This window comes from Curtobacterium sp. MCLR17_039 (genome assembly GCF_003234745.1).
In the GTDB taxonomy this organism is placed as follows: Bacteria; Actinomycetota; Actinomycetes; order Actinomycetales; family Microbacteriaceae; genus Curtobacterium; species Curtobacterium flaccumfaciens.
In genome coordinates, this window is the sequence record NZ_QKTF01000006.1 from 55475 (window position 1) to 111109 (window position 55635).

General features: G+C 72.4%; 57 protein-coding genes and 5 tRNA genes (2 of these 62 only partly in view). 33 read left to right on the forward strand and 29 right to left on the reverse strand.

The window, feature by feature from the left end; translation table 11 throughout:
• Positions 1 to 29: the 3' portion of a hypothetical protein gene (locus DEJ00_RS09150; RefSeq protein WP_146247926.1), read on the forward strand. It extends 622 nt beyond the left edge of the window; only the last 29 of its 651 coding nucleotides appear in the window; its start codon lies off the left edge, out of view; its stop codon occupies positions 27 to 29.
• Positions 30 to 258: 229 nt separating this feature from the next.
• The gene (locus tag DEJ00_RS09155; RefSeq protein ID WP_111057129.1) at positions 259 to 1620 is read left to right on the forward strand and encodes an MFS transporter; all 1362 of its coding nucleotides are present in this window, start codon (positions 259 to 261) and stop codon (positions 1618 to 1620) included.
• 320 nt (positions 1621 to 1940) lie between these two features.
• On the opposite strand, the gene DEJ00_RS09160 is transcribed toward DEJ00_RS09155, so the two are convergent.
• Both DEJ00_RS09160 and DEJ00_RS09165 read right to left on the reverse strand, forming a co-directional pair.
• Positions 1941 to 4022 carry a collagen binding domain-containing protein gene (locus tag DEJ00_RS09160; protein WP_111057130.1) on the reverse strand — a complete coding sequence of 694 codons (2082 nt, stop codon included), beginning with the start codon at positions 4020 to 4022 and terminating at the stop codon, positions 1941 to 1943.
• 207 nt (positions 4023 to 4229) lie between these two features.
• Positions 4230 to 4709, reverse strand: coding sequence for an NUDIX domain-containing protein (locus tag DEJ00_RS09165; RefSeq protein WP_111057131.1), 480 nt, complete (start codon positions 4707 to 4709; stop codon positions 4230 to 4232).
• A 176-nt stretch (positions 4710 to 4885) separates the two neighbouring features.
• On the opposite strand from DEJ00_RS09165, the gene DEJ00_RS09170 reads away from it, so the two are divergent.
• Complete coding sequence (locus DEJ00_RS09170) at positions 4886 to 5755, forward strand: universal stress protein (protein ID WP_071244674.1); 870 nt, start codon at positions 4886 to 4888, stop codon at positions 5753 to 5755.
• Here DEJ00_RS09170 and DEJ00_RS09175 read toward each other — a convergent pair.
• From DEJ00_RS09175 to DEJ00_RS09185, 3 genes are all read right to left on the reverse strand, one after another.
• Positions 5712 to 6668: an SGNH/GDSL hydrolase family protein gene (locus DEJ00_RS09175; protein ID WP_146247927.1), complete on the reverse strand. Its 957-nt coding sequence runs from the start codon at positions 6666 to 6668 to the stop codon at positions 5712 to 5714. The two genes, DEJ00_RS09170 and DEJ00_RS09175, sit on opposite strands and share 44 nt — an antisense overlap.
• Before the next feature lie 185 nt (positions 6669 to 6853).
• Positions 6854 to 7210 carry a PRC-barrel domain-containing protein gene (locus tag DEJ00_RS09180; RefSeq protein ID WP_027465587.1) on the reverse strand — a complete coding sequence of 119 codons (357 nt, stop codon included), beginning with the start codon at positions 7208 to 7210 and terminating at the stop codon, positions 6854 to 6856.
• 50 nt (positions 7211 to 7260) lie between these two features.
• Positions 7261 to 8244, reverse strand: coding sequence for a glycosyltransferase family 9 protein (locus DEJ00_RS09185; RefSeq protein WP_111057133.1), 984 nt, complete (start codon positions 8242 to 8244; stop codon positions 7261 to 7263).
• 100 nt (positions 8245 to 8344) lie between these two features.
• Between DEJ00_RS09185 and DEJ00_RS09190 the strand changes: the two genes are divergently transcribed.
• The 7 genes from DEJ00_RS09190 (at position 8345) to DEJ00_RS09220 (ending at position 15209) form a co-directional block, all read left to right on the forward strand.
• A complete protein-coding gene (locus DEJ00_RS09190) occupies positions 8345 to 8902 on the forward strand; it encodes an HAD-IIIA family hydrolase (RefSeq protein ID WP_111057134.1) in 558 nt (185 codons plus the stop codon).
• On the forward strand, positions 8899 to 9978 hold the full coding sequence (locus DEJ00_RS09195; RefSeq protein ID WP_111057135.1) for a glycosyltransferase family 9 protein: 1080 nt from the start codon (positions 8899 to 8901) through the stop codon (positions 9976 to 9978). Before DEJ00_RS09190 ends, DEJ00_RS09195 begins: the two co-directional genes overlap by 4 nt.
• Before the next feature lie 87 nt (positions 9979 to 10065).
• Positions 10066 to 11067, forward strand: a complete 1002-nt coding sequence (locus DEJ00_RS09200; protein ID WP_111057136.1) for a glycosyltransferase — start codon at positions 10066 to 10068, stop codon at positions 11065 to 11067.
• Positions 11064 to 12392: a glycosyltransferase gene (locus tag DEJ00_RS09205; protein ID WP_111057137.1), complete on the forward strand. Its 1329-nt coding sequence runs from the start codon at positions 11064 to 11066 to the stop codon at positions 12390 to 12392. Before DEJ00_RS09200 ends, DEJ00_RS09205 begins: the two co-directional genes overlap by 4 nt.
• Positions 12389 to 13012 (forward strand): SIS domain-containing protein, encoded by a 624-nt coding sequence (locus tag DEJ00_RS09210; RefSeq protein WP_035808290.1) that lies wholly within the window; start codon positions 12389 to 12391, stop codon positions 13010 to 13012. The genes DEJ00_RS09205 and DEJ00_RS09210 overlap by 4 nt, the downstream gene beginning before the upstream one ends.
• Positions 13009 to 14442 (forward strand): PfkB family carbohydrate kinase, encoded by a 1434-nt coding sequence (locus DEJ00_RS09215; RefSeq protein ID WP_250897590.1) that lies wholly within the window; start codon positions 13009 to 13011, stop codon positions 14440 to 14442. The genes DEJ00_RS09210 and DEJ00_RS09215 overlap by 4 nt, the downstream gene beginning before the upstream one ends.
• 62 nt (positions 14443 to 14504) lie before the next feature.
• Entirely contained in the window at positions 14505 to 15209 is a 705-nt protein-coding gene (locus DEJ00_RS09220) for an SDR family oxidoreductase (RefSeq protein ID WP_111057138.1), read from the forward strand.
• 475 nt (positions 15210 to 15684) lie between these two features.
• On the opposite strand, the gene DEJ00_RS09225 is transcribed toward DEJ00_RS09220, so the two are convergent.
• Positions 15685 to 16773 (reverse strand): glycosyltransferase family 9 protein, encoded by a 1089-nt coding sequence (locus tag DEJ00_RS09225; RefSeq protein ID WP_111057139.1) that lies wholly within the window; start codon positions 16771 to 16773, stop codon positions 15685 to 15687.
• 134 nt (positions 16774 to 16907) lie between these two features.
• Between DEJ00_RS09225 and DEJ00_RS09230 the strand changes: the two genes are divergently transcribed.
• From DEJ00_RS09230 to DEJ00_RS09255, 6 genes are all read left to right on the forward strand, one after another.
• The gene (locus DEJ00_RS09230) at positions 16908 to 18404 is read left to right on the forward strand and encodes an aldehyde dehydrogenase (RefSeq protein WP_111057140.1); all 1497 of its coding nucleotides are present in this window, start codon (positions 16908 to 16910) and stop codon (positions 18402 to 18404) included.
• A complete protein-coding gene (rfaE2, locus tag DEJ00_RS09235; RefSeq protein ID WP_111057141.1) occupies positions 18401 to 19894 on the forward strand; it encodes a D-glycero-beta-D-manno-heptose 1-phosphate adenylyltransferase in 1494 nt (497 codons plus the stop codon). Before DEJ00_RS09230 ends, rfaE2 begins: the two co-directional genes overlap by 4 nt.
• Positions 19891 to 20775: a glycosyltransferase family 2 protein gene (locus DEJ00_RS09240; protein ID WP_071244664.1), complete on the forward strand. Its 885-nt coding sequence runs from the start codon at positions 19891 to 19893 to the stop codon at positions 20773 to 20775. The genes rfaE2 and DEJ00_RS09240 overlap by 4 nt, the downstream gene beginning before the upstream one ends.
• A 93-nt stretch (positions 20776 to 20868) precedes the next feature.
• Entirely contained in the window at positions 20869 to 21573 is a 705-nt protein-coding gene (locus DEJ00_RS09245) for a DedA family protein (protein ID WP_111057243.1), read from the forward strand.
• On the forward strand, positions 21570 to 22817 hold the full coding sequence (locus DEJ00_RS09250; protein ID WP_111057142.1) for a sensor histidine kinase: 1248 nt from the start codon (positions 21570 to 21572) through the stop codon (positions 22815 to 22817). Before DEJ00_RS09245 ends, DEJ00_RS09250 begins: the two co-directional genes overlap by 4 nt.
• On the forward strand, positions 22814 to 23476 hold the full coding sequence (locus DEJ00_RS09255; protein WP_111057143.1) for a response regulator transcription factor: 663 nt from the start codon (positions 22814 to 22816) through the stop codon (positions 23474 to 23476). Before DEJ00_RS09250 ends, DEJ00_RS09255 begins: the two co-directional genes overlap by 4 nt.
• An 86-nt stretch (positions 23477 to 23562) precedes the next feature.
• Here DEJ00_RS09255 and DEJ00_RS09260 read toward each other — a convergent pair whose 3' ends face one another.
• From DEJ00_RS09260 to DEJ00_RS09295, 8 genes are all read right to left on the reverse strand, one after another.
• A complete protein-coding gene (locus DEJ00_RS09260; RefSeq protein WP_111057144.1) occupies positions 23563 to 24066 on the reverse strand; it encodes a Dps family protein in 504 nt (167 codons plus the stop codon).
• Between the two features lie 123 nt (positions 24067 to 24189).
• The gene (locus DEJ00_RS09265; RefSeq protein ID WP_071244660.1) at positions 24190 to 24612 is read right to left on the reverse strand and encodes an SIP domain-containing protein; all 423 of its coding nucleotides are present in this window, start codon (positions 24610 to 24612) and stop codon (positions 24190 to 24192) included.
• Between the two features lie 29 nt (positions 24613 to 24641).
• The gene (locus DEJ00_RS09270) at positions 24642 to 25283 is read right to left on the reverse strand and encodes a TetR/AcrR family transcriptional regulator (RefSeq protein ID WP_258373615.1); all 642 of its coding nucleotides are present in this window, start codon (positions 25281 to 25283) and stop codon (positions 24642 to 24644) included.
• Positions 25280 to 27376 (reverse strand): CocE/NonD family hydrolase, encoded by a 2097-nt coding sequence (locus DEJ00_RS09275; protein ID WP_111057146.1) that lies wholly within the window; start codon positions 27374 to 27376, stop codon positions 25280 to 25282. The genes DEJ00_RS09270 and DEJ00_RS09275 overlap by 4 nt, the downstream gene beginning before the upstream one ends.
• Positions 27373 to 29160: an ABC transporter ATP-binding protein gene (locus DEJ00_RS09280; protein ID WP_111057147.1), complete on the reverse strand. Its 1788-nt coding sequence runs from the start codon at positions 29158 to 29160 to the stop codon at positions 27373 to 27375. Before DEJ00_RS09280 ends, DEJ00_RS09275 begins: the two co-directional genes overlap by 4 nt.
• Positions 29157 to 30044 carry an ABC transporter permease gene (locus DEJ00_RS09285; protein WP_071244656.1) on the reverse strand — a complete coding sequence of 296 codons (888 nt, stop codon included), beginning with the start codon at positions 30042 to 30044 and terminating at the stop codon, positions 29157 to 29159. The genes DEJ00_RS09280 and DEJ00_RS09285 overlap by 4 nt, the downstream gene beginning before the upstream one ends.
• Complete coding sequence (locus DEJ00_RS09290) at positions 30041 to 31069, reverse strand: ABC transporter permease (RefSeq protein WP_111057148.1); 1029 nt, start codon at positions 31067 to 31069, stop codon at positions 30041 to 30043. Before DEJ00_RS09290 ends, DEJ00_RS09285 begins: the two co-directional genes overlap by 4 nt.
• Positions 31066 to 32667 (reverse strand): ABC transporter substrate-binding protein, encoded by a 1602-nt coding sequence (locus DEJ00_RS09295; protein WP_027465569.1) that lies wholly within the window; start codon positions 32665 to 32667, stop codon positions 31066 to 31068. The genes DEJ00_RS09290 and DEJ00_RS09295 overlap by 4 nt, the downstream gene beginning before the upstream one ends.
• Before the next feature lie 236 nt (positions 32668 to 32903).
• On the opposite strand from DEJ00_RS09295, the gene DEJ00_RS09300 reads away from it, so the two are divergent.
• The 3 genes from DEJ00_RS09300 to DEJ00_RS09310 are packed head-to-tail and all read left to right on the forward strand — an operon-like array spanning position 32904 to position 34554.
• The gene (locus DEJ00_RS09300; RefSeq protein ID WP_111057149.1) at positions 32904 to 33497 is read left to right on the forward strand and encodes a molybdopterin-dependent oxidoreductase; all 594 of its coding nucleotides are present in this window, start codon (positions 32904 to 32906) and stop codon (positions 33495 to 33497) included.
• Entirely contained in the window at positions 33494 to 34285 is a 792-nt protein-coding gene (locus DEJ00_RS09305) for a ferredoxin reductase (protein ID WP_111057150.1), read from the forward strand. Before DEJ00_RS09300 ends, DEJ00_RS09305 begins: the two co-directional genes overlap by 4 nt.
• Positions 34285 to 34554 carry a DUF6510 family protein gene (locus DEJ00_RS09310; protein ID WP_111057151.1) on the forward strand — a complete coding sequence of 90 codons (270 nt, stop codon included), beginning with the start codon at positions 34285 to 34287 and terminating at the stop codon, positions 34552 to 34554. Before DEJ00_RS09305 ends, DEJ00_RS09310 begins: the two co-directional genes overlap by 1 nt.
• Positions 34555 to 34838: 284 nt before the next feature.
• Here DEJ00_RS09310 and DEJ00_RS09315 read toward each other — a convergent pair.
• Positions 34839 to 34910: transfer RNA gene (locus tag DEJ00_RS09315), tRNA-Gly, on the reverse strand.
• A 133-nt stretch (positions 34911 to 35043) separates the two neighbouring features.
• On the opposite strand from DEJ00_RS09315, the gene DEJ00_RS09320 reads away from it, so the two are divergent.
• Entirely contained in the window at positions 35044 to 35250 is a 207-nt protein-coding gene (locus tag DEJ00_RS09320; protein WP_111057152.1) for a hypothetical protein, read from the forward strand.
• Positions 35251 to 35331: 81 nt separating this feature from the next.
• On the opposite strand, the gene DEJ00_RS09325 is transcribed toward DEJ00_RS09320, so the two are convergent.
• Together DEJ00_RS09325 and DEJ00_RS09330 are read right to left on the reverse strand one after the other, a co-directional pair.
• On the reverse strand, positions 35332 to 36714 hold the full coding sequence (locus DEJ00_RS09325; RefSeq protein WP_111057153.1) for a hypothetical protein: 1383 nt from the start codon (positions 36712 to 36714) through the stop codon (positions 35332 to 35334).
• Positions 36711 to 37130, reverse strand: coding sequence for a MerR family transcriptional regulator (locus DEJ00_RS09330; protein ID WP_220038855.1), 420 nt, complete (start codon positions 37128 to 37130; stop codon positions 36711 to 36713). Before DEJ00_RS09330 ends, DEJ00_RS09325 begins: the two co-directional genes overlap by 4 nt.
• Positions 37131 to 37178: 48 nt before the next feature.
• Here DEJ00_RS09330 and DEJ00_RS09335 point away from each other — a divergent pair, with 48 nt between their 5' ends.
• Complete coding sequence (locus tag DEJ00_RS09335; protein WP_111057155.1) at positions 37179 to 38054, forward strand: alpha/beta fold hydrolase; 876 nt, start codon at positions 37179 to 37181, stop codon at positions 38052 to 38054.
• A gap of 16 nt (positions 38055 to 38070) precedes the next feature.
• Here the strand turns inward: DEJ00_RS09335 and DEJ00_RS09340 are convergent, their stop codons facing one another.
• A complete protein-coding gene (locus DEJ00_RS09340; RefSeq protein WP_071244650.1) occupies positions 38071 to 38361 on the reverse strand; it encodes a hypothetical protein in 291 nt (96 codons plus the stop codon).
• On the reverse strand, positions 38361 to 38954 hold the full coding sequence (locus DEJ00_RS09345; RefSeq protein ID WP_181440137.1) for an HdeD family acid-resistance protein: 594 nt from the start codon (positions 38952 to 38954) through the stop codon (positions 38361 to 38363). Before DEJ00_RS09345 ends, DEJ00_RS09340 begins: the two co-directional genes overlap by 1 nt.
• A gap of 256 nt (positions 38955 to 39210) precedes the next feature.
• On the opposite strand from DEJ00_RS09345, the gene DEJ00_RS09350 reads away from it, so the two are divergent.
• The 7 genes from DEJ00_RS09350 (at position 39211) to DEJ00_RS09380 (ending at position 44868) form a co-directional block, all read left to right on the forward strand.
• A complete protein-coding gene (locus DEJ00_RS09350; RefSeq protein ID WP_111057157.1) occupies positions 39211 to 39954 on the forward strand; it encodes an HpcH/HpaI aldolase/citrate lyase family protein in 744 nt (247 codons plus the stop codon).
• A gap of 209 nt (positions 39955 to 40163) precedes the next feature.
• Complete coding sequence (locus DEJ00_RS09355) at positions 40164 to 41819, forward strand: catalase (protein WP_111057158.1); 1656 nt, start codon at positions 40164 to 40166, stop codon at positions 41817 to 41819.
• Between the two features lie 303 nt (positions 41820 to 42122).
• Positions 42123 to 42575, forward strand: a complete 453-nt coding sequence (locus tag DEJ00_RS09360; RefSeq protein ID WP_146247929.1) for a hypothetical protein — start codon at positions 42123 to 42125, stop codon at positions 42573 to 42575.
• Complete coding sequence (locus DEJ00_RS09365) at positions 42572 to 43747, forward strand: zinc-dependent alcohol dehydrogenase (RefSeq protein ID WP_111057160.1); 1176 nt, start codon at positions 42572 to 42574, stop codon at positions 43745 to 43747. The genes DEJ00_RS09360 and DEJ00_RS09365 overlap by 4 nt, the downstream gene beginning before the upstream one ends.
• Positions 43748 to 43759: 12 nt before the next feature.
• Positions 43760 to 43999: a DUF1345 domain-containing protein gene (locus tag DEJ00_RS09370; protein ID WP_111057161.1), complete on the forward strand. Its 240-nt coding sequence runs from the start codon at positions 43760 to 43762 to the stop codon at positions 43997 to 43999.
• A gap of 35 nt (positions 44000 to 44034) precedes the next feature.
• Positions 44035 to 44337, forward strand: a complete 303-nt coding sequence (locus DEJ00_RS09375) for a DUF4190 domain-containing protein (protein ID WP_146247930.1) — start codon at positions 44035 to 44037, stop codon at positions 44335 to 44337.
• A 30-nt stretch (positions 44338 to 44367) separates the two neighbouring features.
• A complete protein-coding gene (locus tag DEJ00_RS09380; protein WP_111057163.1) occupies positions 44368 to 44868 on the forward strand; it encodes a GNAT family N-acetyltransferase in 501 nt (166 codons plus the stop codon).
• Positions 44869 to 44872: 4 nt separating this feature from the next.
• On the opposite strand, the gene DEJ00_RS09385 is transcribed toward DEJ00_RS09380, so the two are convergent.
• The 4 genes from DEJ00_RS09385 to DEJ00_RS09395 all read right to left on the reverse strand — a co-directional run bounded on the left by DEJ00_RS09385 (position 44873) and on the right by DEJ00_RS09395 (position 48717).
• On the reverse strand, positions 44873 to 45925 hold the full coding sequence (locus tag DEJ00_RS09385; RefSeq protein ID WP_111057164.1) for a BLUF domain-containing protein: 1053 nt from the start codon (positions 45923 to 45925) through the stop codon (positions 44873 to 44875).
• 246 nt (positions 45926 to 46171) lie between these two features.
• A complete protein-coding gene (locus tag DEJ00_RS09390; protein WP_111057165.1) occupies positions 46172 to 46666 on the reverse strand; it encodes a hypothetical protein in 495 nt (164 codons plus the stop codon).
• 76 nt (positions 46667 to 46742) lie between these two features.
• Complete coding sequence (locus tag DEJ00_RS18785) at positions 46743 to 46871, reverse strand: hypothetical protein (RefSeq protein ID WP_258373616.1); 129 nt, start codon at positions 46869 to 46871, stop codon at positions 46743 to 46745.
• 661 nt (positions 46872 to 47532) lie between these two features.
• Positions 47533 to 48717 (reverse strand): MFS transporter, encoded by a 1185-nt coding sequence (locus DEJ00_RS09395; protein WP_258373617.1) that lies wholly within the window; start codon positions 48715 to 48717, stop codon positions 47533 to 47535.
• Between the two features lie 216 nt (positions 48718 to 48933).
• Here DEJ00_RS09395 and DEJ00_RS18260 point away from each other — a divergent pair, with 216 nt between their 5' ends.
• Complete coding sequence (locus DEJ00_RS18260; protein WP_146247931.1) at positions 48934 to 49395, forward strand: hypothetical protein; 462 nt, start codon at positions 48934 to 48936, stop codon at positions 49393 to 49395.
• A gap of 301 nt (positions 49396 to 49696) precedes the next feature.
• Positions 49697 to 50674, forward strand: coding sequence for a hypothetical protein (locus DEJ00_RS09410; protein ID WP_146247932.1), 978 nt, complete (start codon positions 49697 to 49699; stop codon positions 50672 to 50674).
• Here DEJ00_RS09410 and DEJ00_RS09415 read toward each other — a convergent pair.
• Together DEJ00_RS09415 and DEJ00_RS09420 are read right to left on the reverse strand one after the other, a co-directional pair.
• Entirely contained in the window at positions 50671 to 51645 is a 975-nt protein-coding gene (locus DEJ00_RS09415) for a DUF6891 domain-containing protein (RefSeq protein ID WP_111057170.1), read from the reverse strand. The two genes, DEJ00_RS09410 and DEJ00_RS09415, sit on opposite strands and share 4 nt — an antisense overlap.
• A gap of 98 nt (positions 51646 to 51743) precedes the next feature.
• A complete protein-coding gene (locus tag DEJ00_RS09420; protein ID WP_111057171.1) occupies positions 51744 to 52877 on the reverse strand; it encodes a hypothetical protein in 1134 nt (377 codons plus the stop codon).
• A gap of 462 nt (positions 52878 to 53339) precedes the next feature.
• On the opposite strand from DEJ00_RS09420, the gene DEJ00_RS09425 reads away from it, so the two are divergent.
• A complete protein-coding gene (locus DEJ00_RS09425; RefSeq protein WP_111057172.1) occupies positions 53340 to 53906 on the forward strand; it encodes an AAA family ATPase in 567 nt (188 codons plus the stop codon).
• A gap of 210 nt (positions 53907 to 54116) precedes the next feature.
• Here the strand turns inward: DEJ00_RS09425 and DEJ00_RS09430 are convergent, their stop codons facing one another.
• The 4 genes from DEJ00_RS09430 to DEJ00_RS09445 all read right to left on the reverse strand — a co-directional run bounded on the left by DEJ00_RS09430 (position 54117) and on the right by DEJ00_RS09445 (position 54970).
• Complete coding sequence (locus DEJ00_RS09430; protein ID WP_146247933.1) at positions 54117 to 54497, reverse strand: hypothetical protein; 381 nt, start codon at positions 54495 to 54497, stop codon at positions 54117 to 54119.
• 123 nt (positions 54498 to 54620) lie between these two features.
• A tRNA-Val gene (locus DEJ00_RS09435) sits at positions 54621 to 54695 on the reverse strand.
• A 47-nt stretch (positions 54696 to 54742) separates the two neighbouring features.
• Positions 54743 to 54816, reverse strand: a tRNA-Cys gene (locus DEJ00_RS09440).
• A gap of 82 nt (positions 54817 to 54898) precedes the next feature.
• A tRNA-Gly gene (locus tag DEJ00_RS09445) sits at positions 54899 to 54970 on the reverse strand.
• Between the two features lie 215 nt (positions 54971 to 55185).
• On the opposite strand from DEJ00_RS09445, the gene DEJ00_RS09450 reads away from it, so the two are divergent.
• Positions 55186 to 55258, forward strand: a tRNA-Val gene (locus DEJ00_RS09450).
• 115 nt (positions 55259 to 55373) lie between these two features.
• Positions 55374 to 55635, forward strand: partial view of a DUF3375 family protein gene (locus DEJ00_RS09455; RefSeq protein ID WP_111057174.1) — the start only. It continues 1304 nt past the right edge of the window; 262 of the gene's 1566 nt are visible here — the first part of the coding sequence; the start codon lies at positions 55374 to 55376; its stop codon lies off the right edge, out of view.

Genomic DNA, 55635 nt, shown 5'->3' on the forward strand with positions numbered 1-55635 from the left:
TCCAGGGCCGGGTGACGAACGAGTACTGAGGGAGCGACCCGCAGCTGAGTGTTTCGTTGGAGCGCTCCGATGTATTTGCTGGATGCCCTCGCGAGAGCCGTTCCGTCGTGCAACACTGGATGAGCGCACTCGTCGTGGAGTCGTACCCACATCATCCACATCCGCCAGCGAGCGCGCCCCGCAGACCCTCCCGGTCACCGCCGTCAGAACGATCGGCATCGTCGCGCGCTCCACCGTGCCTCGGAGGAGGTCAGCAGCGTGTCCACCAACACCACCACCTCGGCCGTGTCGACCCACACGCGGCCGATCACCGTCACCAGCCAGTCGATCGTCGGCATCGCCGTGCTCGGACTGGCCACGTTCTTCGCCATCACCACCGAGCTCATGCCCGTCGGGCTGCTCGGCACGATGAGCGCCGACCTCGGCGTGACCGAGGCCACCATGGGCATCGTCATCACCGTGTACGCCGCGGCCGTCGCGCTCCTCGCGCTGCCGCTCACCGCGTTCACCGCGAAGCTGCCCCGCAAGACCGTGCTCGTCGCCACGCTCGTCGGCTACACCGTGTCGAACCTGATGGTCGCGCTCGCACCGTCGTTCGCCGTCGTCTGCGCCGGACGCGTCGTCGGCGGCATCGCGCACGCGCTGTTCTTCTCGGTCGCCTCGGCGTACGCCACCCGGATCGTCCCGCCGCGGCTGGCCGGGCGGGCGATCGCGTTCGTGTACTCGGGCAGCTCGCTCGGGTTCGTGCTCGGTGTGCCCGTCGCGACCTGGGTCGCGCAGCACATCGGCTGGCGCCAGGCCGTGTTCTCCGTCGGTGTCGCCGCAGCGGCACTCGCGGTCGTCGCCCTGCTGTTCCTGCCCGCCGTCCGCGGTGCTTCGTCGCCGCACATCGGTTCGCCGAAGGCCTGGGCACGCACCGGACTGCTGTCCGTCGTGATCGCCGACATGCTGCTGTTCGGCGGGCACTACGTCGTCTACACCTACATCGGGCCGTACGCGATCGACGCCGGGCTCGACGCCGGCATGGTGAGCGGGGCGCTGCTCGTGCTCGGTGGCACCGGTGTCGTCGGGCTCTGGCTCGCCGGCATGTTCGTCGACCGTGCGCCCCGGCAGACGCTGATCGCCTCGGTCGCCGTGATGGTCGTGGCCTTCGCGACGATGCCGTTCGTGCACGGCTCCCTGATGGGGACGATGGTCGTCGCCGGGGTCTGGATGGCCGCGAACGGCACGACCGGCACGCTCTTCATGGCCGCGGCGATCCGTGCCGGAGGCGTCTCCCCCGACATCGCCGGCGCGCTGGTCAACGGCGCGTCGAACATCGGCATCGCCGGTGGTGCGGCGTTCGGCGGGCAGGCCCTCGGGATCGTCGGGCTGCAGTACCTGCCGTTCGCCGGTGCCGCGGTGCTGGTCGGCGCACTCGGGGTCGTCGTGCTGGCGCGCCGTGGGTTCCCGGTGCACACGCACACGCAGGAGCACCTGTCGACCTCGTCCATCGAGGCCATCACGTCGTCGCTCGCGGTCGTCACCACGTCGGTGCCGGTCGTCGGGCGGGCGATCCAGACGGTCACGGGGTCGATCGGCGTCGCCACGGGTTCGGTGCGGCGGCCGCGGACGCGCTAGGGGCCGGCGCGGTCAGTCGGCAGTCGGCAGTCGGCGGTCGTCGGCGCGTCGAGTGGTCACGACTTGCCGTCGGCGGGGCGTCGGGGGTGCTCGAACTGTCGTCTGCAGGGGCGGCGGGCGACGGTTCGTGACCCCTCGGCGTAACCGGGCGGCGTGTTGTGCGGCTGCGGGGACGCGCGCGGTGCCCGGGCCTCGAGTGGTCACGACATGCCGTCGGCGGGGCGTCGAGGTCGCACGAACTGTCGTCTGACGGGTCGGCGGGCGACGGTTCGTGACCCCTCGGCGTCCCCGCGGCGCCGTGTCCTGCGCCCGCCGCGCGGTCAGTCCTGCAGGTGGTCCGTGCGGCGGCGGTTGCGCACCGCGCGGTAGGTCAGCAGCGCCGCACCGAGCAGCACGAGCACGCCGGCGGCGATGAGTCCCGGGCCGAGGTCCGCGCCCGTGTAGGCGAGCGGTCCACCGTCCCCCGCATCGCCCTGGCCCGAGACCGGCGCGGAGCCGGAGCCCGACCCGGCGGCGGGGCCGGTCGGGGCCGCCGAAGGAGAACCGCTCGGCGACTCCGACGGCGACGGTGCGGGAGCCGGAGCCGTCGCAGCCCGCACCACGAACGCCAGCGGCGTCGCAGCCCCGGACTCCGGGGTGACGACGGTCGCCGTCTCTGCCCCCTCGAGGTCGACCGAGACGGCGTACTCCGTCGTGGGCTCCAGTCCGGTCAGGTCGAACGCACCGTCGTCGTCCGTGACGACCGACACGGGATCGCCGGACTGCGGGTCCGTCGGAGTCGCGACGACCTCGACGTCGGGAACGGGTTCGCCGTTCGTGTCGACGACCGTGCCGGGCTGGTCGGTGGTGACCTCGGCGGCGGGGGCTGCGGAGGCGAACGGCAGGTCGGACGAAGCACGCTCGCCAGCGACGGCCGGCACACCGGTGTTCGACGTCGCCCCGATCGCCCCTGGCTCGGGTCGTTCGGTCCGGACGGTGTACGTGCCCGCCGCGGTGGCGAAGACGTACCGACCGTCAGCGTCGGTCTCAGTCGATGCGACCACGGCGCCCGTGCCGTCGACGAGTTCGACCACCGCTCCAGCGGGCACGGGTGAACCGTCGAGCGAGACCACACCGGCGACCGTCGCGACGACGGCGGCCGGGGCTTCGACCTCGTCGGGGACTGCCGGTGCCGCGTCGTCGTCGCCGGTGGTGATGGTCATGGGCGGCTCGTCGGCGACGGACACGTCGAGGTCGGTGTTCGCCGGCAGGTCCGAGCCGGTGTAGACGCCGTCGCTGTTCGTCGTCGTGTCGACGAGGACGTCCCCGGAGTCCGGGTCGGTGATGACGACCTCGAGGTTCGAGACCGGTCGGCCGTCCTCGTCGACCACGGTGCCGATGACCGACACGGTGTCCTCCGGTGACGTGAACGCGAAGTCGGCCTGCTGGTCCACGCCGCCCGGCGAGCCGGTCTGCGCGAGGGAGACCCGAGCGGGCTGGTCAGGGCCCTCGGCACCGTCCGGCGGGGTGATCTCGACGCGGTAGTTCGCGATGACTGGCAGCTGCGGGAACGCGTAGGTGCCGTCGGCGTTGGTCGTCGTCGTGTACACGGTGCCGCGCGGGGCGGTGACGCGGACGATCGCCCCGGGGATCGGCGCTCCGTCGAGGGTCGCCGTGCCGGTGATCGCGGCGGTGCGGCTGGCGAACCAGGTCTGGTACACCGGGAAACCGCTGCGCTGCTGGTACGTGATCGTCAGGCTGGTGAGCGAGACGGTCGGCGTGAACCACGCCGTGGCGCCGGCGGTGTCGACCGCGCCGGTGTTGCCCGTCAGGGTCCGGGTGGTGGGGTCCCAGGAGGGCAGGTCCCGCCCGGTCGTGCCGTCGGGGTCAGCGGTGCACGACGGTCCTCCGGCGACGGCGGCCGAGCACGAGTTGTAGGAGCTCACGTAGCCGAGCTGCTCCGCGGTCGCGGCGCCGCCCCCGGAGACGGTGGCCGAGATGGTCGCCCGATCGGCGTCGACGTCGCCGAGCACGAACGACCAGCTCTGGGCGCCCGGTGTCGGCTCGGCGAACGTGTAGGTCGTCGTCGATGCGCCGGACGTGGGCGAGTCGACGTTCGGCCGCTGGTTCATGTAGGTCTGGCCGCGGCTCGTCCCGTAGACCGCGCCCGACGGGGTCGACGCCGACTGCCAGGTCGATGCCCCGCTGACGACGGTCGACTGCCGGGAGTCCGACGTGAAGGTCGTCTCGGGGAACCCGGCGAGCGTCATCGTGCCGGTGTAGGCCCGGCTCGCTCCGCTGAGGGTGAAGGTCCCCCAGTTGCCGACCGGCTCGGCCGACGCACTGGTCGCGCCGCCGATCGCGAGTCCTGCTCCGAGTGCGAGGGCCGTCAGCCCAGCCGTGATCGCGCGCCAGCGCCGCATGCGTACTCCCCTGGTGTGGCGCCGGAGAACCCGACACCCCCTCAGACTATCCAGTGGGCGCGGCTCGTGTCCGGGGCACGACACGAGCAAGAAGGTCCCGACGAGTGGTCAGGACCTGCCGCGCGCCGATCGCCGAGCGGCCGAGAAGTGTCGCCTGGAGGCCCGCCGGACGACAGTTCGTGACCCCTCGATGGACACGACGGGGCGTCAGGAACCGCCAGCAGCGCGACCCAGCGCCACCAGGGCGTCGAGCGCCGCGACCTGCCCGGCCACCACCAGCTCCCGCGCCTCGTCGAGGCCGACCCACCGTGCGTCGTCCACCTCGGGCACCTCGACGAACCGCCCGGACCCGCGCGGCAGCTCGAGCCGCACGGTGTTGCTCCGCACGGTGTCGACCGAGAACCCCGACGCCCGTGCCGCGAAGACCCGCACACGCTTGCCGGACGCCTGCCGGAACTCCCCCAGGTCGGTCAGGTCCGCGGCGCTCACCGGTGCGGGCACGCCGATCTCCTCGGCGAACTCGCGCAGCGCGGTGCCGAGCGGCTCCTCGCCCGCCTCGACCAGCCCCTTCGGGATCGACCAGGCACGCGGCCGGTTCCGCCAGAACGGTCCGCCCATGTGCGCGAGGAAGACCTCGGGCCCGGACGGACCGGTCCGGTGCAGCAACAGTCCGGCGCTCACGACCACGCCCCGAGACTACGCAGACCCGGCCGGGAGGCCCGGATCACCACACACGCGCCGCGCACCACCCGACGTGCCCGGTTCCACCGCCGGTTCCCCACGTCCGCGCCGGGAGTACCGTGTGGCGCACGGAGCGCCGTGTGACGCCCCCGGAGGACCTGCGATGGAGGAGGCCGATCGGGATGGACGAACGATGGACGACGGTGACGCTGGCCGCGGACGCCGCGATGCCGCACGACGAGGCGCTGCGGTGGATCGCCGCCCGCGCGGACAGCGGGATCGAGCGGATCCGGATCATCGGTGCCGACCCGGCGATCGAGGGCCCCGGACCGGTCGCCGACCGCCTGGCCCAGGCCGCTCGCGCCGCCCTGCCCGGAGCCACCGTCGAGGTGCACCGGCACGCCGGGCCGTTCGCCAGTGCCCTGGTCGAGGAGTCCGACGGCGGTGACCTCCTGGTGATCGGGACCTTCCGGAGCCGACGGGGTTCGACCGCCGGCGGCGACCCGGCGCGGGTCGCGGTCCGCGCGGCCGTACCGACCGTGATCGTCCCCGAGGGTCCGCACCCGATCGACGGCGACGTGGTGCTGGCGGTCGAGGAACCGATCGACGAGCGGGCCGTCTCGATCGCCGTGGCCGAGGCCGTCCGGCTACACCGACGACTGACGCTGCTCCGGGCGTGGGAGATGCCCGTGCTGACCCGGACCGGACTCACCGACTTCGCCGAGGACCCCCTGCGGTGGCGCGCCCGGAACGCCGAACTGCTGCAGCGGGTCACCGAGGACCTGACCGCGCGGTTCCCGGCGGTGCGGATCCGGCCGCTGCTCGTCGAGGGACACCCGGGGCACGCCATCGCATCGCGCACCCGGCGGGCGTCGCTCGTGGTGCTCGGACGGGGCCACGTGCGGGTGCTGTCCGGCGCACTGCTCCACGACGTCGTCCGTGAGACGGCGGCACCGGTCTGCGTCGTCCCACCGGCGGCCCACACGGACAGCGCGGGGTCCGGACGGGTCAGCCGGCGAGTTCCCGGATCGCGTCGGCCATCTGGTCGGTGAGGTACGCGACTCCGCGGCCGTTCGGGTGCAGGGCGCCGGCCCGCAGGTCGATGCGTCGCAGGTCGCTCGAGCCGGTCAGGCTGACACCCGCGACGTAGCGCTCGTCCCGCGGGGCGCAGGCCGAGTGGGCCTCGGTGCGTTCGAGGACGTCGACGAACCGCACCCCGGCGGCGTCGGCGGCGGATGCGGACACGGCGTCGAGCTCCTCCTGCACACCGTGCAGGTACGCCACGTCGTCATCGGTGAACGGGAAGGTGTCCGAGGGGAACGACCCCGCGAGCGTGCCGAGGTCGAGCGCCGAGCGGAAGCAGCCCTTCGCGGGGGTGTGCTCGGCGTCCGGGAAGATCGCCGGGTACCCGAGGAACACGACGACGGCGTTCGGCGCGGCCCGTTGCACCGCTGCGAGGGTGTCGGCGATCCCGAGCGCGACCCGCGACTGGATCTTCACGCTGAGCTGGTCCTCACCGTCCTGCACGAGCGTGCTCTTGCACGACGGCGCGTCACGTCCGGAGAACACCGGGCCGTCGGCCGAGATCGCCAGGCACGACGCGGCCGTGCCGAACAGGTCCGCGTCGTTGCCGCCGATGGTCAGGGTCACGAGCCGGGTGCGCGAGGACAGCGACTCGATCTGCGGGGGGACGCCCGTGAACTGGTGTCCGGTCGTGACGTCCTCGCTGGTGGCGCCCGCACACGTGACGTCGGTCAGGTCGAGGCCGAACCGTGCCGCGAGCCGGTGCGGGTAGTCACGGGCCGACTGCACGCACGCGCTCGTGGGCAGCCGGGTCCGGTCGCCGAGTCCGTAGCCGGCGGAGTACGAGTCACCGAGGGCGACGTACTCGCTGCCGGGTGGGAGGTCGGCGAGCGGCTCGGTCGGGTCGTCCGGCACCGGGTAGGGCTGCGGGACGGGCCACATCGGCGCGGCCGACGCCCGTTCCACCGGCCCCGGTGCCGCGACCCCGGCCACCACCAGCCCGACGACGGCGACCGCCGCCAGGGCGGCGAGCAGCGTCGTACGGGCGGTGCGGAGCAGTTGCGGCCTCCGGGCGGGTGCGGCGGATCGGTCGGTCGGGTGGGGTCGGTCGATCGGGCGGGACGGGCTCAGCGGCGTCCGAGTCGGCGTTCGCCACCGCTGCCGGTGCGGTACTCCAGCCCGTAGTGCTGGAACAGCTCGGGCTCGGTCGCAGCGTCGAGCTCGCCGTCGGTCGAGATCGACGGGGCGTCCTTGACGAGCTTCTTCGGGAACGTCACACGCAGGTGCTTCGGGGCGACGGTGGCGCCGAACAGCGGGACGAAGACGAGCTTCTGGAACCCGACCATGCCGGTGGTCAGGGCGCCGAACGCCGGCTCGGACGTGGCGGTGTCGTAGTAGATGCTCTCGAGCGTGCCGACCTTGTCGTCGGCCTCGTCGACGACCGGCAGACCGATCCAGTCACGGATGTTCGCGGCTTCGAACACGAAGGACTCCCTCCGAGCGTCCGGCAGGTCCGGGTGGCTCTCGGTCGACGCTACCGCCCGGCCGCCTGAGCGGTCACCCGGAGCCGGTCCACCGCGGCCAGCACGTCGTCCGCGGTCACGGCCAGGATCGCCGGGTCCGGGTCCTCGGCGAAGACGTCGCCGCGACGGACCGAGGCGTCGGTGAGCACGATGTGCGGGCCGGTCGACGGCGGGCCCCACGCCTCGGGCGGTGCCGGGCCGAACAGCACGACCGAGGGCACCCCGTAGGCGGACGCCAGGTGCGCAGCGCCCGTGTCGACCGTGACGACGAGTCGCGCCGCGGCGATCACCGCGGCGAAGGCCTGCAGGTCCAGGGTGCCGGCCAGGACCGCCTCCGGCGCCAGGCCGGCCGCGTCGGCGACGGCGCGGGCGCGCACGACGTCGTCCGAGCCTCCTGTCAGGACCACGTCGGCACCGCGCGCTCGGAGCCCGCGCACCACGTCGGCGAAGCGGTCCGTCGGCCAGTGCCGTGCACCGTGGAAGGCACCCACGTGCACGACGGCCGCGTCGGCGACCACCGGCGGCTCGGCGGGGCGGTCGATGTGGACCTCGGTGGCGTCCGCCGGAATGCCGTGCCACGTGAGCAGGTCCGCCCAGCGGTCGCGCTCGTGCACGTCGTCCGGCCACTCCGGGCCCTGGTAGTCGTGGGTCGGGTCGGCGTGCCCGATGACCCGGCGCGGGGCGAGTGCGGCGACGAGGTCCGAGGACTCCGGGCCGGCGCCGTGCAGGTTGACGGCGACGTCGACGGCACCGTGCGGCACCGCGATGGGGTGGTCGAGACCGTGCTGGGCCAGGTGGACGTCCACCGCCGGCACGAGTTCGACGACCGGCGCCAGCCACGCCGTGGTGGCCAGGGTGATGCGGTGGTCGGGGAACGCGCGACGGAGCGCGTGCAGCGCGGGGACGGCGACGAGCAGGTCGCCGAGCTTGATGGCACGGAGGACGAGCAGTTCCGGGCGTCCGTCGGGGTCGGGCAGGTTCTCGAGGGCGGTCACCGCCGCGACGGTAGACCCGACACGCTGACGGTCCTGCCGGGACCGCGCTCCGCGGCTCTTCCTGGGGCGGCCCCCGGCCGTCGACCGGTAGTCACGGAGCATGGCCCTCGCACCGGACCGCGTCATCCGCGGCCTGCTCCTCGACCGCGACGACACCCTCGTGGTGGACGTCCCGTACAACGCGGACCCGCACCTGGTCGTCCCCGTCCCCGGTGCCCGGCGCGCCGTCGAACGGGCACGTGCCGCCGGGTTGCAGCTCGGTGTCGTCACGAACCAGTCGGTGATCGCGAAGGGCATGGCCACGCGCGGACAGGTCGACGCCACCAACGCCCGGGTCGACGAGCTCGTCGGCCCGTTCGACGTGTGGTGCGTCTGCCCGCACGACGCCGGTGACGACTGCGCGTGCCGGAAACCCCGGCCCGGGATGGTCCTCGACGCCGCCGAGCGGCTCGGCATCCCGCCGGAGTCGATCGTCGTCGTCGGTGACATCGGCGCCGACGTGCAGGCAGCCCGGAACGCCGGCGCGCAGGGGATCCTCGTGCCCACCCCGCGCACCCGCCGTCAGGAGGTCGACGAGGCCGACACCGTCGCCGCGGACCTGGACGAGGCCGTCACCCTGGTGCTCGAGCACGTCGGCAGCGTGGCGGACCGGGCGTGAGCGCCGGTCGGCGCGTCCTCGTCGCCCGGCTCGACTCCTTCGGCGACGTCCTGGTCGCCGGGCCCGCGGTCCGCGCAGTGGCCGCCGGTGCCGCGCACGTGACGATGCTGTGCGGTCCGCAGGGGGCGCCGGCCGCCGACCTGCTGCCCGGCATCGACCGGGTGCGGGTGTGGGCGGCACCGTGGGTCACCGAGACCGCACGCCCGATCGATGACGCCCTGCTCGCCGAGTTCCGCGCGCTGGTCGCCGAGGAACAGCCCGACGAGGCCGTCGTCCTGACGTCCTTCCACCAGTCGCCCCTGCCCCTCGCGCTGCTCCTGCGGCTGGCCGGGGTCCCCCGGGTCTCCGGGGCCTCGGTCGACCACCCCGGGTCACTGCTCGACGTGCGGCTGCGCCCCGGCGAGGACCTGCCCGAGGACCTCCCCGAGCCCGAGCGCGCGCTGCGGATCGCCGAGGCGGCGGGGTTCCGGCTGCCGCCGGACGACGACGGGAGGCTCGCGGTGCGCCACGACGCCGTCCTGCCCCCGCCCGTGGCCGGCCTCGACCGCTACGTGGTCGTCCACCCCGGAGCCAGCGTCCCGGCACGGTCGTGGCCGGAGTCCCACCACCGTGCGCTCGTCGCCGCCTACGCCGAGCGCGGCGTCCCCGTCGTCGTCACCGGCTCCCCCGGCGAACGCGCACTGACCGCCGCCGTGGCGGGCGACACCGGCATCGACCTCGGCGGCCGCACCAGCCCCGCCGAACTCGCGGCCGTCCTCGCCGGCGCCGAGGTCGTCGTCGTCGGGAACACCGGTCCGGCCCACCTCGCCGCGGCCGTCGGAGCGCCCATCGTGAGCCTGTTCTCGCCCGTCGTCCCCGCCGTGAAGTGGGCGCCGTACTCCCCGCTCGTCGAGCTGCTCGGCGACCAGGCCGCACCGTGCCGTCTCAGCCGCGCTCGCGAGTGCCCGGTCCCCGGCCACCCGTGCCTGTCCGGAGTGCGCATCGCGGACGTCCTGGAGGCCCACGAACGGCTCCTCGACCGCGTTTCGCGGACTGATCCGAGAAGTCTGCGGGGCGGCCCAGAAGGCGCTGCGTAGCGTGCGCCACTGCTTCTCCTGCTCCTTCTCCTGCTGCTCCGGCAGCGGCGGGGAGCGAGCCCATCGACACCGACCGGAAGGCCCTGCATGCGGATCCTCGTGTGGCACGTGCACGGCGGCTGGATGGACGCCTTCGTCCGCGGCCCCCACGAGTACCTCATCCCGACCACGCCGGCGCGCGACGCCTGGGGACTCGGCCGCGGTGGGCGCGACTGGCCGGACTCCGCGATCGAGATCGACCCGGCCGACGTCGCCGAGGCCGAGGTCGACGTGGTCGTCCTGCAGCGCACCGAGGAGCTCGAGGAAGCCCGTCGTCTGCTCGGTGGCCGTGACGTACCGATCGTCTTCGTGGAGCACAACGCGCCCCGGGTCGACGTGCCGAACAGCCTGCACCCGATGCGCGACCGCGACGACCTGACGATCGCGCACGTGACGCACTGGAACGCCCTGATGTGGGACTGCGGCACCACCCGGACCACCGTCGTCGAGCACGGCGTCGTCGACCCCGGCCCGCTGTACACCGGTGCGCTCGAGCGCCTCGGCGTCGTCATCAACGAACCCGTCCGGCGCAACCGTGTCGTCGGCACCGACCTGCTCCCCCGCTTCGCCGAGGTCGCGCCGGTCGACGTCTGGGGCATCGGCACCGAACGGCTGCCGGAGCTCGGCTTCGGCGACCGCGTGGTCGCGCAGGGCGACGTGAAGGCTGACCCCATGCACGCGGCGCTGGCCGAACGGCGGGCCTACGTGCACCCGAACCGCTGGACCTCGCTCGGCCTGTCGCTCATCGAGTCGATGCACATGGCCATGCCGGTCCTGGTGCTCGCGACGACGGACGCGGCCCGCACGGTCCCGGGTGAGGCCGGGGCGATCGCGACCGACGTCGAGGAGCTGGTGCGGGCCTCCAGGCTGCTGCTGGAGGACCCGGACGAGGCGCGTCGACGGGGACTCGTGGCGCGGGAGGCCGTGCTCGCACGGCACGCGCTCGGTCGGTTCCTGGCCGACTGGGACGACCTGCTCGGCGACGCCATCGCGCGCGGTGCGCGACGGAACCGTGCGGCGGGAGCCGCGCTCGAAGGGAGCCTGCGATGAAGATCGCCATGGTGTCCGAGCACGCGAGTCCGCTCGCCGTGCTCGGCGGGGTCGACGCCGGTGGGCAGAACGTCCACGTCGCCGAACTGTCCGGTGCGCTGGCCGACCGCGGCCACCACGTGACCGTCTACACGCGGCGCGACGACGCGTCGCAACCCGTCCGTGTGCCCCTGCGCCCCGGTGTGGACGTCGTGCACGTCGACGCCGGTCCCGCGCGTGCCGTGCCGAAGGACGAGCTGTTCCCGTTCATGGGGACGTTCGCGTCGGTGCTCGCCGCCGAGTGGTTCCTCGACCGTCCCGACGTGGTGCACGCGCACTTCTGGATGTCCGGGCACGCCGCCCTCGACGCGGTGACGCAGGTGCAGGCCCGGACCGGTGGGGTGCGGATCCCGGTGGTGCAGACCTTCCACGCCCTGGGTGTCGTGAAGCGCCGGCACCAGGGAGCCGCGGACACCAGCCCCGCCGAGCGCGAGTGGGTCGAACCCGCCGTCGGCCGGAGCGTCGACCAGGTCGTCGCGACGTGCTCGGACGAGGCGTTCGAACTCAAGGCCCTCGGCGTCCCGCTGCACCGCATCTCCGTCGTGCCGTGCGGGGTCGACGTCTCGCTCTTCCGTCCGGACGGCCCCGTCGAAGCGCGCGACCGTCCGCTCCGGGTGCTCACCGCCTCACGGCTCGTGCAGCGGAAGGGCGTCGGGACGACGATCGCCGCTCTCGCCGCGCTGGTCGAACAGGGCCGTGACGTCGAGCTCGTCGTCGTGGGCGGTGCCGGTGTCGCCGGGGCCGACCTGGTGGACGACCCCGAGTACCAGCGCCTCGACACCCTCGCCCGGTCGCTCGGCGTGCGCGACCACGTGACCTTCCGCGGGCAGCTCGGGCAGCACGACATGCCGGCCGTCTACCGCAGCGCCGACGTCGTCGTCTGCGCCCCCTGGTACGAGCCGTTCGGCATCGTGCCACTCGAGGCGATGGCCTGCGGCCGCCCGGTGGTCGCGTCGAGCGTCGGCGGGCTCATCGACACCGTCGTCGAGGACGCCACCGGCCTGCACGTGCCGCCGCGCGACGAGACCGCGGTCGCCGAGGCCGTCGGCGCACTGCTCGACGACCCGGAGCGCCGCGAGGCGTACGGCCGCGCCGGTCGACAGCGCGCCGAGTCCCGCTACACCTGGCAGAAGGTCGCGGCCGACAGCGAACGCGTCTACGAGCGCCTGCTCGCCGGCGCGACCTCGTCCGCCAGCACCACCGGGCCCGCCGCCGGCCGCTCGCGCACCACCCACGCCGGCCGGGTCACCCGCGCCGCGCAGTCGACGGAGAGGACCGCACGATGACCATCGACCAGCAGACCGGGCTCGAGGACCGCGCCGTCACCGACAGCGCCCGCGTCGTCGTCGACCACGTCGCGGCGTCGGTCCCCGTGATCGCCTCCCTCGTCGACCACCGGGACCACATCGCCGAGTGGGCGGACGACATCGCCGGGCGGCTCGTCGCCGGACGTCGGCTGCTCGCCGCGGGCAACGGCGGCTCGGCTGCCGAGGCGCAGCACCTGACGTCCGAGCTCACCGGCCGTTTCGAGGGCGACCGACCGGCGTACTCGGCCATCTCGCTGCACGCCGAGACCTCGGCCGTGACCGCCATCGGGAACGACTACGGCTACGACCAGGTGTTCGCGCGGCAGGTGTCGGCGCACGCCCGTGCCGGTGACGTCCTCGTGCTGCTGTCGACGAGCGGCAAGAGCCCGAACCTGCTGCGGGCCGCCGAGGCCGCACGTGCCGTGGGTGCCCGCTCCCTCGCGCTAACCGGGTCCGGACCGAACCCGCTCGCCGACCTGGTCGACGACGCGATCTGCATCGAGGGGCCGTCCGCCAACGTGCAGGAGGCGCAGCTCGTCCTGGTGCACGCGCTCTGCAAGGCGATGGAGCCGACGCTGCGTCGCGGGGGCCGTCGATGAGCGGCCCCGCTGCCGTCGCACCGCGTTCCGGCGCCGCCGGCGGCCGTTCCGCCGGACCGCGCTTCCGCATCGCCGTCGTCGGGGACACCCTGCTCGACGTCGACGTGTCGGGCACGAGCGAGCGCCTGAGCCCGGACGCCCCCGTCCCCGTGGTGGACGTCGCCACCGACGATCGCCGTGCCGGTGGCGCCGGACTCGTCGCGACGATGCTCGCCCGCGACGGCCACGACGTCACCCTGGTCACCGTCCTGAGCGACGACGGCCGGGCCCAGGAGATCCGTGACCTGCTGCCCGACGTCACGATCGTCGCCGGGCCCTCCGGCGTCCCCACCCCCGTGAAGACCCGCGTGCGCGTCGTCGACCACGCCCTCGTCCGGATCGACGAGGGCTGCGCGACCCCGCCCGTGCCCGAGGCCACCGACGCGATGACCGCCGCCCTCGACGGGGTCGACGCGATCGTCGTCGCCGACTACGGCCGCGGGGTCGCCGCTGCCCCGGCACTCCGTGACGCCCTCACCCGTGCGGCCGAGCGCCTGCCGGTGGTCTGGGACCCGCACCCCAAGGGCGCCGCCCCCGTCCCCGGCACCACCGTCGCCACGCCGAACGCTGCCGAGGCACGACGCTTCACCGACGTCGAGGGACACGGTGTGCCCTTCGCGACCGTCGCCGCCGCCCGGCTCGTCGAGCAGTGGCAGGCCGGCGCCGTCGCGGTGACGATGGGCGACCGCGGTGCGCTGCTCGCCGACGCCCAGGGCGACAGCCGCTTCGTGCCGGCTCCGTCCGTCAGCGCCGGGGACCCCTGCGGCGCCGGCGACCGGCTCGCGGCGGGAGTCGCCGTCGCACTGGCGTCCGGCGCGGACGTCCCCGAGGCCGTCTCCGCCGGCGTGGTCGCCGCGTCCGAGTACCTGGCCGCCGGTGGCGTCACCGCGCTCTTCGCCGACGACGGCCCCGCGCCGCTCGCCGTGCCCGGGGCCGACCGGGACGCCATGCGCCTGGTGCACGACGTCCGGAGCGCCGGCGGCACCGTCGTCGCGACCGGAGGCTGCTTCGACCTGCTGCACGCCGGGCACGCCCGCACCCTGTCGGCCGCCCGTGCACTCGGCGACTGCCTGGTCGTGTGCCTCAACTCGGACTCGTCGGTCCGCGCACTGAAGGGCCCGGACCGGCCGATCATGACCCAGGACGACCGGGTCGAGCTGCTCCTGGCACTCGACTGCGTCGACGCCGTCGTGGTGTTCGACGAGTCCACCCCCGACGAGGCCCTGCGCCGCTTCCGCCCGGACGTCTGGGCGAAGGGCGGCGACTACACCGCGAGCGAACTGCCCGAGACGGCGACCCTCGCCGAATGGGGTGGCCGAGTCGTCACCGTGCCGTTCCACCCGGGCCGCTCGACCACCCGGCTCGCCGCCGCGATCGAACGCGTCGGCTGAGCGTCCGCGCGCCGTTCCACACCAGCTCGACCACTTCCCGCACCACTACGCAAAGGACATCCATGCCCGTCCCCACCACCCCCATCGGCCGCGTCCTCGTCACCGGCGGCGCCTCCGGACTCGGCGCCGCCGTCGTGGCCGCCGTCACCGAGGCCGGCGGCACCCCGATCGTCCTCGACCTGCGGATCGACGCCGTCCCCGAGGGCGTCGACGCCGTCGCCGTGGACGTCTCGGACACCGACGCCGTCGAGCAGGCGGTCCGTGACGCCGCCGAGCGGCACGATGGCCTCGACGCCGTCGTCACCGCCGCCGGCATCGACACCCCCGCCCCGATCGACGCGATCTCGTCCGGCAAGTGGGAGCAGATCGTCGGCGTCAACCTGATCGGCACCGCCTCGACCGTGCGCGCCGCCCTGCCCGCCCTCGAGGCCACGCACGGCCGCGTCGTCACCATCTCCTCGTCGCTCGCCCTGCGCGGCGTCGGCGACGGCACCGCGTACTCGGCGTCGAAGTTCGGTGTCCGCGGGTTCTCGCAGGCGCTGGCCGCCGAGACCGCCGGTCGCATCGGCGTGACCAACATCATCCCCGCCGGGATGCGCACGAACTTCTTTGCCGACCGGACCGAGCAGTACAAGCCGGGCCCGGACGCGCAGCTCATCGAGCCGGAGTACGTCGCGAACTCGATCATCTTCGCGTTGTCGCAGCCGGCCGGCTGCGAGATCCGCGAGCTGTCGATCATGCCGGCGACGGAGCCGAGCTGGCCGTAGTCGGTCGCCGCTGACGGACGGGAGGCGCGGTGCCGGCTGGCACCGCGCCTCCCGTGTGTCCGTGCATGTGCCGGGCACTGGTGCGCGCTTCCGCACCCCGTGCGAGGGCCGGAGCGTCCCACGGAGTGTGGAACCTCGCACCGGCGCAAGTGGCGCCACACGGCGCGGCCTGGAGGCGCGTGCCGGGCTGGCACCGCGCCTCCCGGCCGTCAGCCGCGCGCGTCCACCGCTCGGTGCGAGCTTCCGCACTCCGTGCGAGGGCCGGGGCGTCCCACGGAGTGTGGAACCTCGCACCGGGCGCTCGTGACGCGCCACGGCGCGGACTGGAGGCGCGTGCCGGGCTCGCACCGCGCCTCCCGGCCGTCCGACGGTCGCGTCCACCGCTCGGTGCGCGCTTCCGCACTCCGTGCGAGGGCCGGAGCGTCCCACGGAGTGTGGAACCTCGCACCGGGCGCTCGTCGCGCCGTGCGCAGCGTCAGACCGTGCGGAGCAGGTCCTCGACGTCGGCGAGGACGGCCTCCGGCTCGACCTGGTCGACGTAGGACGGGTCGTGCTCACACCGCTCGGCGGTCCAGCCGACCTGGGTCACGTCCGCGCCGCACACCGGGCACTGCGTCACGAAGGACAGGTGCACGCGGTGCCGACCGCGGTCGAACGGCCCGGCGTTGATCACGTTGCCGAACCAGAACACGCCGACGGTCGGGGTGCCCACGGCGACGGCGAGGTGCCGTGGGCCGGAGTCGTCGCCGACCATGACGTCGGCGGCGGCGAGGACGTCGGGCAGTTCACGCAGCGGCAGTGACCCGGTGAGGTCGTGGACGCGCTCCCGCAGCTCGGGCGGCAGCGACGCGACGATGGCGGACGACGCCGGCACGTCCGAGTCGTCACCGACGAGCACCACGTCGTCCCCGGCGGCGAGCCGGGCACGGGCGACCTCGGCGAAGCGCGAGGGGCTCCAGCGGCGACGCGGGTCGGTGGCACCGGGGTGGATCGCCACGAGTCGTCCCCGGACCCCGAGGCGCTGCCGGACCCCGGCCCGCGCGGCCTCGGGGACGCGCAGTCGGGGGTCGAGGGTGACCGGTTCGGCGCCGGCGAGCGAGGCCACCTCGAGCGCCCGGACGACCTCGTGCTGGTAGTAGACGTAGCGGACCCAGCGTTCCAGGACCTCGGCGTCCTCGGTGGCGGTGCCCACGGTGTGACGGGCGCCGAGCCGGAGCAGGAACGGGTTCGAGTTGCGGCCACCGCCGTGCACCTGCACCGCGAGGTCGAAGCGCCCGTGCAGCCGGTCGAAGAAGTCCTGCTCGGTCGGTGCGCCCTCGCCGGAGTCCCGGACGCCGGGGACGACGGGGAGCTCCTCGAAGGCGTGGACGGCGTCGGTGCGACCCTCGAGCACCGGCCGCGACGACGGTGCCCCGAGCAACGTGATCCGGGCTCCGGGGTACGCGGCGGCCAGGGCCTCGACCGCCGGGAGGGCGAACATCAGGTCGCCCAGTCCCCCACCGCGGAGCACCGCGATCTCGCTGACACCGTCGAACCGTTCTCCGCCCACACCGATCTGTTGCACAGCTCCACGTCTACCGGTCGGACCCGTCCGGACGCCCAGCAGCGCCCCCGGATGGACGAGAAGCGCGATGCCGTGACCGCACACAGCGGAGCACGAGCACCGTGTGAGGCCCCGCCCGCCTCCGGAAGGACCCCATGACGATCGCACCCCCCGCCGCCGACGACCTCGTGGTGACCGACCCCGTGAACGGTTCGATCGCGTCCACCGTGCGCCGCTCGACCGAGGACGACGTCCGCAACGCCGTCGCCCGTGCCCGTACCGCTGCCGGTGCCTGGGCCCGCACCGCGCCGGCCGAGCGCGGTGCAATGCTGCACGCCGCGGCCGAGCACCTCCGTGCGCACGCGCAGGAGCTGGCGGACCTGAACACCCGCGAGACCGGCAAGGTGCCCGGCGACGCCCTCGGTGGGGTCGAGGCCGGCATCGGCACGCTCGTGCAGTACGCCGAGCTCGGGCCGGTGCACCGGGGTGAGGCCCTGCGCGGGCAGTTCGGTGCCGCCGACTGGTCGGTGCCGCACCCGCGCGGCGTGGTGCTCGCCCTGACGCCGTGGAACGACCCGGTCGCCGTGGCCTGCGGGATCCTCGGAGCAGCGATCGTCACGGGCAACACGGTGGTGCACAAGGGCAGCGAACGGTGCCCCGCGACCTTCGCCCGGCTCAACGCGCTGCTCGCCGAGGTCCTGCCTGACGGTGTGCTCATCGGCGTCGACGGCGACGCGACCACCGGCGAGCAGCTCCTGGCGCAGGAGGGCATCGACGTCTACGCGCACGTCGGGTCGACCGCGACCGGTGACCGCCTGAGCGAGGTGGCCGCGACCACCCGCGCCCACGTCATCCGCGAGAACGGCGGCAACGACCCCGTCGTCGTCGACGCCGACGTCGACCCGGAGTGGGCTGCCGCACAGGTCGCCCTCGGCGCCTTCGCGAACACCGGCCAGATCTGCACCAGCGTCGAGCGGGTGTACGTGCACCAGGACGTCGCCGAGCCCTTCGTCGCCGCGCTGGTCGCCGAGGCGGAGCGCCGCACGGCCGCACCCGCAGCCGAGTTCGGACCCCTCGTGGACGACCGGCTGCGCGAGCTGGTGCAGCACCACGTCGACGACGCGATCGCCCGCGGTGCCGTCGCCCGAACCGGTGGCGTCACGCCCGGCGGGCTCGGATCGTTCTACCCGGCGACCGTCCTGACCGACTGCACGGACGACATGCTCGTGCTGACCGAGGAGACCTTCGGCCCGATCGCCCCGGTGCGCGTCGTGTCGGACTTCGCGGAGGGCCTCCGGCTCGCCGCGGCCGACCGCTACGGCCTCGCAGCCACGGTGCTGACGAACGACACCGCACACGCGCTCCGTGCCGCGGCCGAGCTGCCCGTCGGCACCGTCAAGGTGAACGCCGTGTTCGGTGGCGCTCCGGGCGGCAGCGCCCAGCCCCGCGGTGCCTCGGGCGCCGGGTTCGGGTACGGCCCGCACCTGCTCGACGAGATGACGACCACGACCGTGGTGCACCTCGAGGCCGCGCCGCCGCGCCGCACCGCAGCCACCAGCACCACCACGGCCGACGCCGGCCCCGCAGCCGCTGCCGCTGCCGCTGCCGGCGCCACCGCCGGCAGCGCCGACACCGTGGGAGGCACCCGATGACCGCCGACGTCCGGCTGGTCCGTGACCTCGTCGCCACGATCGACGACCGCGAGCCCCTCGTCGTCGTCATCGGCGACTGCATCCTCGACCGCTGGACCGTCGGCGAGGCCGAGCGGGTCTCCCGCGAGGCCCCGGCCCCCGTCGTCCGCGTCACCGAGACCATCGCGGTGCCGGGCGGCGCGGCGAACACGGCCGTGAACGCCCGTGCCCTGGGCGCCCGGGTCCGCATGGTGGGGCTCATCGGTGACGACGAGGCCGGTGACGTCCTGCGCCAGCGGCTCGAGGCAGCCGGCGTCGACACGTCGTTCCTGGTCGAGATCCCCGGCGCCCGCACCACGACGAAGTCGCGCGTGGTCGGCGGTGACCGCGTCGTGGTCCGGGTCGACGAGCTGGCCGCGACCCCGACCGCCGAGCACGGCGAACGCCTCGCCCGCTCGGTGGCCCGCGCCATCCGGTGCGCCGACGCCGCCGTCGTGTGCGACTACGGCCTGGGCGTCCGCGCCGAGGACGTCGTGCCCATGCTCGACCGTGACCGCCCCGGCGCCGTCGTCGTCGACGCGCACGACCTGACCCGCTGGGCCGCGCTGCACCCCGACCTCGTCACGCCGAACGCCGGTGAGACCGCCGCACTGCTCGGCACGGAGCTCGGCAACGGTGCCGACCGCGTCGGCACCGTCGTCGCAGCCCGTGCCGACGTGCTCGCCCGCAGTGGCGCCCGTGCCGCGGCGGTCACGCTCGACCGCGACGGCACCGTGCTGCTCGAGCCCGGCTCCGACCAGGGGTTCCGCACGCGTGCGACGCCAGCCTCGGAGCAGCAGGCCTCCGGCGCCGGTGACACCTTCTGCGCCGCCGCGACCGTCGCCCTCGCCGTGCAGGCACCCCTGCGCGACGCCGTCGCGGTCGCCCAGGCCGCTGCCGACGTCGTCGTCCGCGAGGCCGGCACGTCCGTCTGCACCGCCGCCGCCCTGCTCGACTCGGTGACCGCGCCGGCGGCGACCGTCGTCGACCACGACGAGCTCGCCACCGCGGTCGAGGCCGCACGGCAGGCCGGCCGTCGCGTCGTCTTCACGAACGGCTGCTTCGACGTCGTGCACCGCGGGCACACCACCTACCTGCGCCAGGCCCGTGACCTGGGCGACCTGCTCGTCGTCGCACTGAACGACGACGACTCGGTGCGCCGGCTGAAGGGCCCGGAGCGGCCGATCAACCCGGCCGAGGACCGCGCCGGCGTGCTCGCCGCGCTGGCCTGCGTCGACCTGGTCACGGTGTTCGCGACGGATACCCCCATCCCGCTCATCGAGCGGCTGCGCCCCGAGGTCTACGTCAAGGGCGGGGACTACTCCCCCGAGATGCTGACCGAGACCGAGGTCGTGCGCGGCTACGGCGGCGAGGTCGTCATGGTCGACTACGTGCCCGAGCACTCCACCAGCGCCGTCGTGCGCCGGATCCGCGAAGCCGCTGCGCGGCCCGAACCGGACCCGGCACCGTGACCGCCCGCTGGTCCGGGTCCTGGGCGAAGGCCCCCGATCCAGCGGACACGAGCACGGTCGACGTCGACGTGCTCATCCCGACCGTCGGCAGGCCGGCCGAGCTCGCCACGACGCTCGCCGGCCTCGCCGCCCAGACCGACGTCGACCTGCGCGTCGTCCTCAGCGACCAGTCCGCGGACGGAGACGCCGCCAGCGCGCCGGCGGTCGCCGCGATGCTCCGCGTCCTGGAGGCGCAGGGCCGGCCCGTCACGCTCCTCACCCACCCGGAACGGCGTGGCCTGGCAGAGCACCGGCAGTTCCTGCTCGACCACGCCGAGGCCGCCGCGGTGCTGTTCCTCGACGACGACGTCTGGCTCGAGCCGGGGTCGATCGCGCGGATGCTCGACGCGCTCCGCACCCTGGGCTGCGGGTTCGTCGGCAGCGCCGTGCAGGGCCTGTCGTACCTGCAGGACCGACGCCCCCACGAGACCTCGGTGTTCGAGCGGTGGGACGGCCCGGTCGTACCCGAGGTGGTGCGCCGCGGGACCCCCGGCTTCGACCGCTGGTCGCTGCACAACGCCGCGAACCCGACGCACGTCGCCGCCGACCTCGACCTGCACCCCGGCGAGTGGGTGCCCTATCGCGTCGCGTGGGTCGGCGCCTGCGCGCTGTACGACCGTCGTGCGCTCGAGGAGGTCGGGGGCTTCCGGTTCTGGGACACCCTGCCGCCCGAGCACGCCGGCGAGGACGTCGTCGCGCAGTGGCGGGTGATGGAACGGTTCGGCGGTGCGGGCATCATGCCCTCGGGTGCCGTGCACCTGGAGGCCCCGACCACCGTCGTCGACCGCCGGGTGGACGCGCCCGACGTGGTCTTCGCGGACGGGAACGTCATACCGCGGTAGGGGGTGGTCGAGACCACCGCGGGATGGCCGGCGCGCGCCGGTTCCGTAGCGTCGTCCTCGTCGACGAGTTCCGTCGGCGGGAGGGAGCACCCCGTGTTCGACCAGATCACCCCGCTCGTCGTCGAGCTGGCCGCGAGTCCGCTCGTCTACGTCGTCCTCTTCGCCCTGTGCCTGGTGGACGGCTTCTTCCCGCCGGTGCCGAGCGAGTCCGCCCTGGTCGCGATCGCCGCCGTCGCAGCGACGTCCGGACAGCCCGTGCTCGCCGTGGTGCTCGCCGCCGCCGCCCTCGGAGCGATCGCCGGTGATTCGATCGCGTACTGGATCGGGCGCCGGATCGGGTTCGCCCGGCTGGCCCGGTCGAAGCGACCTCGGATCGCAGCGGCCTTCGCGTTCGCTGAGCGGCAGATGCAGCGCCGCTCGGCCAGCCTCATCCTGACCGGGCGCTTCATCCCGGTCGGCCGGGTCGCGGTCAACATGACCGCCGGCGCGACCGGCCTGCCCTACCGCCGGTTCCTCGCGATCAGCGCGATCGCGGGTGTGGCGTGGTCGGCGGTGTCGATCGGGATCGCCCTGGCCGCGTCGAGCGTGCTGCACGAACCGATCGTCGCGGCCCTGGTGTCGATGGTGGTCGCCGCCGGGCTCGGGATCGCGGTCGACCGGGTGCTCGGTAGCATCAGCCGCAGGCGCGAAGCCCGCGAGGCCCGCGCTGCCGCCGCCGCCGCTGCCGCTGCCACACCCGCCCCCGCCACCGCACCCGAGCCCTGCCTCGTCCGAACCGGAGAGACCTCCCGCCCGTGACCGTCGTCCCGAAGCCCCGACCCGCCTGGGTCCGGCCTGCCGTGCAGATCGGCTTCGTCGTCGTCGTGGTGTCCCTGTTCGCCGTCGCCGCACCCGTGACCGCGGTGTTCTACGGCGTCCCCGTGCCGCTCGCGATGCTCGCGACCGCCGTGCTGTCGGCGAGCATCGGCCTTGCACCGCTCGTCCCCCGCACGGCGTCGGTCGCGCACCTCGCCGCCCTCGCCGGCCTCGGTATCCTGACGGCACCCGGCACCGTCGGGCCCTGGCCGGTCTCGGTCACGAGCATCATCGGCCTGAGCGTGATGCTCGTCGTGCTGGGTGTCCGCACCACCTGGCTGCTCACCGCGGTGGTCTGGGTCGCGGCGACGCTGCTCACCCTGCTGCTCATCGGCGTGACGCCCGACCGGTGGGGGCAGGTCGACGTCTGGGCGACGAGCTTCGTGGTGAGTGCCGGCGACACCCTCGTCGTGGCGGCCGCTGCGGTGGTCATCGGGCAGCGCCGGACCGTGCGCGAGGAGCTCGCCGCCGCCCGCCGCGACACCGAGCTCGAGCAGGCCCGACGCCGGACGGTCGAGGAGCGCTCCCGGATCGCCCGTGAACTCCACGACGTCGTCGCCCACAGCATGTCCGTCGTGCACATGCAGGCCGAGTCCGCCCCGTACCGCGTCGCGGACCTGCCGCCGGAGGCCCGGACCGAGTTCGCCGCGATCGCCGAGACCTCGCGCACGGCCCTGCGGGAGATGCGGCAGCTGCTCGGCACCCTGCGTGGCGACGCCGACGCCGAGCGCGCACCGCAGCCGCGGCTCGCCGACCTGCACGCGCTCGTGCAGGCCACACGCGCGGCCGGCATCCCCGTCGAGCTCCGACTCGACGAGGGGCTCGACCCAGACCTCGACGACGTCGACCGGCTCGCGCAGCTCACCGTGTACCGGGTCGTGCAGGAGGCGCTCGGCAACGTGGCCCGGCACGCGCCCGGTGCGACCACCGTGGTGACGGTCGGGAGGCACGGGCCGGCCCTCACGGTCGAGGTCGCCAACACCGCGCCACCGGTCGGCAGCGTGCCCGGTGCGCCGCCGGACGACGGCGGCTTCGGCCTGGCGGGGATGCGCGAGCGGGTCGCCGCGCTCCGCGGCACCATCGACCACGGGCCGGACCCGGACGGCGGCTTCCGCGTCGCCGTCAGTCTGCCCACCCGGCCCACCGCGACCGCGTCGCAGCCGACGGCCGACGGGGGAACGCGATGACGCGGGTGATGGTGGTCGACGACCAGCAGATGTTCCGTGTCGGACTGCGGGCGATCCTCCAGGCCCAGGACGACGTCGAGGTCGTCGGCGAGGCAGCGAACGGGGCCGAGGCGGTCGTCATGGCGATCCGGCTCCGGCCGGACGTGATCCTGATGGACGTCCGGATGCCGGAGCTCGACGGGATCGAGGCGACCCGGCGGATCACCGCGGCGCCCGCGGAGTCGCCCGTTCGCGTGGTGATGCTCACGACGTTCGACATCGACGACTACGTGTTCGACGCGCTCCGTGCCGGGGCGAGCGGCTTCCTGCTCAAGGACGCGAGCGCCGAGGAACTCGTGCAGGCCGTGCGGACCGTCGCAGCCGGCGACTCCCTGCTCGCACCGAGGGTGACCCGGCACCTCGTCGAGGCCTTCGTCGCCGGTCCGCAGCCGACGGCCCCGCGGACCGAGGTGCTCGACGTGCTGACCGACCGGGAGCGCGACGTGTTCCTGCTGATGGCGCGGGGGCGGTCGAATGGTGAGATCGCGGCGGAGCTGTTCATCGCGGAGCAGACCGTGAAGACCCACGTCGGCCGGGTCCTGGCGAAGCTGCAGCTGCGGGACCGGGTACACGCCGTCGTGCTGGCCTACGAGAGCGGGCTGGTCACGCCGTCCGCGTGAGGTGCGGGCCCGAGACGTGACCGCAGACGGACAGGAGGCCCGGTGCCAGCTGGCACCGGGCCTCCTGTCAGAGGTGTGGTCGCGACTCAGGCGGCGAGGTGCGCCTGCAGGAACCAGCGGTCCTTGGTCAGCGCGCGCTCGATCTCGATCGCGACGTCCTGGCTGTTGAGGTCGACCTCGTCGAGGCCGTCGACCGCACGGCGGACCTGCAGCAGCGCAGCGTCGATCTGGGCGATCACCTCGGTGATGGTGACGTCCGAGTTCTGGAAGCCCTGCGACAGCGGCGGCAGGGTGGTGTTCGCGGCGACGGTCGCGATGCGCGAGTCGACCGGCAGGCCGAGGGCGACGATGCGCTCCGCAGCCTTGTCCGCGTAGTCCTGCGCGTGCTCGACGATCTCGTCGAGGAGCTCGTGCACGCCGACGAAGTTGCGGCCACGGACGTGCCAGTGGGCCTGCTTGCCGTTGACGACGAGCGCCTCGAGGTCGATGACGACGGGGGCGAGGAACTGCGCGACCCCGGCTGCGAGCTCCGGCGTGGTCGAGAACGGGGACGTGGTGCTGGTGGTGGTGGTGCTGCTCTGCGTGGTCATGTCGTTTCCTCCTCCGTCGTGGCTACACCCGCGTGCCTGGCCCTGTCCGGACCGGCGCGGTGCTGCCGATGGTCACAACCATGCCCGCCTCTCTTGCATGCCGCAAGGAAGAGCAGGCTGCCCTTACCCGCCGTACTCGACCTGGACCTGCTGGCCGGCGTCGGTGAGTTCGAGCTGCACCATGGACCGTGCGCGCTCGATCCACGGGCTGTCCGCGCACCCGATCCAGACCGAGGTGCGGGGCTCGCAGCCCGTCACGCACCACTCGGCGGCCCAGCCGGTCAGGGCGTGTGCCAGGGCTTCGCCGTGGTCCGCGAAGACCAGCGGGGCGACGGCCGAGCTGCGGGCGCTCCGGACCAGCCAGGTGACGGTGACGCGCGGCGGAGCCGGCAGGATGCGGATCTGCTCGTCGAGGGCGACCTCGACGAAGACCTGCCCGTACGCGTTCTCGGGGAGTTCCTCGAGCTGGCGGTGGATCTCGACGAGGTCCTCGGCACCGCCCGCGATGAGGATGCGTTCGCTGGGCTGTCGCCGGGTCCGTGCCATGTGGCAACGGTAAGGGAAGCCTTACCTCATCACAAGGGGGAACGACCGGTTCCGGCGATGTCCACAGCGGGCACACCGAGTTCGTGCGACAGGAACCGCCACATCCAGGACAGGGCGACGGTGTTCGTGAGCCCCGGGACGCCCTGGGCGATCTGCGTCGCGACGCCGTCGCTGTACGCGGCGAGTTGCAGCGCGACGGTGTCGGCATCGACGTCGACGAACACCCCGGCCTCCGCCCCGCGCCGGATGACCCGCACCAGGCACGCCTCCCAGACGCGGATGCGTTCGGCGTACTCGGCCGCGACCTCGGGCCGTCGCACCACCGCGGTCCAGTAGTCGGACCAGATCCGCCAGTGCTGCCGGACCTGCTCGGTGTCGCCGAACAGCGGGGCGACGAGCATCCGCAGCCCCACCAGCACGTCGGGTTCGGCGTCGACGGCCGCGACGATGGCGCCGTAGAAGCGCTCCGTCTCGAGCACCACGACCTCGTTGAGGATCTCCGCGACACTGCCGAAGTGGTACGTCACGGTGCCGACGGAGACGTCGGCCTCGGCTGCGATGTCGCGCAGCCCGGTGGCACCGACGCCGTTTCGCACGATCACCGCGCGGGCGGCCTCGACGATCATCGCGCGTCGGACCTCCGGCCGCTGCCGAACCCTCGCCGCGGTCACGCCGACGTCCGTGGGACGTCGTCGACGAAGGTCCGCTCGGTGACGAGCACCTCGGGTTCGTCGGGTCCGCCGTCGCGGGCCCAGGCGCGCACGGTGTTGACGACGTGGAAGGTGTCGGCGTCGGCGGTGACCTCGGACGTCGTCTCGAGGCGCGCGGCCCACTCCGGCTTCGCCAGCCCGATCGCCCAGCGGGAACTCGCCCGTGCGCTGGTCGGGTCGTCGGAGCGGATCCGGTACGTCTCGCGGGCGTCCTCGGTGAACACGAGGCCGTCCGGGTAGACCCGCCCGCCGCCGTACCCGGGGTCGACGTCGAGCGTCCACTCCCCCGTCTCGACGTCGTGCGTGACCGTGCGCTGCGGCAGCGGGTCGGCCGGCGCGACGCGCTCGATCACGAGGGGCTCGGACCGTTCGGGCTCGGCGAAGACCACCCCGTCGTCGGTCGACCGGGTCCAGGTGGGCAGGGTGACGCTCGAGGCGGTCGGGTCGATCGTCACCGTGGCCTCGACGCCGTGCGGCCACACCCACGGCCAGTAGGACGACGAGACCGCGATGCGCAGCCGGTGTCCGGCGGCGAACCGGTGTCCGGTCGAGACCAGGCGCACGGGCAGTTCGGCGGGCGTCCCGGGCACGAGCACGTCGTCGCGGTCCATGCCGTCGCGCTTCGCGGCGTTCAGCACCCCGCGCGTGACGAGCGTCGACGAGCCGTCCGGTGCGACGTCACAGAGCCGGACGGTCAGGGTGGCCCGGGGCTGGTCGCTCGTGACGGACAACCGCACGAGCACGTTGCCGAGCAGGTCGAACGCCTTGCCGACGGGCAGGTCGAAGGTGACCGACCGGCCGTCCTCGGCGCGCTGGTCCGGCGGCAGGTCGGTGGCGTTGCCGAAGGGGAAGAACCGACCGGCGTCCACCCCGGTGTGCTGCGGCGACCGCACGACGACCGGTCCGAGGTCACCGCCCCGCAGGGCGGCGAGGGGCAGGACGCGCTCGTGGGTCGCGGCGGAGGGCCACGCCTCGGCACCGATCCACCGACCGCGGCGACCGGCGTAGTACGGCGCGGGGGCTTCGCCCTCGTTGATCCAGGCCCGCAGTGCCGGGTCGTCCTCGACGCCGGTGTCCACCCCGAGCAGCCAGCGGTCCCACCACCGCAGGGTCTCCTGCAGGAACCCGATCGACGGCCCCGGTGCGAGTCCACGGTCCGGGTACTGGTGCGACCACGGGCCGACGATGCCCTTCACTGGGGCGCTGACGTGGTCGACGAGCCGGAGCACGGCGTCCCGGTACGGGTCCGCCCAGCCACCGACCGCGAGCACCGCGGCGCGGATGCCGTCGTAGTCCTCGGCCGCGCTGCCGTGCCGCCAGTAGTCGTCGCGCTCCTGGTGCGCCAGCCACACGGGCGTCATCGGGCGGTTCGCCTCGAGGCGTTCGCGCCAGCGGTCGATCCACCCGGCGCCGACGACCTCGGGCCGGGGCGGCCGGGAGTTGAAGGCGAACATGGTCGCGCCCCAGGCCGCCATGTCGATGCCGAGCACGGCGCCGCCGACGTAGTGCACGTCGTTGTCGTACCGGTCGTCCGTCGAGCAGACCGTCACGATGGCCTTGAGTGCGGCGGGTGCCCGGGCCGCGAGCTGCAGCGCGTTGAAGCCGCCCCAGGAGATGCCGAACATGCCGACGGCACCCGTTGACCACGGCTGCTCGGCGAGCCAGGCGATCACGGCCTCGCCGTCGAGCAGCTCCTGCTCGCTGTACTCGTCGTCGAAGAACCCGTCGGACGAACCGGTGCCGCGGATGTCGACCCGCACCGAGGCGTACCCGTGCTGGGCGTACCAGGGGTGCCGCTCCGAGTCGCGTGGTGCGGTCCAGTCGTCGAGCCGGTACGGCAGGTACTCGAGCAGCACCGGCGTCGGACCGCCGGGGTCACCCGGCTGCGTCGGCGACTGCGACGGTGCCCAGATCCGGGCGTGCAGCCGCACACCGTCGGGCATCGGGATCCACTCGTCGCGGACCGTCACGCCCGCGGGCAGCGAGCCGGGGCCGCCGATGGCGGTGAAGGTGGCGGCGGCGGTGCCCTGGTCGGTGCCGTCGTCGGTCGTCATGCGTCCTCCCAGTTGCGGGTGCGGTGTCCGTCGCCGTGGTCGGTCCAGCCGTCGGCGTGCCGCCAGCGCGGCACCCCGTCACCGACGTCGGGCAGGGTCGTGCTGCCGGGTTCGAGGGTCGCCGCGAGCAGCGTCGACGTGTACGGGTGGTTCGGGCCGGTGAACACCCGCTCGGTCGGTCCGATCTCGACGATCCGGCCACCGGTCATCACCGCGATCCGGTCCGCCACGCCCCGCACCACGGCGAGGTCGTGGCTGATGAACAGGCAGGCGAGGCCGCGCTCGCGCTGCAGGTCGGCCAGCAGCGCGAGGATCCCCGCCTGCACCTGCACGTCGAGCGCCGTGGTGATCTCGTCGGCGATCACGAGCGACGGCTCGGCCGCGAGTGCGCGCGCGATCCCGACGCGCTGGCGCTGCCCACCGGACAGCTGCGCGGGCAGGCGGTCGGCGAACTCCGGTCCGAGCCCGACCTGGCTGAGCAGGGCGCCCACGCGCTCGCGCGAGGACGAGCCGCTGAACAGCCGGAGCGGCCGCGCGACGGCGGCACCCACGGTGCGCCGCGGGTTGAGCGACGTGTCCGCGTTCTGGAACACGAGCTGCACCGCGCGCCGCAGGTGGGGCGCGCGACCGGCGATCGGCTCGCGCAGGTCGCCGCGGGTCGTGCCGTCGTCGTACGTGAACGTCCCCGACTCGGCCGGCACCAGGCCGGCCAGCGCCGTCGCGAGGGTCGACTTGCCGCTGCCGGACTCGCCGACGACGGCGAGCGTCTCGTGCGCGGCGATCGTGAACGAGACACCGTCGACGGCGGCGGGCAGCCCGCGGCCGTACCGGATCACCAGGTCGTCAGCGGTCACCACGGGGCGGGCGGCGCCCTCGGGAGGCGCGGTGCGGGTGGCCGTGGAGCCGACCGTCCCCGGGACGGTCGCGTCGTCGGACACGTGCCCCACGCCTCCAGGCCGTCGCCCGTCCGGCACCGCGGCCAGCAGGGCGCGCGTGTACTCGTGCTGCGGAGCGGCGAAGAGCGCCGCCGTGGCGGCGTGCTCGACGACCTCGCCGTCGCGCATCACGGCGATCTCGTCCGCCATGGCGGACACCACCCCGAGGTCGTGGCTGACGAGCAGGACGGCCATGCCGAGCTGCCGACCGAGGTCGGCGACCAGGTCGAGGACCGCGGCCTGGGTGACGACGTCGAGGGCGGTGGTCGGCTCGTCGAGGACGAGCACGCGCGGCCGGGCCGCGACGGCCATCGCGATGGCGATGCGCTGCTGCTGGCCGCCGGACAACTGGTGCGGGTACCGACGGACGATCGCGTCGGGGTCCGGCAGCCGGACCAGCCGCACCAGCTCGGCGACGCGTTCAGGGCCGTCGGGCTCGCCGTGGGCGCGGAGGGCCTCGCGGATCTGCTCGCCGACGCGCATCGACGGGGTGAGTGCCTGCCCGGCGTTCTGGGCGACGACCGAGGCGGTGCCGCCGCGGAGCGCCCGGCGGCCGGCCGGCGACAGGGCGAAGACGTCGGCCCCGTCGACGCGGACCGTCCCGCCGTCGATCGCCGACCCGGCGCGCAGGTGTGCCAGGAGCGTCCGCGCGACGGTGGACTTGCCGCTGCCGGACTCGCCGACCAGGCCCAGGGTGCGACCGGCCTCGATCGTGAACGAGACACCCCGGACGACGGGGACGCGTCGCTTGCCGGCGGCGTACGAGATGGACAGGTCGTCGACGCGGACGATCGCGTCGGGCACGGTCGTCGTCGCGGCGGACGTCGTGCCGGTGTCGGTGCGGGTCATGCGCTGACTCCCTGCTTCGCACGGTCGACACCGAGCGACTTGCTCAGGCCGTCGGCCGCGAGGTTCAGTCCGATCACCAGCGTGGCGAGTGCCACGATCGGGGCGAGTGTGCCGAGCGGCACCACGGTGAGCGCGGTGCGGTTCTCCTGCACCATCAGGCCCCAGTCCGGGGTCGGTGGGTTCGCGCCGAAGCCCAGGAAGGACAGCGATGCGACGAGCAGCACGATCCACGAGGCCCGCATCGCGTACTCGACGAGCACGACGTCGAGCACGTTCGGCAGGATCTCGCGGAACACGATCGACAGCGGCCGCTCGCCACGGGCGCGGGCCGCGGTGACGTAGTCCTGCGTGATCACGGTGCGGGCGGCGCCGCGGACGACACGGGTCACCGCGGGGGCGTAGACGACCGTGACGGCGAGGACGATGACCCAGAGGCCGGCGTCGAAGACCGTCACGACGACCAGGAGCGCGAGGATCGACGGCACGCTGAGCAGGGCGTCGACGACGCGCATGACGACCTCGTCGAACCAGTTGTCGGCGTAGGCCGTGACGCAGCCGAGCACGGTGCCGACCGCGACGGCGATCGTGGTGGCGAGGAAGGTCACGGACAGCGCGTACCGGCCGCCGTTCAGGGTGCGGGAGAGGACGTCACGCCCGTACTGGTCGGTGCCGAGCCAGTGCGTCCACGTCGGACCGGCGAGCACGTCGCCGGCGTTCGTGGCGACCGGGTCGTGCCCGGCGATGACCGGCGCGAGCAGGGCGAGGACGACGTGCAGGGCGATGAGGCCGAGGCCGATGCTCAGCGCCGTCGACCCGCGCAGGGGTGCGAGCGCGCCGGCGAGCACGTCGCGCCCGACGCGGCGGCGGGGTGCGGTGGCGGTCATGCGGCGGCCTTCCTGGTGCTGCGGGCGCTGCGGGTACGCGTGCGCGGTCGTCGCTGGCGGGTCCGCAGCTTCGGGTCGAGTGCGAGCGCGACGAGGTCGGCGGCCAGGTTGCACACGACGTAGATCAGGGCGCTCAGCAGGGCGATCGCCTCGATGATGGGCAGGTCGCGGTTGAACACCGACTCGAGCATGAGCTTGCCCATCCCCGGGTAGTTGAAGACGTTCTCGACCACCACGACACCGCCGAGCAGCCACGCGACGTTGAGCGCGACGACGTTCAGCGTCGGGAGCAGGGCGCTCGGGACCGCGTGCTTCCAGACCACCCGGCGCATCGTCAGGCCCTTGAGCTCGGCCGTCGTGACGAACTCCGACGCCATCACGTCGATGGTCGACGAGCGGGCCGTCCGCACGATGTAGGCGGCCATCGCGAGGGTCAGCACGATGATCGGCAGCCAGATGGTGGGCAGCAGCTCGGCGACGGTGGCGTCGCTCCCCCGCAGCACGACGGCGGGGAACACCGGCAGGCCGATCGCGAACAGCAGCACCAGGACGGTGGCGACCATGAACTCCGGCACGCTCATCACGACCAGGCTGACGATCGAGATCACCCTGTCGCTCGGACGGCCGCGGCGGACACCGGCGACGACCCCGAGCGTCAGGGACACCGTGACGCCGACGAGCATCGCGGGCACGGCGATGAGCATGCTGTTCCGGAAGGCCGTGAACAGCGTCGGGGCGACCGGTTCGCCGCTGACGAGCGAGGTGCCGAAGTCGCCGTGCACCGCGCCGCCGAGCCACTGCAGGTAGCGGAGCCAGACGTTCTGGTCGAGGCCGAGGGTCTCGCGCAGTTGCTTGACCGCGTCGGGGGTGGCGTTCTGCCCGAGCAGCTGCTGGGCGACGTCGCCGGGGAGTGCCTGCACCGCGAGGAACACGAACAGCGAGGCGAGCACCACGGTCAGCACGGCGATGCCGACGCGGCGGAGGACGGGGACGAGGACGTCCGACGGCGTGTTCGTGGTCGTCATCGGCGCAGTCCGATCCGCAGGTAGTCGAACTCGAAGCCGTACTCCGAGTAGTTCACGACGTCGCGGGACAACCCCACGAGCCGGTCGCCGAACATCGGCGTCATGTCGGCACCGTCCTCGACGACGAGCCGCTGGGCGTCCTGGTACAGGGTGAGCCGCTTGGCGTCGTCCATCTCGGCGCGGGCATCGTCGAGCAGCCCGTCGAAGGTCTCGTTCGACCAGGCGCTCTCGTTGTACGACGACCCCGAGCGGAAGATCTGGTTGAGCAGCTGGTCGATCGGCCGCCCCGTGAACCAGTAGCTCACCATGAGTGGCTTCTGCATCCAGATCTGCGTGTAGTACGAGTCCGAGCTGGCGTTGCGGACGGTCAGACGGATGCCCGCATCGGCGACGGCGTCGCGGTAGGCGACGGCCATCGGGGTGAACACCGACTCGTAGCTCGACGTGTAGATCGCGGCGCGGAAGTCCGCACGCCCGGCCTGCTTGAGCAGCGCCCGGGCCTTGTCCGGGTCGTACTCGCGGTGGTCGTCGACGAACGCGGCGAGCTGCGGCGGCACGGGGTTGTCCCAGCCTGCCGAACCGGTGCCCTGCAGCGCGGTGTCGACGATCTTCCGGGGGTCGTAGGCGAGCTTCATCGCCTGGCGCACCCGCGGGTCGCTGAACTCGTCACTCGTGGCGAGCATCGGGATCGTGTACCACTGGGCGTTCTTCGACCGGGCGACGGTGGCGCGGTCGGACGCCGACACCACCCGAGCGGTCGCGAAGTCCAGGTTCGTCTGCGAGATGAGGTCGATCTGCCCGGCGAGCAGGGCGTTCACCCGCGCGGTGGTGTCCTGGATCGAGTAGAAGTCGATGCCGTCGAGTGCCGGGCGGCCAGCGAAGTGGTCCGGGAACGCCTCGACGCTGCCGGCACCGGCGGGGGTGAACGACGACAGCCGGAACGGCCCCGTCCCGATCCCGGTGCGGCCGATGTCGGCGATGGCGTCGGCCGGCACGATGTAGCACTGGTAGGCGGTGAGCAGCGACGGGAACTCGGCGTTCGGCTTCGTCAGCGAGAAACGCAGCGTGTACGGGTCGACAGCGCGCATCGAGTCGGCGTCCATGACCTCGCCGAGCACCCCGGCCTGCGGGCTGCCGGTCTTCTCGTCGAGGATGTGCCGGATGCTCGCGATGGCGTCGTCGGCGGTGAACCGGGACCCGTCGTGGAAGACCACGCCCCGGCGGAGCGCGAAGGTCCACTCGGTGCCGTCGGCGTTCGCGGACCACTCCTCGGCCAGGTCCGGCACCGGGGTGCCCTGCTGGTCGAGCTTGACGAGCCGGTTGTACAGCGCGCCGAGGTACTCGTAGGCCGACAGCGAGCTCGCGGAGTCGAGGGTCTCGGCGGCGGAGGCGGCGGGCCGTGCGATGCGCAGGCGTCCGCCGCGACGGGCGACACCGGTGGCCGCGGCCTCGGGGATCGTGGGGGTGCCGGCGGACGCGCCGGAGCTGCATCCGGCGAGGGTGAGCAGGCCGAGGCCGGCCAGACCGGCGGCGCCGGTGATTAGCGCCCGACGGCTCGGACCGTGGGCGCCTCGGGGTTCGGGGACGATGGGCTGCATTCGGGGTGACCCCTCCTGTAATCGTTCCGGTGAACGATAGAGGTCCCGGGCCGATCCCCCAAGCCCGCTCCCGACGCGCGGGTCACCACCGCGTCCGACCCGATCCGCGAGCCCGCGCGGATCCGCCGACGCGCACGACCGTTCCGTCCACCGGTGGAACGTTTACCAACCCGTTACACGGCACCGCCCGGCACACGGCATGATCGGGAACGCACCGACGTCCGACGAGGAGGACCATGGCCACGTTCACCCGCGGGTTCGGCGGTCGACGCGACGACCGCGACGACACCCGCATCCCGCCCGGTCAGACCCTGGTCCGCGACTGGCCCGTCCTGTCCGCCGGAGCGACGCCCGACATCGAGCCGACCGACTGGGCCTTCTCGATCCGCACCGAGTCCGGCCTGCACCAGTGGACCTGGGACGAGGTGCACGCGCTCGGCGTCGAGGACGTCACCGTCGACATCCACTGCGTCACGCACTGGACCAAGCTCGACATGCCGTGGCGGGGTGTCCCGCTCGACCGCCTGTTCGAGGACGTCGAGACCGAACTCGAATACTGCATGGTGCACAGCTACGGCGGGTACACGACCAACGTCCCGCTCGACGAGCTGCTCGACGGCAAGTCCTGGATCGCGTTCGAGGCCGACGGCGAGCCCCTGACGCCCGAGCACGGCGGGCCCGCCCGCCTGCTGGTGCCCCACCTGTACTTCTGGAAGAGCGCCAAGTGGGTGCGCGGCATCGTCATGCAGGCCGACGACGAACCCGGCTTCTGGGAGAACGCGGGCTACAACCTGCACGGCGACCCGTGGAAGGAAGAGCGGTACTGGTGACGCTCCCCGACACCGGCCTGGAGGCACGGATCACCCCCGTCGCTCGTCCCGCCACGCGAAGGCGGCCGGCCTGGCACGCCGCCACCGTCGCGTCCGTCGGCCACGAGACGACGAACGCGCGCCGGATCGTCCTCGACGTCCCCACGTGGCCGGGCAACGACCCCGGGCAGCACCTGGACCTGCGGCTGACCGCCGAGGACGGCTACCAGGCGCAGCGCTCGTACTCCATCGCGTCGGCCGGCCCCGCGACCGACGTCGTGCTCGCGGTCGACCGGGTGGACGGCGGCGAGGTCTCCCCGTTCCTCGTCGACGCCGTCGAGGTCGGCGACGCGCTCGAGGTCCACGGACCCCTGGGCGGCTGGTTCGTCTGGCGGCCGGGTGAGTCCACCCGTCCGGTGCAGCTCATCGCCGGCGGCTCCGGCATCGTGCCGCTCGTCGCGATGGTGACCGCCCACGCCGAGGCGGACGACCCGGCGCCCTTCCGGCTCCTCGCGGCCGTCCGCACACCGGACGACGTGTTCTTCCGTGGGGAACTCGACCAGGCGCTCGCGAGCCGGGCACCGCTCGAGGTGACCCACGTGTACAGCCGCACCGCGCCTCCAGGCTCGTCCGTGCCGGCCGGCCGACTGACGCGGGACGCGCTCGCTGCCGCGGTGTTCCCGCCGGACGCGGCTGCTCTGGTCTATGTGTGCGGGTCGACGCCGTTCGTCGAGCAGGTGCTGCGCTGGCTCACCGAGCTCGGACACGACACGAGCGACGTCCGTGCCGAACGGTTCGGGGGCAACTGATGGTCGTCGTGGACGGCAACGCACTGGCGGGGACGCTGGCCGACACTCTGGGACCCGAGCCGACCGTGGTCGCCCTGCGCTGCGCCGGGTGCGGTTCGCTCGGGGTGCTCGGGCAGACCACGGTCCACCGCTCCGCGATGGGGTCGGTGGCGCGCTGCCGAGGGTGCGACACGGTGCTCGTCACGGTCGTCGAGTCCGGGGCCCGGCGGTGGGTGGGGCTGCCCGGCGCCCGCACGATGTCGGCGTCGATACCGGACGGCATCGAGTAGCACAAGGCTCGAGCGGCGGGTCGTGCGGGGTTCTTGCGGGTTCCCGCAACGCTGGATCCGATTCCCACCCGATCGGGGGACGGCTCCGGATACATCCTCGGAACTGCGCCGGGCCACCCACCCGGCGCGTGCCAGTGGGGGCAGGGTCGCCTCCGCGCCCGGTGGGCGCGGGTACCCGAAGCCTGCGCCCACCGGGCCCCCACGCCTTCGGTGCTGCGACGCCCCGCAACGACGGAACCCCCGCCGCTCTTCCGAGCGACGGGGGTTCCGGTCTTCCTGTTCTGAGCGGATGACGAGATTCGAACTCGCGACCCTCACCTTGGCAAGGTGATGCGCTACCACTGCGCCACATCCGCATTCACACGCCGTGCTGGCCGTGCGGAGATGACTCTACCCGATGACGGGCGGCATCACCGGTTCCGGTGAAGGTTCCGGGCGTGTCCGGCGCGGCGCGGGCCGTCCGTCAGGTCGACGGAGTTCGATCGGACCATGAGCTACGTGCACGACAATCCCGGCGGGACCGAGGCCCACGGCGTCGACCTGGTCGACGGCGACGCCCCCGCGATCCGGATCCTGGTGCACGGCGACCTGCCGACCACGATCGAGCACGAGGGCCGCACCTGGCTCGCGACGGGCGATGCCCACGACGCGGGCGACGACCACACCCCGCCGATCGCGATCTACCGCCCGGTCTGAACCGGCGGGTCCGGCTGGGCTGACCGATCCGGGTGCGCCGGGCCGTGTGCCGCCGGGCCATGTGGCGTGTACGCCCGGCCGTCAGTGGCCGCGGACGTCACCCGTCAGGATCGCGTGCTCGACCCCCGCTGACAGCTCGTCGTGCAGGGCGTCCGCGAAGAACTCGCCGGCACCCAGGCTGATGAGGTGCGCGACCGCGGCCTCCGCGGCCGGGAACCCGGGCTCCCACTCGTCGTGCAGGAACGCGCGGACGTGTCCGGACTCGTGCACGACGACCACGCCGATGTGCTCGTGCCGGGTGCCGTCCTCGAGCACGGCGTCGAAGACGATGGGCTCGGTGTCCTCGCCGAGCTCCTCGAGCATCACGGTGCCGGTGCCCGGCCACTCCGTCCGGTACGGCGGCAGGTCGGGGGCGTGCAGGTGCCCGGCGAGCTCGTCCGACGCCGACTCGATGTGCCCGGTGGACAGGTACTCGTCGACGACGTCGTGGATGCGGGCGTGCAGGTCCGGCTCGTACTGCCACCAGCGCTGGTGCACGGTGCGGAGCCACTCCTGGGTCGCGGCGTCGGCCGAGGCCGAGATCCCCACGAGCTGCGGTGCGGTGCCGGGCGAACCGACGACCTCGAGCTGTTCGTCGTGCGTCTCCACCGTGATCGACCCCGTGGTCTCGTCCGGGTGCACGCCGTGGACGTCCTCGGGCGCGGCGGCCCAGATGCTGGCGGGGAGCTTCGGCGGCAGGTCGAACGGCACCGCGATCGCCGGTTGCGTCATCGCGTGGTCGATCGCGTCGCCGAGGTGCACCTCGTCCGACCGGGACCCCATCACGATGCCACCGGCCGGCGGCACGAGCGACAGGCGTTCCAGGTCGTCCGGCGCGGCGTTCATCGAGGTGAGCACCGCGGTGTCGGCCCACTGCACGAACGCGCCGGCTGACCGGTCGTCCTCGCCGAACGGCACGTCCCACACCGTCGGGTCCGTGAGCACCCACGAAGCGGTGCGCCCGGCCGGTCCGTGGCGGACGGCGTCGACGATCGCCGGCACCAGTCCGGGCAGCCCCCGGTACGCGGGACGGACCGTGAGCCGGTCGACGGCGAGCAGGTCGGGCTTGCCGAGCATCTCGGCGGCGTGGGTCTGCAGCGAGAAGAACGTCTCCCCCGTCGCGTCCTGTGCGGCGACGGCGGACGCGAAGGACCCGGCGACGTCGGAGACCTGGTAGCCGAGCACCAGTGCCTCGAGCGACTCGGGTGCACGGCTCGTGAACGCGGTGACCTCGGCGACGGACACCGCCTCGGTCTCGTCGTCGTCGGTGATCGGGACGCGGACGTCGATCACCCAGCGGTCGACGTCCTGCCCGGGGTAGGCGTCACCGTCCTCGTCCGAGATCGTGATGTGCACCAGGCGCAGGGAACCGTCCCAGGCGTCGTGGACGTGCTGGGCGATGGCGGCTTCGGGGTCGTCGTTCACGGACGCAACGGTACCGGTGCGGAGGGCACCGACCGGAGCCGCGTGCCCGAGGAGGCGTACGCGGAGCACGACGGGCACCGCGTCAGCAGGTCGTGGGTGCAGTCGATCACGTGCTCGAGGAACCGCTCGGCGTCGGCCAACTGGTCACGCTGCGCCCGGATCTGACGGAGGCGTTCGGTGATCACTCCGGACCGGTCGGGTGCACTCCGCCGGAGCACCAGCCGGATCTCGGCCAGGCTCATGCCGACGCCCTGGCAGGCCCGGACGACCTGCAGGCGACGGACGTGTTCCTCGGAGTACTCCCGGTGACCCGACGGCGCTCGATCGGGGACGACGACCCCCGTGTCGTGCCAGTGCCGCAGCACGTGGACCTCGACGCCGACCCGCCGAGCTGCTGCACCGATCCGCACTGCCACGTCCGTTCCTCTTGACCTCAGGTCGACCTGAGGTCCTAACGTGCGACCATGCTGCCACGCCGAGTGCCCCTCCCCGTCCCCCTCCCCGCTCCGGTCCCCGTCGTCGTGGACGGCACCACCATCGCCACGAGGGTCATCGAGCCGTCAGGACCGGCACGCGGCGACGTCGTCCTGTGCCACGGCACGCCCTGGTCGTCGGCGGTCTGGGCCGAGGTCGGCCGGGCGCTCGCGCAGGACCACCGGGTCTTCCTCTGGGACATGCCGGGGTACGGCGACGCGGACCGTGGGCCGAACGTCGACACCACGCTCCGAGCGCAGGCGACCCGTCTCGGCACACTCCTCGACCGGTGGGGCCTCGATCGACCTCACCTGGTCGCACACGATGTGGGCGGCGCCGTGGCGCTCCGGGCGCACCTGCTGCACGGTGCCGAGTACGCGAGCCTGTTCCTCTGGGACGCCGTCGTGCTCGACCCGTGGGGCTCTCCGTTCTTCCGGTTGGTGGCGGAGCACCGTGCCGTGTTCGACCGACTCCCCGGCGACCTGCACGCCGCCATGGTGCGGCAGTACATCGACGGTGCCTCGTCAAGGGGCTTATCGCCGTCGGACCTCGAGGCCCTGGCGCGGCCCTGGGCCGGCCCCGAGGGGCAGGTCGCGTTCTCACTCCAGATCGCCGCGCTGACCCCAGACGACACCCGGCCCGTGGCCGAGCTGTTGGGCTCGGTGCGGTGCCGGACCCGGATCGGGTGGGGGCGGCAGGACCCCTGGATCCCCCTGCACCAGGCGTACGACCTGCAGACGGCGCTGCCGGGGCACCCCGAGGTCATCGTGCTCGACGACGTCGGGCACCTCGCGCCGTGGGAGGACCCCGTCGCGGTCACGGCCGCGCTCCGGCAGTGGGTACACCGTCCGGTGGGCTCGGAGTGACCCCGCACGGCGCCCTTCAGATCAGCGCGCGGGCGGCGAGCACGACGGCCGCTCCCCCGACGGTCAGCGCCGCGAGCACCGACAGCACCACCGCGACGGTGTCCCGCCGGGCCGGGGCACTCGAGCGGACGGCGCCGGCGACGAGCTGCTGGGCCGCCGCCAGGGACGCTGCGCTCCCGAGCGGGCGGTCGTCCTGGTCGAACGCCAGGAACCGCTCACGGACGTGCAGCACGAGCCCCAGGCTGGTCCCGTGGTCGCGCGCCACCCAGGACTTCGGTCCCTGTTGCTCCCACCGCACGGCGAGCATCAGGGGCTAGGGATCGGAACGCCGGCCCGCTCCTCCTCCGGACGCGGCCAGCTGAACGCGACGACGAGCTGGACGACACCGAACACGATGAGCACGCTCCCCACCGCGGCCACCGTCACCAGCGCGCCGAGACCTGGCAGGTTCATCACCAGGATGCCGCTCAGCACACTGAGCACGGCGAGCACCACGGTCAACGGCCGGCGGCCCACCCACGGGGCGTAGACGAGCGCGATGCCCTCGAGGATCCAGGCGAACCCGAGCAGCAGCGCCACCCACCGCGCCCCGATCGGCGGGAACACGATCGCGACGACGCCGCCGGCGACCACGAGCGCCCCGAAGACCACCAGCCCGGCCTGACGCCACCAGACCCGAGGGTGCACCTGGAACCCCCGGACGACCAGCGCCGCCCCCGACACGACCAGGTAGATCCCGAAGACCCACGACACCGCGAACAGCGTCGCGTGGGGCAGGACGATCGCAGCCAGTCCGGCGAGCACGCCCACCGCGCCGACGATCCCGAACGCCCACCGGATTCCGTCGCCGCCTGGCGGGCGCGAGCCCGTCCGCAGATCGACGCCACCTTCGTCATGCATGTCCGTCCGACCTCCCTGCAGGTCCTGACTGGTGCTGTGGTGCTGGTTGGTGCTGGCCGACTTGCGACCGCCCGTGCAGTGCTTCCTGCGCACAGGACTACACCCGAAGGTGAGCAGTTGTCCATGTCCCATGCGTGCGCATGAGGCCACGGCCCAGCCCCGGCGGACGAGCGACGAGCGCTCCGTGGACGGTAGCCTGACGCGCCAGAGGACGAACTGCCGGCGATCGCGCCGGTAGACCAGACGGAGGACCACGGTGCCAGCACTCGGAGACGGCCGCGCCGACGGCGTGTGGTGCACCCTCGGCGAACCCCGCACCACCGCGCAGATCGCGCAGAACGGGTTCGCCTGGCTCGGCCTCGACGCCCAGCACGGCGCCTTCGACGACGCCACGCTCCTGGCGACGATGCCGGCGCTCGCCGCGGTCGCACCGCAGGTCCCCGTCGCCGTCCGGGTCGCCGAGGGCTCGGACGCCGCGATCGGCCGTGCGCTCGACCTCGGCGCCGACATCGTGATCGTCCCGATGATCGAGACCGTCGAGCAGGCTGAGCACGCCGTCCGTGCCGCGCACTACCCACCGCGGGGCCGACGGAGCTGGGGGCCGATGGCGGGACTCTGGGGCGGCGCGGCACCGTCCGCCGCCGCTGCCGACCCCGAGGTGTGGGTGATGCTCGAGACACCCGAGGGCCTCCGTGCCGCCGAGCAGATCCTGGCGGTCCCGGGCGTCTCGGCGGTGTTCGTCGGCCCCTTCGACCTGTCGATCGGACTGGGCATCGAGCTGGACGCACTGCTGCACGACGACGGCGCACTCCCCGCGATCGTCGCCGCAGCCCGCCGCGCGGGCAAGCACACCGGCGCCTTCGCCGGCGACCTGGCCCGCGCCGAACGGCTCCGCGCGCTCGGGTTCGACCGCGTCGCCGTCGTCACCGACGGGACCCTGCTCGCCCACGGTGCGGCCGCGGTGCTCGGTGCCGCAGCCACCGGTCGCACCTCGTACTGACGGGCCGCGAGCGGCGAAGTAGCGACGGACCGTCCGCGGCGAAGTAGCGACGGACCGTCAGCGGCGAAGTACTGACGGGCCGTCAGCGGCGAACGCACCGGCGACCGGCCCTCGTCCGCGTCCTCGGCGCCGCTGGGAGGGCGTGCCCGCGCCCCGGTCCACACTCGGTCGGGAACCCGAGCCGACCGCGACCGCAGAGAGGACGAGACATGACCGACGTCTCCAGCCAACCGCCCGCCGAGGGCGACGACCGCCGCATCCTGACGAACCGCCAGGGCCACCCCGTGTACGACAACCAGAACCAGCGCACCGTCGGAGCCCGTGGCCCGGCGACGCTCGAGAACTACCAGTTCCTCGAGAAGATCAGCCACTTCGACCGCGAACGGATCCCGGAGCGGGTCGTGCACGCCCGCGGTGCGGTCGCCTTCGGGTACTTCGAGGCCACCGGCGCGTGGGGTGACGAACCCATCGCGCAGTACACCCGCGCGAAGCTGTTCCAGGAGCCCGGCAAGCGCACCGACCTGGCGATCCGGTTCTCCACCGTGATCGGCGGCCGTGACTCCTCCGAGGCCGCCCGCGACCCGCGCGGCTTCGCCGTGAAGTTCTACACCGAGGACGGCAACTGGGACCTCGTCGGCAACAACCTCGGCGTCTTCTTCATCCGCGACGCCATCAAGTTCCCCGACGTCATCCACTCCCTCAAGCCCGACCCCGTGACCTTCCGGCAGGAGCCGGCGCGCATCTTCGACTTCATGTCGCAGACCCCCGAGTCGATGCACATGCTCGTCAACCTGTTCAGCCCACGCGGCATCCCCGCGAACTGCCGCACCCAGCAGGGCTTCGGCGTGAACACCTACAAGTGGGTGAACGCGGACGGTGACACCAAGCTCGTCAAGTACCACTGGATCCCGTCGGTGGGTGTGTCGTCGATGACCGAGGCCGACGCCGCAGCCGTGCAGGCCGGCGACCTCGGGCACGCGTCGAAGGACCTGTACGAGGCGATCGAGCGTGGTGAGTACCCCGAGTGGGAGCTCCGTGTGCAGCTCATGGACGACCACGAGCACCCGGAGCTCGACTTCGACCCGCTCGACGACACGAAGGTGTGGCCGGAGAACGAGTTCCCGCCGAAGCCCGTCGGCAAGATTGTCCTGAACCGCAACGTCACGAACCACTTCGCCGAGAACGAGCAGCTGTCCTTCGGCACCGGCGTGCTCGTCGACGGCCTGGACTTCTCCGACGACAAGATGCTCGTCGGCCGCACGTTCTCGTACTCGGACACGCAGCGCTACCGCGTCGGCCCGAACTACCTGCAGCTGCCGGTCAACGCCCCGAAGAACGGCGCCGTCGCGACCAACCAGCGCGATGGACAGATGGCGTACCACCAGGACCACGGCGGCGAGAACCCGCACGTCAACTACGAGCCGTCGATCACCGGCGGCCTGCGCGAGGCGGAGTACCCGACCCACGACGACCAGGGACCGGAGATCGTCGGGCGGCTCACCCGCAAGCGGATCCCCCGGACGAACGACTACACCCAGGCCGGCCAGCGGTACCTGCTCCTGCAGGACTGGGAGCGCGACGACCTCGTCGCGAACTTCGTCGACCTCATCTCGCAGGCGGCCCGTCCGGTGCAGGAGCGCATGCTCTGGCACTTCTACATGGTCGAGGACGACCTGGGTCGTCGTGTCGGCGAAGGGCTCGGCATCACCCTCGACGAGGTCAAGGACCTGCCCCCGCTGCAGTCACAGACGCTCAGCGACGACGAGCTCGCCCGCCTGGCGAACCTCGGCAACAACGGCTCCCGCGACGTCGAGGGCCTGATGATGACGCACTGCGTCCCCGACGAACGCGCCGTGCGCGTCTGAGACGCGACCCCAGGACGGACGGGAGGCCCGGTGCCAGCTGGCACCGGGCCTCCCGTCCGTCCTGCTGCCGTCACCTGCCGCAGCGCGTCGCGGACAACCCGGGACGGCGCCAGGGAGGCCACGCTCATCGTGGATCGACAGGAGCGACTCCGTGGTCCCGACCAGCACGATCGCGCGGTCGTCGCTCCCGTCCCGTTGATCCGCACCGATGCGACTCATGGAGGCCGCGATGGAACACACGAATCCCCGGCGGTGTGGCGCGAACGCGTCCGCTGCCCACCGACTCCTCGCTGGGACACCACGGTGAGGGCCCGGAACCTCGCCGCCGCTGCGATGGTCACGGCTGCCGTCGGCATCGTCGTCTCGCGCCGCCGACGCGGCGCACCCGGGCCCGCACGGAAGGTGCTGGCCGAACCGCGTTCCGGCTGGCACGCGGTCACGGTGAACCGCGGGCAGGACGCGGTGCTGCCAGGCGGGCGGATCCCCGCGCCGCTCACGGCGTTCGGGCAGGACGTCGAGGTGGAGGCCCGTCCCGCGCCCGGCGATCGTGGCACCGAGCTCCGTGCCCGGTTCCGAGGCGGCGGCCCGGACCCACAGGGTCGGCTGCGGGCCGCTCTGCGTGAGGCGAAGCAACTCATCGAGGTCGGCGAGGTGCTCCGAGTGGATCCGGTCCCCCACGGCCGACGGAAGGCCACACCCACCGGCGCGTTGGTGGACGTGGCGACGAAACGGAGCAACGAGGAGGGTGTGCTGTGAAGGCGCTCTGTTGGACCGGGGTCAACGAGACCGCGGTGGAGACGGTGGAGGACCCGAAGATCCTCAACGATCACGACGTGATCCTGAAGGTGCGTCTGAGCACCACCTGCGGCTCGGACCTGCACCTGCTCGGCGGGTACATCCCGACCATGCGATCCGGTGACGTCCTGGGGCACGAGTTCATGGGCGAGGTCGTCGAGACGGGTTCGGCCGTCACGAAGCACAAGGTGGGCGACCGGGTCGTCGTCTGCTCGTTCATCGCCTGCGGGCAGTGCTGGTACTGCACCCACGGGCAGTTCTCACTCTGCGACAACGGCAACCCGAACCCGGGCTTGACCGAGGCGATGTGGGGGTCGTCGATCGGCGGCTGCTTCGCCTACAGCCACGCGCTCGGCGGGTTCGCAGGCAGCCACGCCGAGTACGTCCGCGTGCCCTACGCCGACCAGGGGGCGTTCACGGTCCCGGACGGCGTGTCCGACACGGCCGCCCTGTTCGCCTCCGACGCCGCACCCACGGGGTGGACCGGAGCCGACCTGGCCGGGATCGCACCGGGTGACACCGTCGCAGTGTGGGGCGCCGGTGGTGTGGGCCAGATGGCCGCTCGTGCGGCGATGCTGCTCGGCGCCGAGCAGGTGATCGTGATCGACCGTCTGCCCGAACGGCTGCGACAGGTGCGCGAGCACATCGGTGCCGAGACGCTCGACTACACGAGCGACGCCGTGCTCCCGGAACTCAAGGAACGCACCGGCGGTCGGGGTCCCGACGTGTGCATCGAGGCCGTCGGAATGGAAGCGCACGGCACCGGACCGCTGTACCTGTACGACCAGGCCAAGCAGCAGCTGCGGTTGCAGACCGACCGGCCGACCGCCCTGCGCGAGGCGATCTACGCGTGCCGGAAGGGCGGCAGCCTGTTCTCGCTCGGGGTCTTCGGTGGGCTCGTCGACAAGTTCCCGTTCGGCGCGATCATGAACAAGGGCATGACGGTCCGCGGCGCTCAGCAGCACGGGCACCGCTACATCCCGATGATCCTCGACCACATCGCCGCGGGAGAGATCAGCACCGAGCACCTCGCCACGCACGTGATGCCACTGTCGCAAGGGCCGCGCGGGTACGAGATGTTCAAGAACAAGGACGACGGCTGCGTCCGCGCCGTCTTCACCCCCGGCGTGTGACGACCGACCCGGATGTTCTTCCTCGACCACCGCGGCGGAGGGTTCGACGTCAAGCAGGACGGGCGGCCGACCTACAGCGACTTCGCCTACTTCGCCTTCACGATCGGCATGTCGTACGCGGCACCAGAGGTCGAGCCGGACGACAGTGAGACCCGGCGGAAGGCGCTGCCGCACGCGCTGCTGTCGTACTTCTTCGGGACGGTGCTCATCGCGGTCGCCATCAACCTGGTGACGAACCTCGGTCAGGGGTGAGCGGAGGGATCCTCGTCGCCCCGAGGCTGACCGGCGTGACCGACCTCGCTCCTGACCAGACCGCGCCGAGCGCCGCCGAGTCCCCCGCATCGGCAGCCGTGCCGCTACCGCCCCTCAGCCTGCTCGCGGCGGTGGCGATCGCCCTCGCGTTCGTGGCACCGATCGGCGGTCTCGTCGTCGGGTTCAACGCGCGCCGCGACGTGCGACTGACCGGTGAGCGGGGTGACGGCATCGCGTTCGCGGCGATCCTGATCGGCGCGACGCTGACGTTGTTCGGGGTCATAGTGCCGCTGGTCCTCGGCGGTGCGGGGTCCTTCGACCTGGACCTCCAGCTCTGAGCACCGGACGCCGGTCGCTACCCTGACCGTGTGGGGAACGATGCTGAAGTCTCGACGGTGATCCGGCCGGCGACGCTCGCCGACGCGGATGCGATCGCCCACGTGCACACGGTGTCGTGGCGAGAGACGTACGGCCGGTTCGTCGATGACCCGGACACGAGCCCGTGGTTCGACGCGGGTCGCCGGGTCGACATGTGGCGGTCGACGCTCGCGAGTCCTGACGCCCGAGGAGTCGTCCAGGTCGCCCTGGACAGTACCGGTGTCGTGGGGTTCGCCGCGGCGCAGGCGACCCCCGAGCCGTATGCCGTTCGCCCCGAGGAGCTGACGACGCTCTACGTGTTGTCCCGTGCGCACGGGACCGGAGCCGGCCAGGCACTCCTCGACACCGTGCTCGCCGATCGTCCGGCGTCACTCTGGGTGGCCACGGACAACCCGCGGGCGCACGCCTTCTACCGGCGGAACGGGTTCGCACCCGACGGTGCCGAGTCGGCGTTCGGACCGATCCCGCGGACCGTTCGGTTGGTTCGCTGAAGCGTCAGTCCACGGCCGGCGCGGAGATGTCCCAGACGGTGGTCTCCTCGTACTGTTCGGACCAGCCACGGCGCATTCGTGCGGCGGCACGGTCGAACGCGTCGACGACGTCGGTGTCCGGCGTCAGCAGCGCCTGCAGGCGGATGCCGTCGTAGAGGGCGAGCAGCTGCTGTGCCCCGCGGATCGGGTCCATCGTCGCCGGTTCGCGGCCGGCGCGGACGTCCTCCCGCAGCGCGGTGCGGACGGTCTCGCGGAACTGCAGGTACGCAGACCGGTAGTAGTCGGCGCCGTCCGTCGACGGGTCGGTCGAGATGGCCAGCGTCGCGGCGATCAGCCGCATGAGGGACGGGTCCTCGGCGTGGGCGGAGAGCAGCGCGTGCAGGAACGCGACCGTGCCCTTCTCGCCGGCGAGCGGCAGCAGCGGTGCCGACACCGCGCGGGTCCACCGCATCACCGCGGCGGCCAGCAGTGCGTGCTCGGAGGGGAAGAGCTCGAGGATCTCGGCCTGCCGCATCCCCGACCGGGACGCGACGCCCTCGAGCGAGAAGCGTGAGAGTCCGCCGTCGTGGAGGACCGCGATCGCACCGTTGACCGCCCGGGTGCGCGGGACCTCCTCGTCCGCGGCGTTCTGGTTCGTCAGTGGTGCCAGCGGGTGCTTCCGGAACCAGTCCAGGAGTGCGCGAGCGCGGGAGGCCCCGAACGCCGGGTCGGTCGGGCGACCCGGGCTGAACAGGTCGCTGAACCCCGGAACGTCGTGCATCAGCGGGTCGAGGGACTGGAACGCCATCGACCAGTCCGGGAACGAGCGCTGGGTGATCGGCTCGTCGAGCAGCACCCGGACGTTCGTGTGTCGCGGGTCAGCTCGGACCTGGTCGAAGCGCTCCCGGACGACGTCGTCCTCGCCCTCGATGATCCCGATGCAGTTGTGGTCGCGGTGCGCGAGCATGCCGGTGACGCCGAGCCGGGTGTTCTTCTCTCGACCGACCGCCAGGATCTGGGCGAGTTCGGAATCCGTGATCGGACGGGTCTGGGTGCTGGTGTAGACGAGCGATCGCATGGTGCTGCTTCCTGGTCGGACGGTCCCCCGGTGTGTGGGAGGCGCCGCCGTGTCGAACCCGAATCGACTCGACGGCACCTCGTGGTCACCGTAACCAGCGGCGACCACCTTCACTGCGACGCAAGACGGTCCGTGGCTGTTCGGCACCCGGAGGATGCCGACCTCTGAATGGAACCATCCGGCCGAGTCCGGCGGTACCCCCACTACGGGGAACGCACGTTCTCCGGCCGCTTTCCGGGGCGAGCGTCAGTGCGCGCGGTCGCCCGACGGGGGCGTCTCGACGATGCGCTCGCCCGTCGTCGGGTCCCACCCGATGGTGCGGGGTTCCGTTGCTCGCGAGCGTCGTTCCTCGCGCGGGAAGAACGGACGGGCACTGGGCAGGTAGCTGAGCACCGCGGCGACGACGACGCAGACGGTGTCGACGAGGTTCCAGCCCACGCCGACGGTGGCGATGGTGATCACTTCGCTGCAGGCAGTCAGCCCGGCGATGATGGCGAGCCAGAGTCGCGCGTTCCCGGAACCTCGTCCCATCCGCGTCGCCAGCCACACGAACAGGGCCGACCATGCGAGGACGAAGAGGAGCCCGAGCGAAGCCCCGATGATCGCGCCGCCGGCTTCGCGCACGGACACGACGATGCCGGGCGAGGCGGCCACGAGGCTGATGATGACGGACGCCCACCAGAGCGCCACGGCGATCGTGACGACCCGCGGTCGCGTGCGCGGTTCGGTGTGCTGTTCCATCAGGTGTTCCCCCGTCGTTCCGCTGGATGCGGCTCGACGATCCTACGGTGACGGCGCGGAACCACGGTCGCGCCTCCTAGGGGCGGTAGTCCTCACGACGTGGCGGGACCTGCGCCGCGTGCGAATCGGTGAACGGCTTCGCGCCCCGCATCCCGCCCATCGTCTTCGCGACCGTCGTGAGCAACCAGCCCAGTCCTCGTGCCACGGTGCTCAGATCCTCATGGCGCCCCCTCGTCGGACCGACCTGCGGTGCCGGCCTCGTCCGGTCACACCGTACGCGGAACAGCCGGATTCCCGCCAGGGACGGCAGCCTCTCGGTCCCGTCGTCGATCAGCGTCGCGCTGACGCTGACGCCCGACCGGGGAGGAGTCGCGATGCCGGTGGCCCGCGAGCGAGTGCCGCTGTGGCGCACGCCCTGGTGGCACCCTCGCCGCTGGGAAGCCCGTATGTGGGTGCTGCTCGTCGCGGCTGCTGCTGGCGGCGTCCTCCGCGAAGTGGCGCATCCGTTCTACGACGACGGGGTCGAGACGATCGTGAAGTGGATCGGCCTCTGCGTCCCCGGGTGTGTGATCGCGTACGTCGTGGTCGGTCGGTGGATGAAGGGCCTGACCACGCTGTGGAAGCCGTCGTGGCGCGAGCTCCGACGGATCCTGGTCGCGGCACCGCTCGGGATGCTGGCCCTGCGGTTGCTCATCGAGGACGACGACGGGTGGTTGTGGCTGCTCGCCGGGGTGTCCGCCGCGCTCCTCGCGCTCGCGGTGGCTCGCTGGGTCGCTGCCCTCTGCGAACGTCGACGTCGGACGAATGCGTACGGGACGGTGTCCGCTGACCCGTACGCGGAGCGCCCGATGGGCTTCGTCTGTCCCCTACGCGTCCCGTGTGGCGGCGGTCTTCGACGGCAACCGCGACGCCACGAGCGTCCCGACGAGCGCCACCACCGCGAAGGCCGCGAACCCGAACGGCAGCCCGATCGCGCTGCCGACACCACCGACGACGAGCGGTCCGACGGCGTCCCCGGTCTCACGCCCGAGCTCCGCTGAGCCCATGGTCCGCCCGAGCCGGTCGGGCGGTGTCGTGCCGGCGAGGTGCGCGAACGCGACGGGTGTCAGCGTGGCGACACCGGCTCCGGCGAGCAGAGCCGCGATGAAGACGGCCACCGCCGAGGGGGCGACGGCGATCACCAGGAACGCAGCGGCCACCGCGGCCGTCCCGGCCACACCCGCCGCCCCGGTGCCGAGACGCCCGGCGTCGTGCAGTCGACCGGCGACGGGCTGCACGAGCGACGACGTCACCGCGAGGACGGCGACCGCGAGCGTCGACACCAGGAGCGGGATGCCGACCTCGGTACCGAGCGCCGGGAGCATCCCGGTCAGCGCGCCGATCGCAGCGCTGCCGACGGCCAGGACGACGACCGGGATCAGGAACTGGCGGTCCGTGGCCGCTCGGACCATCACGGCGAGCGTCGCCCGCTGCCGGGGCAGGGGCGTGATCGGCTCGACGGCGACGAGCACCGCCACCGCCGTCACGAGGGCCATCACGACGAGGATCCCGAAGAGCCACTGCGTGCTGCCGAACTGCACCACGAGTGCACCGATGACCGGTCCCCCGGCGTAGCCGAGACCCTTCCACGAGCCGTACCGACCGAAGTACGTCCCGCGACGGTGCGCCGGAACGAGGCGGGCGACCGCGGCGGACGATGCCGGCGAGAACGCGGAGGCGCCGGCACCCTGCAGCAGACGCGCGAGGCCGAGCCAGAACGGACCGGTTCCGAAGACGCCGATGAGTGAAGCTGCCGCGAAGACGACGAGTCCGCCGACGATCACCGGTCGCGGGCCGATGCGGTCGGACAGTGCGCCGAGGACCGGCTTGAGGACGAGTTCGGCGACGTCGTAGAGCGCCAGGAAGAGCCCCAGCCACGCGAGCGTCAGGCCGAGTTCGAGGTGCTCGCCACCGACCGCCGCGGCGATGCCGTTCGCCCCGAAGGCGGTCACGAACCCCGCGGCGTACAGCGGAGCGAGCCGAGGGGCGGTGGTCGTCGACGGGGCGGTCACGTGCCCACCTTGGCCGATCACGGGCCGGACCGCCAACGATCACGATCATTCGTCGTGACGGCGTCACGCTCTTCGTCGGCTCCGCCTCTCGCGGTCGACCTGCGGTGTCCACCTGGTGGCCCAGGCTCGGAGCAAGCCTGCCGGAACCCTCACTGTTCGGTCTCGATCGACATGTCGTTGACGAATCGTCAGCGATCGCGACGCATCATGGGTGGCATGAAACCGTGGACTGTGGCCGAGACCACCGAGCTCATCGTCAAGAGCTGGTTGTGGATGACGATCATCACCGCGCCGGTCGGCACCGTCATCGCCGTTGCGTGGTGGAACCCCATCGCCCTCTCCCTCTTCGTTCCGGCCTCGCTCGTCTTCACCGGCATTGGAGCGGCCATCGGCGGCATCGCCTCCATCCCCTTCTCCCACGGACTCAGCCGAGCGCTGATGCGAGTCCGGAGCCGCCTCGTCCACGCCATCGCACACTCACTGCTCGCCGGCGCACTCGCGGCGGCATCCTTCGCGCTCTTCCTCGTCATGAACGATGGGGACGACATCTGGACGTGGCCGCTCATCGCCTCCGCAGCCGCCGGCATCGCCGCAGCGATCGCGCGGTGGCGGCTCGACCGAACCAGGATGACGGCAGAGCCGACACCAGCGGACGCCGTCGCAGATGCCGTGGCATAGCCGGACCACGACCGGCGCCCGTCGGACCTCGGCGGCACAGGGAGCGACGGCCGCACGACCTTCGTCACACGGCGGCGATCCTGACCATGTCCGCTGGTGCGCAGGTGCGGCTCGTACAGGACATGCTCGGACAGCAGCCGGTGCTCGCCCGGGCGGCTCCCTGTCGTGGACCCGCCGCTCGGAAGTCCCGCTCGACTGGCGTCGGTAACGCCCTGCAGGTGGCACACGTCTTTCCGGTGGATGAACTCGAGTTCGTCTGAGGTGGCGACGGCCACTTCCGACCGGTCGATAGGGTCGGTTCGTGGGGAACTCCGTGATGCTGAACGTGCTGGCCGCTTCGTCGCCGATGGTGGGAGCCGACCCGGCTGTTCGCGCCGGGGAGGTCGACCTGGACTCGGTCACCGGTGAGTGGGAAGTGCAGTGGCTCCTGCCGTTCCTGTGGATGGGGTTCGTTCCCGAACCCTGGTTTGCAGCGCACGCTGACCGGCTCCTCGCAGCGCTTGCAGCTGGTGAAGACGAGAGCTCGGGCCTCACCGATGTCGTCGTGCCCTGGTCCACCGCTGCTGAGGCGTTCCGAACGCGGCTGCCAGCGGTGGTCGCCGTGTGGCCGGAGTTCGCTGAGCCCGCGAATCGGTTCCTCTCGGATGTCACCTCGGTGGCGGAGCGGACAACGAACCCCGTCATCCGACTGCAGCTCGATGAGCTGGTCACGGCGTCGTGGGGCGATGAAACGGAACTCAGCCGGTACGTCGCCGACGTCCTCGCTGACGCGGACCAATGGGACGACCCTCGACGGACCGCTGAGGGTCGGGTGTCCGACTTCCACCGGGCAGCGGCAGCAGACGAGCCAGGCCGGTCGTTCCTGCTCGGTGGTGAATGGATGTACGGCGGGTCTTCGTTGCCCCGTGACGAACCGGTGCCGTTGCCGGCTCCGAGCCGGGAGGCACCATCTGCGCCGCACGATGCACGCGTCGACCGTCAGGCGGAGACGCCTCGGGTGCCGAGACCTTCGTGGATCAGCGAGCGGCAGTGGGCCGGCCGCTACGGGACCCGTGGTGAGGACCTCTGGCAGGTCGCAGCTCGGAAAGCCCGAGCGCAGGCGAACGTGTGGCCGTGGCACTGGGCAGTAGCGATCGCGGTGACGTTCGCAGTCGTGACGTGGCTCATCGTCGGCATGTTCTCCGACAGCATGCCGTGGGCAACCGTCGCTGGAGGAGTCGTCCTCGTCAGCGTTGCTGCGCTGTGGGGTCGCGCTGCAGCGCGAGCACGCCGAAGCTAGCGCAGCGGACGTCGCTGGTTCGACCGGGCGGTGCTGATGAACCGGTCCAGTGCGTCGCCGACGTCGTCGTGCCAGGAGCCGTCGGACCAGGCGCCGGCTTTCTCGTCGGTTGCCCAGACGTGCCAGCGGCCGTCCTCTTCGTCAAGCGCTGCCGCGTCGGCGGTTCCCCGCTCGCCGGGCCAGAGGACGCGCAGGCGTTCGTTGGCGACCACCGCGCGGGCTTCGTCCAGGTCGGTGAACGGCAGTGGTTTCCGCCACTGGTCGATGACGACGCCGATGCGCTTGCTGGGGGTGCCGTCCCAGTCGATGTCGAACCCTCGGTCGGTGAGGACGCTGGCGACCCGCTCACCGGCGGTCAGCTGGGACCGTTCGTTGACGGCTGCTTCACCGCGGGTGGAGAGCATCGACTTCGCGACCAGGTCGGGATCGATGTCAGGTGCTGGGCGGAACGACCCGTACGCGAGGCGGAGAACGCACCGGTGCAGGGCGAGCCCGTCCGTGTCCTGCTCGTGGAAGTACACGTACGCCCACTCTCGGTGTCCGTCGGGTGCTGTCTCCTCCGGGGTCCTCCGGTCACGTGCTTCCAGGAACCCGTCGCTCTGGTCGACGCCGAGGTTCATCCCGGTGACGAAGCCGTCGCGGGCGAGCTCCGCGAAGGCGAACTGGAGACGGTCGTACTGGCTGCTGCGCCAGTCCCAGTTTGCTTCCTCTGTCCGGCGTGCATCCCAGATGAGTCGGGTGCGCTCGAGGACAGTGCGGCGGAGCTCGTCAAGGTCCGGTGCGTCGTCCTCGTACCATTCGATGACTGTTTCGACGATGTCGTCGAAGCGGCGGAACCCGGGCAGCATCTGCTCGGTGACCGTTTCGTCGATCATCTGCTCGTCGGGTTCAACCTCGTCGAGGATGTCGTACTCGGTCTGGTCGATGCTGTCGTCCGGCTTCCGCCGCCGCCACCTGTCGAAGATCCCCACGAACGGATCCTATGCGGCGACGGTGTCACGCCGCCCGGACGCGGACCACTGCGGGCTCAGGCAGACGAGGATGCTCGCGGAACCGTGCGGTTCGCGGCCTACGTCTGCGTGAGGACCTTCGCGTGACCGTGGCCGTCGGCGAAGACGTACGCGGACCCTCCGCCGAAGTTCGAGCCGAGGGGGTCTTCGTCGAGCATCGCGACGAACCGGTATCCGTCCGGCGTCTCGTCGTTCTGGATCCACGCCGGGTTCCCGCCCCACTGGCCGGCGACGGTGACACTGTCGGCGCGCGCTTCGAACAACGCGTCGGAGTAGTCATCCGTTCCTGCCTGGTGCACGCCGAGGAGCCACGGTTCACCGGTGAGCACGGCGGTGCCGGATGGTGATGCCGGTCGTCCGGCCGGGTGCAGGTCGCGTCCACCGACGACGATGGCAGCGTTGGACCCGGCGTCCGGGTCCCAGGACGGGCAGGAGCCCGGGTCTGCCTGGCAGATGAAGACGAGGATGAGGCTGCCGTCGTACTCGAGCTGCGCGGTGAACTGCATCGGCTCGTCGTGTTCAGCGCAGGTCGGCCAGTCGAATCCATCGTGAACGGCGGGCAGCCCGCCGAGCCGCGAGGAGACCAACGGCGCGGTGAGGTCCGACCGGTACGCGCCGAGGAGCCGAAGACCGGCTCGGGCTCGGTGCGCTGCGGCAGCGCCATGACTCCGGGTTGACGAGGACGCCGCGCTGAGGCGGATGCTCTCCGGCGTGCCGCTGCGGATGGCGGTCACGACGAACGACGGATCGTCGGTCGGGAGGTCCCATCGCAGGAGGGACCGGTACGGCTCCTTCCCTGTCCCGGTGAACGGGGCAGGACCGTTGTCCTCCGCAAGGAGCATCCGCTCGACCTGCCAGGCGTCCAGGGGTGGGTACCCGGCGGCAGTTGCCTCGGCGACGACTCGGGTTGCGGTTCGCCGAGCGGTCGCCTGCCGGCGCTGGCGGCCGCTCCGGTACAGGACGAGATGGAGCAGGTGCGCGACGATGGGGAACGGGAGCACCCACGCGGCCGCGAGGAGGGACGACTCCCTCTGACTGCGGTAGTCGAACGCGTCGTAGTAGACGGAGATGGCGATGTAAGCGATGACGCCGAACGTGTACACGAGCGTGTAGACGGCGCCGAACACCTTCAGCCCCGGCGGGGTGCGCACCGCGGCAGCAGCGCTGGTGTCGACGATGACGTCCGCAGGCATGTCCGCTGTCAACGGCGGGGACCGAGCGTGAGATCCGAGACGACCGCCCCGCCGACGAACGATGCGACGGCATCTGCACCGGTGAGGACACCGGCGGACGGACGGTGTCGGTGTGGACGGTACGTGTTCATGCTGCTCCCCCGAGAGTGCTCTGCCCTCACGGTACCGCCAGATGCAGCGGGACCAGGCGGGACCGCGTTGCACGTCGTCGCGGGCGGCGACGTGCAGGAGCGCCAGCACTGTGAGGCAGTCGGTGACGAGGCGGAGGGGCCGACCGGGTGTCGCCTGCTCGGTGGCGATGCGGATGCTGGCCGCTTCTGCTGCGGTGGAGTCTGCCATCGGAGGGCGCAGGCAAGCCGTTGCCCACCCTGGCCGAACACGGGCCGCGCCCCCAACGTCGGGCGTGTTCGACCTCCGACGACCCCGTGTGCGGGCTCGTGGCAGCGGCTAGCCTCCGAGGTCATGGACGCTGCTGCGGTCGTCATCATCACCGGTCCGCCCGGCGCAGGAAAGTCGACGACGGCACGGGCGGTCGCTGCTTCGTTCCCGCGTTCGGTGCACCTGCACACGGACGACTTCTGGCACGCGATCGTTTCCGGCTCGGTTCCGCCGTACCGACCAGAGGCGGACGAGCAAAACCAAACGGTCATGCGGGTCATCAGCACTGCGGCGTCCGCGTACGCCGCCGGTGGGTTCGTTGTCGTCGTCGACGGCATCGTCGGGCCGTGGATGCTGCACCACTTCCTGGACCTGGACCCGGGCCCGATCCGGAGCAGGCCACCGCTGCACTACGTCGTCCTCCGTCCCTCCCGCGACGAGACCCTGCGACGAGCGCAGGGCCGGACCGAGCCGGACGCACTCGTCGACGAGGCGCCGGTCCTCGCGATGTGGGCGCAGTTCTCCGCGCTCCGGTCCCTCGAACACCACGTGATCGACACGACGGGACACGCACCCTCGGAGACACTCACCGCGGTCCGTGCGGCCGTCGAGGCAGGCACGTTCCTGCTGCGCCGGAACCCGGTCAGCTGAGCGGCGCGGAGCGGGGCGGGGCGGGGCGGGGAACGGCAACGGGAACGACGAAAGGCCTGCAGGTCCGCCCCGGCGAAACCCCACAGGCAGCGACCGACGGAGTCTGACCCGACCGATCAACCGATCGACCCCGAGATCTCAGCACTGTTGAGGCGCCGGATCATCGGCTCGGTCTGAACCATCCCGGTCGGCCTCGAGGGAACTCCGTCGCTACAGCCGGATCGCCCACTCGATGGTCGGCGGTGATCCGCCATCGTGCCGGAGGGCGTAGTCGTCCAACACCGCCCGGCGGACGTCCACACCGCTCGCGAATCGTTCCAGGTGTGTCAGGAGCCAGTCTGCCGGCGCCTCGTCGATCATCTCCTGCCACGTCGGGCCGAGCACTTCGTCCAGTTCGAGCACGGCAGCGTGGGTGTCACGGCCGTCGAACTCGTAGACCGCGACTCGGCGCGCGGTGAACGCCAGCCAGACTCCTCGTTCGACGACGACGTCACCGGGGTCCCGATCGTTCCGCTGCCACTCGCAGACCTTGTGGAACAGTACCGGCGTGGTGCCGCGTCGGGCACGCTTCCACCTCCGGCCGATCTGCATGTCCACCACCGTACCGGGCGGGGTCCACGGAGCGCCGCGGTCCTGACGGAATGGGAACGGCGAGCAGACCGGAACGAAGAAAGCCCCCGACTGGACCTGGTGGTCCTGCCGGGGGCTTCGTGGTGGTGGGCGATACTGGGATCGAACCAGTGACCTCTTCCGTGTCAGGGAAGCGCGCTACCGCTGCGCCAATCGCCCAAGTCCCTGCGTGGACCGGAGTCCATCAAGGTCTTGGAGGGTGGATCTGGAGGTGGGGACGGGATTCGAACCCGCGTGGACGGCTTTGCAGGCCGCTGCCTAGCCTCTCGGCCACCCCACCATCGAGGTTCACGTCTCCGTGAGTACCCGAACGGTGGGATACCCTCTGGTGAGTCGCGGGCCTTCGAGAAGACCCACACTCGAGCGGATGACGAGATTCGAACTCGCGACCCTCACCTTGGCAAGGTGATGCGCTACCACTGCGCCACATCCGCACTTGTCGTTCCGCTGTCGCGGCGACGACGTAAACTCTATACGCACCGGGGCACTTCCACCAAAATCCTCCCCGTTCACCGGGCGTGTCCCCCGAGTTCATGCGGATCGGGGCGGTTCGACACCCCCTGCGGGCAGCGCGCCACACCCGGGCCGCGCGACGTGTTCGATGCACCGCCGGACTTCCGCTAGTATCGATCCGCACGAACAGTGCAGGGGGCGATTGGCGCAGTTGGTAGCGCGCTTCGTTCACACCGAAGAGGTCATCAGTTCGAGTCTGGTATCGCCCACAGAGCAACACGAACACCACCGACAAGAGCCCGACGCAGCAGCGTCGGGCTCTTGTCATCTCATCAGGCCGCAGCACGCGGGCCAGACCACCAGCACGATCGGACGAAGGGGCGCATGACCGACGTCGACCTCGAGTTCGCCCGGGTCCGAGCGGTCCTCGACCGTCCGACCCTGCGGCTCATGTCCCGGCCGACCAGCGCCACGGTCCTGGCCGTGTTCCGCACGGTCTTCGATCGCGACGTGCAGTACGTCCCCGCCGACCGCATGCACCTGCAGGTCGAGGAGCACGTCGCGCGCCTGCAGGCCGCGGGTGCCCGTGTGCCCGCGAGCGACCAGCCGGTGCCGGCGGCCAGCGCGCAGGCCGACAGCGAGCAGA

What these genes read in the sequence shown, in the direction of transcription:
- DEJ00_RS09160 (WP_111057130.1), bottom strand. Translation starts at nt 4,022, where the DNA reads ATGCGGCGCTGGCGCGCGATCACGGCTGGGCTGACGGCCCTCGCACTC.
- DEJ00_RS09170 (WP_071244674.1), top strand. Translation starts at nt 4,886, where the DNA reads ATGGACGAACGATGGACGACGGTGACGCTGGCCGCGGACGCCGCGATG.
- DEJ00_RS09175 (WP_146247927.1), bottom strand. Translation starts at nt 6,668, where the DNA reads ATGTGGCCCGTCCCGCAGCCCTACCCGGTGCCGGACGACCCGACCGAG.
- DEJ00_RS09190 (WP_111057134.1), top strand. Translation starts at nt 8,345, where the DNA reads ATGGCCCTCGCACCGGACCGCGTCATCCGCGGCCTGCTCCTCGACCGC.
- DEJ00_RS09200 (WP_111057136.1), top strand. Translation starts at nt 10,066, where the DNA reads ATGCGGATCCTCGTGTGGCACGTGCACGGCGGCTGGATGGACGCCTTC.
- DEJ00_RS09205 (WP_111057137.1), top strand. Translation starts at nt 11,064, where the DNA reads ATGAAGATCGCCATGGTGTCCGAGCACGCGAGTCCGCTCGCCGTGCTC.
- DEJ00_RS09210 (WP_035808290.1), top strand. Translation starts at nt 12,389, where the DNA reads ATGACCATCGACCAGCAGACCGGGCTCGAGGACCGCGCCGTCACCGAC.
- DEJ00_RS09215 (WP_250897590.1), top strand. Translation starts at nt 13,009, where the DNA reads ATGAGCGGCCCCGCTGCCGTCGCACCGCGTTCCGGCGCCGCCGGCGGC.
- DEJ00_RS09220 (WP_111057138.1), top strand. Translation starts at nt 14,505, where the DNA reads ATGCCCGTCCCCACCACCCCCATCGGCCGCGTCCTCGTCACCGGCGGC.
- DEJ00_RS09230 (WP_111057140.1), top strand. Translation starts at nt 16,908, where the DNA reads ATGACGATCGCACCCCCCGCCGCCGACGACCTCGTGGTGACCGACCCC.
- rfaE2 (WP_111057141.1), top strand. Translation starts at nt 18,401, where the DNA reads ATGACCGCCGACGTCCGGCTGGTCCGTGACCTCGTCGCCACGATCGAC.
- DEJ00_RS09255 (WP_111057143.1), top strand. Translation starts at nt 22,814, where the DNA reads ATGACGCGGGTGATGGTGGTCGACGACCAGCAGATGTTCCGTGTCGGA.
- DEJ00_RS09260 (WP_111057144.1), bottom strand. Translation starts at nt 24,066, where the DNA reads ATGACCACGCAGAGCAGCACCACCACCACCAGCACCACGTCCCCGTTC.
- DEJ00_RS09265 (WP_071244660.1), bottom strand. Translation starts at nt 24,612, where the DNA reads ATGGCACGGACCCGGCGACAGCCCAGCGAACGCATCCTCATCGCGGGC.
- DEJ00_RS09275 (WP_111057146.1), bottom strand. Translation starts at nt 27,376, where the DNA reads ATGACGACCGACGACGGCACCGACCAGGGCACCGCCGCCGCCACCTTC.
- DEJ00_RS09280 (WP_111057147.1), bottom strand. Translation starts at nt 29,160, where the DNA reads ATGACCCGCACCGACACCGGCACGACGTCCGCCGCGACGACGACCGTG.
- DEJ00_RS09285 (WP_071244656.1), bottom strand. Translation starts at nt 30,044, where the DNA reads ATGACCGCCACCGCACCCCGCCGCCGCGTCGGGCGCGACGTGCTCGCC.
- DEJ00_RS09290 (WP_111057148.1), bottom strand. Translation starts at nt 31,069, where the DNA reads ATGACGACCACGAACACGCCGTCGGACGTCCTCGTCCCCGTCCTCCGC.
- DEJ00_RS09295 (WP_027465569.1), bottom strand. Translation starts at nt 32,667, where the DNA reads ATGCAGCCCATCGTCCCCGAACCCCGAGGCGCCCACGGTCCGAGCCGT.
- DEJ00_RS09300 (WP_111057149.1), top strand. Translation starts at nt 32,904, where the DNA reads ATGGCCACGTTCACCCGCGGGTTCGGCGGTCGACGCGACGACCGCGAC.
- DEJ00_RS09310 (WP_111057151.1), top strand. Translation starts at nt 34,285, where the DNA reads ATGGTCGTCGTGGACGGCAACGCACTGGCGGGGACGCTGGCCGACACT.
- DEJ00_RS09320 (WP_111057152.1), top strand. Translation starts at nt 35,044, where the DNA reads ATGAGCTACGTGCACGACAATCCCGGCGGGACCGAGGCCCACGGCGTC.
- DEJ00_RS09335 (WP_111057155.1), top strand. Translation starts at nt 37,179, where the DNA reads ATGCTGCCACGCCGAGTGCCCCTCCCCGTCCCCCTCCCCGCTCCGGTC.
- DEJ00_RS09340 (WP_071244650.1), bottom strand. Translation starts at nt 38,361, where the DNA reads ATGCTCGCCGTGCGGTGGGAGCAACAGGGACCGAAGTCCTGGGTGGCG.
- DEJ00_RS09345 (WP_181440137.1), bottom strand. Translation starts at nt 38,954, where the DNA reads ATGCATGACGAAGGTGGCGTCGATCTGCGGACGGGCTCGCGCCCGCCA.
- DEJ00_RS09355 (WP_111057158.1), top strand. Translation starts at nt 40,164, where the DNA reads ATGACCGACGTCTCCAGCCAACCGCCCGCCGAGGGCGACGACCGCCGC.
- DEJ00_RS09370 (WP_111057161.1), top strand. Translation starts at nt 43,760, where the DNA reads ATGTTCTTCCTCGACCACCGCGGCGGAGGGTTCGACGTCAAGCAGGAC.
- DEJ00_RS09385 (WP_111057164.1), bottom strand. Translation starts at nt 45,925, where the DNA reads ATGCGATCGCTCGTCTACACCAGCACCCAGACCCGTCCGATCACGGAT.
- DEJ00_RS09390 (WP_111057165.1), bottom strand. Translation starts at nt 46,666, where the DNA reads ATGGAACAGCACACCGAACCGCGCACGCGACCGCGGGTCGTCACGATC.
- DEJ00_RS18260 (WP_146247931.1), top strand. Translation starts at nt 48,934, where the DNA reads ATGAAACCGTGGACTGTGGCCGAGACCACCGAGCTCATCGTCAAGAGC.
- DEJ00_RS09420 (WP_111057171.1), bottom strand. Translation starts at nt 52,877, where the DNA reads ATGCCTGCGGACGTCATCGTCGACACCAGCGCTGCTGCCGCGGTGCGC.
- DEJ00_RS09425 (WP_111057172.1), top strand. Translation starts at nt 53,340, where the DNA reads ATGGACGCTGCTGCGGTCGTCATCATCACCGGTCCGCCCGGCGCAGGA.
- DEJ00_RS09430 (WP_146247933.1), bottom strand. Translation starts at nt 54,497, where the DNA reads ATGCAGATCGGCCGGAGGTGGAAGCGTGCCCGACGCGGCACCACGCCG.